This window comes from Finegoldia sp., from assembly GCF_046991905.1.
In the GTDB taxonomy this organism is placed as follows: Bacteria; Bacillota; Clostridia; order Tissierellales; family Peptoniphilaceae; genus Finegoldia.
In genome coordinates, this window is record NZ_JBKWZF010000005.1 from 32,285 (window position 1) to 78,691 (window position 46,407).

37 protein-coding genes are annotated in these 46,407 nt (G+C 29.2%); 34 read left to right on the top strand and 3 right to left on the bottom strand.

The annotated features are described in order from the left end of the window. Positions 1 to 270: 270 nt before the first annotated feature. Together ACLUJM_RS03685 and ACLUJM_RS03690 are read right to left on the bottom strand one after the other, a co-directional pair. Positions 271 to 522 carry a DUF4176 domain-containing protein gene (locus ACLUJM_RS03685; RefSeq protein WP_041250677.1) on the bottom strand — a complete coding sequence of 84 codons (252 nt, stop codon included), beginning with the start codon at positions 520 to 522 and terminating at the stop codon, positions 271 to 273. Continuing rightward, positions 515 to 1,393 carry a replication initiation protein gene (locus ACLUJM_RS03690; protein WP_412412208.1) on the bottom strand — a complete coding sequence of 293 codons (879 nt, stop codon included), beginning with the start codon at positions 1,391 to 1,393 and terminating at the stop codon, positions 515 to 517. The genes ACLUJM_RS03685 and ACLUJM_RS03690 overlap by 8 nt, the downstream gene beginning before the upstream one ends. 439 nt (positions 1,394 to 1,832) lie before the next feature. Here ACLUJM_RS03690 and ACLUJM_RS03695 point away from each other — a divergent pair, with 439 nt between their 5' ends. The 28 genes from ACLUJM_RS03695 (at position 1,833) to ACLUJM_RS03830 (ending at position 37,369) form a co-directional block, all read left to right on the top strand. Continuing rightward, positions 1,833 to 3,089 (top strand): relaxase/mobilization nuclease domain-containing protein, encoded by a 1,257-nt coding sequence (locus ACLUJM_RS03695; protein ID WP_412412209.1) that lies wholly within the window; start codon positions 1,833 to 1,835, stop codon positions 3,087 to 3,089. Next, a complete protein-coding gene (locus ACLUJM_RS03700; RefSeq protein ID WP_412412210.1) occupies positions 3,070 to 3,558 on the top strand; it encodes a hypothetical protein in 489 nt (162 codons plus the stop codon). The genes ACLUJM_RS03695 and ACLUJM_RS03700 overlap by 20 nt, the downstream gene beginning before the upstream one ends. Next, positions 3,558 to 6,863 (top strand): VirD4-like conjugal transfer protein, CD1115 family, encoded by a 3,306-nt coding sequence (locus ACLUJM_RS03705; protein ID WP_412412211.1) that lies wholly within the window; start codon positions 3,558 to 3,560, stop codon positions 6,861 to 6,863. The genes ACLUJM_RS03700 and ACLUJM_RS03705 overlap by 1 nt, the downstream gene beginning before the upstream one ends. Before the next feature lie 10 nt (positions 6,864 to 6,873). Further along, complete coding sequence (locus tag ACLUJM_RS03710) at positions 6,874 to 7,047, top strand: hypothetical protein (RefSeq protein ID WP_412412212.1); 174 nt, start codon at positions 6,874 to 6,876, stop codon at positions 7,045 to 7,047. 235 nt (positions 7,048 to 7,282) lie between these two features. Next, the gene (locus ACLUJM_RS03715) at positions 7,283 to 7,675 is read left to right on the top strand and encodes a hypothetical protein (protein WP_412412213.1); all 393 of its coding nucleotides are present in this window, start codon (positions 7,283 to 7,285) and stop codon (positions 7,673 to 7,675) included. 101 nt (positions 7,676 to 7,776) lie between these two features. After that, positions 7,777 to 8,373, top strand: coding sequence for a hypothetical protein (locus ACLUJM_RS03720; protein WP_412412214.1), 597 nt, complete (start codon positions 7,777 to 7,779; stop codon positions 8,371 to 8,373). After that, on the top strand, positions 8,374 to 9,393 hold the full coding sequence (locus ACLUJM_RS03725) for a type IV secretion system protein (protein ID WP_412412215.1): 1,020 nt from the start codon (positions 8,374 to 8,376) through the stop codon (positions 9,391 to 9,393). It begins immediately after the preceding gene. Positions 9,394 to 9,404: 11 nt separating this feature from the next. After that, on the top strand, positions 9,405 to 10,004 hold the full coding sequence (locus ACLUJM_RS03730) for a PrgI family protein (RefSeq protein WP_412412216.1): 600 nt from the start codon (positions 9,405 to 9,407) through the stop codon (positions 10,002 to 10,004). Continuing rightward, complete coding sequence (locus tag ACLUJM_RS03735) at positions 9,991 to 12,807, top strand: VirB4-like conjugal transfer ATPase, CD1110 family (protein ID WP_412412217.1); 2,817 nt, start codon at positions 9,991 to 9,993, stop codon at positions 12,805 to 12,807. Before ACLUJM_RS03730 ends, ACLUJM_RS03735 begins: the two co-directional genes overlap by 14 nt. A gap of 31 nt (positions 12,808 to 12,838) precedes the next feature. Further along, positions 12,839 to 20,407: a CHAP domain-containing protein gene (locus ACLUJM_RS03740; RefSeq protein WP_412412219.1), complete on the top strand. Its 7,569-nt coding sequence runs from the start codon at positions 12,839 to 12,841 to the stop codon at positions 20,405 to 20,407. 62 nt (positions 20,408 to 20,469) lie between these two features. Then, positions 20,470 to 21,399 carry a hypothetical protein gene (locus ACLUJM_RS03745; RefSeq protein WP_412412220.1) on the top strand — a complete coding sequence of 310 codons (930 nt, stop codon included), beginning with the start codon at positions 20,470 to 20,472 and terminating at the stop codon, positions 21,397 to 21,399. Positions 21,400 to 21,437: 38 nt separating this feature from the next. Continuing rightward, on the top strand, positions 21,438 to 22,724 hold the full coding sequence (locus ACLUJM_RS03750; protein ID WP_412412221.1) for a hypothetical protein: 1,287 nt from the start codon (positions 21,438 to 21,440) through the stop codon (positions 22,722 to 22,724). Between the two features lie 3 nt (positions 22,725 to 22,727). Next, entirely contained in the window at positions 22,728 to 23,801 is a 1,074-nt protein-coding gene (locus tag ACLUJM_RS03755; RefSeq protein WP_412412222.1) for a hypothetical protein, read from the top strand. Between the two features lie 28 nt (positions 23,802 to 23,829). Further along, complete coding sequence (locus ACLUJM_RS03760) at positions 23,830 to 24,456, top strand: nuclease-related domain-containing protein (protein WP_412412223.1); 627 nt, start codon at positions 23,830 to 23,832, stop codon at positions 24,454 to 24,456. A 110-nt stretch (positions 24,457 to 24,566) separates the two neighbouring features. Next, positions 24,567 to 24,785, top strand: coding sequence for a type II toxin-antitoxin system RelB family antitoxin (gene relB / locus ACLUJM_RS03765; protein ID WP_412412224.1), 219 nt, complete (start codon positions 24,567 to 24,569; stop codon positions 24,783 to 24,785). After that, a complete protein-coding gene (locus tag ACLUJM_RS03770; RefSeq protein WP_412412225.1) occupies positions 24,782 to 25,045 on the top strand; it encodes a type II toxin-antitoxin system RelE family toxin in 264 nt (87 codons plus the stop codon). Before relB ends, ACLUJM_RS03770 begins: the two co-directional genes overlap by 4 nt. 170 nt (positions 25,046 to 25,215) lie before the next feature. Continuing rightward, the gene (locus ACLUJM_RS03775; RefSeq protein WP_412412226.1) at positions 25,216 to 25,434 is read left to right on the top strand and encodes a hypothetical protein; all 219 of its coding nucleotides are present in this window, start codon (positions 25,216 to 25,218) and stop codon (positions 25,432 to 25,434) included. Continuing rightward, a complete protein-coding gene (locus ACLUJM_RS03780) occupies positions 25,421 to 26,173 on the top strand; it encodes a hypothetical protein (RefSeq protein WP_412412227.1) in 753 nt (250 codons plus the stop codon). The genes ACLUJM_RS03775 and ACLUJM_RS03780 overlap by 14 nt, the downstream gene beginning before the upstream one ends. 13 nt (positions 26,174 to 26,186) lie before the next feature. After that, positions 26,187 to 28,205 carry a DNA topoisomerase gene (locus ACLUJM_RS03785; RefSeq protein ID WP_412412228.1) on the top strand — a complete coding sequence of 673 codons (2,019 nt, stop codon included), beginning with the start codon at positions 26,187 to 26,189 and terminating at the stop codon, positions 28,203 to 28,205. Between the two features lie 11 nt (positions 28,206 to 28,216). Then, positions 28,217 to 28,528 carry a hypothetical protein gene (locus ACLUJM_RS03790; RefSeq protein ID WP_412412229.1) on the top strand — a complete coding sequence of 104 codons (312 nt, stop codon included), beginning with the start codon at positions 28,217 to 28,219 and terminating at the stop codon, positions 28,526 to 28,528. Between the two features lie 17 nt (positions 28,529 to 28,545). Beyond that, positions 28,546 to 29,064 carry a hypothetical protein gene (locus tag ACLUJM_RS03795; RefSeq protein WP_412412230.1) on the top strand — a complete coding sequence of 173 codons (519 nt, stop codon included), beginning with the start codon at positions 28,546 to 28,548 and terminating at the stop codon, positions 29,062 to 29,064. Beyond that, positions 29,021 to 29,650 carry a hypothetical protein gene (locus ACLUJM_RS03800; RefSeq protein ID WP_412412231.1) on the top strand — a complete coding sequence of 210 codons (630 nt, stop codon included), beginning with the start codon at positions 29,021 to 29,023 and terminating at the stop codon, positions 29,648 to 29,650. The genes ACLUJM_RS03795 and ACLUJM_RS03800 overlap by 44 nt, the downstream gene beginning before the upstream one ends. Before the next feature lie 17 nt (positions 29,651 to 29,667). After that, positions 29,668 to 30,396 carry a hypothetical protein gene (locus tag ACLUJM_RS03805; RefSeq protein WP_412412233.1) on the top strand — a complete coding sequence of 243 codons (729 nt, stop codon included), beginning with the start codon at positions 29,668 to 29,670 and terminating at the stop codon, positions 30,394 to 30,396. Next, entirely contained in the window at positions 30,386 to 32,509 is a 2,124-nt protein-coding gene (locus tag ACLUJM_RS03810; RefSeq protein ID WP_412412234.1) for a hypothetical protein, read from the top strand. The genes ACLUJM_RS03805 and ACLUJM_RS03810 overlap by 11 nt, the downstream gene beginning before the upstream one ends. Then, positions 32,496 to 32,993 carry a restriction endonuclease gene (locus tag ACLUJM_RS03815; RefSeq protein WP_412412235.1) on the top strand — a complete coding sequence of 166 codons (498 nt, stop codon included), beginning with the start codon at positions 32,496 to 32,498 and terminating at the stop codon, positions 32,991 to 32,993. Before ACLUJM_RS03810 ends, ACLUJM_RS03815 begins: the two co-directional genes overlap by 14 nt. A gap of 34 nt (positions 32,994 to 33,027) precedes the next feature. Beyond that, complete coding sequence (locus ACLUJM_RS03820) at positions 33,028 to 34,677, top strand: cell wall-binding repeat-containing protein (protein WP_412412236.1); 1,650 nt, start codon at positions 33,028 to 33,030, stop codon at positions 34,675 to 34,677. 212 nt (positions 34,678 to 34,889) lie between these two features. Beyond that, complete coding sequence (locus ACLUJM_RS03825) at positions 34,890 to 36,566, top strand: SpaA isopeptide-forming pilin-related protein (RefSeq protein WP_412412237.1); 1,677 nt, start codon at positions 34,890 to 34,892, stop codon at positions 36,564 to 36,566. A 23-nt stretch (positions 36,567 to 36,589) separates the two neighbouring features. Then, the gene (locus ACLUJM_RS03830; RefSeq protein ID WP_412412238.1) at positions 36,590 to 37,369 is read left to right on the top strand and encodes a hypothetical protein; all 780 of its coding nucleotides are present in this window, start codon (positions 36,590 to 36,592) and stop codon (positions 37,367 to 37,369) included. A gap of 56 nt (positions 37,370 to 37,425) precedes the next feature. Here the strand turns inward: ACLUJM_RS03830 and ACLUJM_RS03835 are convergent, their stop codons facing one another. Further along, positions 37,426 to 38,184 carry a hypothetical protein gene (locus tag ACLUJM_RS03835; RefSeq protein ID WP_412412239.1) on the bottom strand — a complete coding sequence of 253 codons (759 nt, stop codon included), beginning with the start codon at positions 38,182 to 38,184 and terminating at the stop codon, positions 37,426 to 37,428. Positions 38,185 to 38,357: 173 nt separating this feature from the next. Here ACLUJM_RS03835 and ACLUJM_RS03840 point away from each other — a divergent pair, with 173 nt between their 5' ends. The 6 genes from ACLUJM_RS03840 to ACLUJM_RS03865 all read left to right on the top strand — a co-directional run. After that, positions 38,358 to 38,819 carry a hypothetical protein gene (locus ACLUJM_RS03840; RefSeq protein WP_412412240.1) on the top strand — a complete coding sequence of 154 codons (462 nt, stop codon included), beginning with the start codon at positions 38,358 to 38,360 and terminating at the stop codon, positions 38,817 to 38,819. A gap of 11 nt (positions 38,820 to 38,830) precedes the next feature. Continuing rightward, entirely contained in the window at positions 38,831 to 39,622 is a 792-nt protein-coding gene (locus tag ACLUJM_RS03845; protein WP_412412241.1) for a class B sortase, read from the top strand. Positions 39,623 to 39,716: 94 nt separating this feature from the next. After that, on the top strand, positions 39,717 to 41,501 hold the full coding sequence (locus ACLUJM_RS03850; RefSeq protein ID WP_412412242.1) for a SpaH/EbpB family LPXTG-anchored major pilin: 1,785 nt from the start codon (positions 39,717 to 39,719) through the stop codon (positions 41,499 to 41,501). An 81-nt stretch (positions 41,502 to 41,582) separates the two neighbouring features. Next, positions 41,583 to 42,449 (top strand): sortase, encoded by an 867-nt coding sequence (locus ACLUJM_RS03855; RefSeq protein WP_412412244.1) that lies wholly within the window; start codon positions 41,583 to 41,585, stop codon positions 42,447 to 42,449. Between the two features lies 1 nt (position 42,450). After that, positions 42,451 to 43,065, top strand: a complete 615-nt coding sequence (locus ACLUJM_RS03860) for a SpaA isopeptide-forming pilin-related protein (RefSeq protein WP_412412245.1) — start codon at positions 42,451 to 42,453, stop codon at positions 43,063 to 43,065. Beyond that, positions 43,065 to 46,407: collagen binding domain-containing protein (locus tag ACLUJM_RS03865; RefSeq protein ID WP_412412246.1), on the top strand; the 3,343-nt coding region annotated here is incomplete at its 3' end. The genes ACLUJM_RS03860 and ACLUJM_RS03865, both read left to right, overlap by 1 nt.

Genomic DNA, 46,407 nt, shown 5'->3' on the forward strand with positions numbered 1-46,407 from the left:
TGTATTTCTGTTCTACTTTTGGTTTATTCTACACCTTATTAACGACATTTTGGAACTCGTGTTTTTATGGATGACATTCTGGGGAATGTGTTTTATATCTGTATTTCTGTTCTACTTTTGGTTTATTCTACACCTTATTAACGACATTTTGGAATTCGTGTTTTTATGGATGACATTTCGGAACTGACTTTTCTAGAGACGACATTTTGGAAAATAAATTGAAAGAGCAAGAAAAAAGACTATCGCTAATTATAGCAATAGTCGATATTTTTAATTCATTTGTTTTTTATTTTCGGGATATTTAATGATCTCAATAATATCATCGCTATAAAAGAAATATAGCTGTTCAGGTATCAAGACTGGATACGGTTCTGTTCCATAATAATCATAAATCGTTTCATCATCACCAAATGGATTCGGTGTATTTTTTTTAGTTATTCTTACTATATCTTTGTATCCATTATCCTTTTTTATCATAATAATTGTTCCTAGTGGTAGGTCAGTAAAGTTGTCTTTATTCACTTTTGTCCTCCATAAGTTTTAAAAATTTTTTTCTATTTTCTTCAATTTCTTCTTTATGTTCCAAATAGAAATTTCCAGTAGGTTGATTCTGTAGTTCTTGTTGCATATCAAAATATGATTCTATAATTTCATCTGCATCTAGCTTATTTTTTTTCTCTCTGTTTTCTCTAGTGAAATCAAATTGAAGACCTATAACTTTGTTTCCTTTTTTCTTTTTAATAATTTTAAAATAATCAAATAGTTCAGATAATTCTTCGTTAATTGGCTTTAGAACACGTCTATCAATATCATACATTCTATATGAATCTGGTATATCTAATTCATATCTAAATCTGTCAATGGAAACATACCAATGTCCTGTATCACTAAATTGTTTAAGTCTTCTATAGCACTCTTTTGTGTAACTGCTTTTAAGATCAACGAACTCATTGAGTTCAAATCTAGTAAACTGTTCTGTAAAATCATTTAGAAGAAATAGAAAGTCATCGTTAACTCTTACGGTTAATTTGCCTTGTGATTTACTTATTTTAAATGTAGTAAATAATACTAAGTCAATTAAATCGTCTTCTGTTTCGTACGAAAATTTACAGTCTAATAATTTTCTATTTGTTGACTGTAAATCCTCTATAAACCTTTCTTTATCCTTGCTTCCATATTTAGTTAATGTCTTAATGTCTTCGAAAGAAATATCAATAATTTTATCCCTTTGTCTTTTCAACTTAGAGCATAAATACATTAATATATTTAATTCAGTAGCATTAAAATTACGAAGTGGAACAGTATTAAATCTGTTGTTGAAATTAACGGAGCGTTTATACTCAAAATTTTCAATTAGATTTCTGTGTTCCCATATTATCGGTTCATTCGCCATAGTTTTCTCCTGTTAGTATTATTTTTTATAAATACATAATACCATAAAAGACGAAGTATGTAAACATTTGTCGTCTATACATTAGAAAACATTAAGTTATCCACAGAAAAAGTTATCCACATTTCGCTATCCCCAAGTTGTCGTCTTTGATTACCCAAAATGTCGTCTTTGCCTACCCAATTTGTCGTTTTTATGCCCCAAGTTGTCGTCTTTACCTACCCAATTTGTCGTCTTTTCTACCCAAAATGTCGTCTAAGACCCTCTTGAAACATAGTGTTTTAAACCAATACAGAAGACCTACAACTATATTACAACTATATTACAACTATAAATACAAATAAAATAACAACATTGTGTTATGAGGTTATTATTTTTTTCTTTTCAATCATATTCTATCATATAATTTCGTGGGTATAACAATAAAGAGAGGGGATAACGCATGGCATATTTAAAGGTTAGAGCTATAAAGAACATATCAAATTCTATTGATTACATTGAAAAAGATGAGCAAACATACTACGGCATGCTGGTTAGAGAAATTCATGGCGGTAAATGCGAAATTGAAAATAAAGTTAGTTCTCCAATAATAGCGTGTGATAGTTTTGTTAAGTATGGCATTGAATATGAAAATAAAATAAAGAATGAAGGACTAAGCATAATTTGTTCTTTTGATCCACAAGATAAGTTAACCGTTACAGAGGCTTTAGAAATTACAAAGGAAATTATGAAAGAAGAATTTCCTAATCAGCCAATGGTATTGGCAAGTCATGTCAATGGTAGAAATATACATACGCACTCGATTGTATCAAGTTATCGTAATGATTCGATTAATCAATACGAAAAACTTTACTCAATCCAGTCTAAACTTAGAAAAAAATTAAATGATGTATGTATTGAAAAGGGATTATCAAATATGTACGAGTTAATTTGGAATGAGATTAACAAAAGAATTTATCAGCCAGATGAAAGACTAGAGCGTAAAAACAAAGAGATAGACATTAATTTTAAGTATCGAGACAAAAAGAAGTTCAGCAAAAGAGAAATTTTAGAGTTTAAAGTTAGATCTATTGTGTACGAAAAAGCATATAGTGCTAGTAGTGCATTAGAGCTATTTAAAGAAAAAGGGTTAAAAGTTAAGGAAGAAAAAGGGATTATATATATAAAGAATCAAGAAAAAGATAGATATAGAAAGCTATCTAAAGTCATCGTAGATGTAAACACTAGAGAAGATTTAGATAAAGAAATTAAATCACTTTACGCAGATGTTAAAGAAAATAAAACAAATATTAAAGATATTTTAAGAAGTAGTAATGTTGAGGCTTTGAAAGATTTAAGAAAAGATGTTTTAGCAATCCATGAAAAATATTTTTACATGAAAAATATTTTTGCCAGTTTAAAGGTTGAAAGAAAAGAAAATGAGTTCTTTGAGAATTATAGACGAAGATACAAAGATGAAGAAAAGAGCTTTATAGCTAAGACGTCTGCGTTTGAAATGAAGATTTTAAGTGATTTAGATGATGATGATGATGAATTTTTAAAAAAATTACTTTTTTCAAATACTACAAAGGTTAAAGAATTTTTTAATCTACTTATAGAAAAAGCTAATAGCAAAGAATTCATAGAAGATAAAGAGATTAAATTGGAGAGAGAAAATAAATGCATGGAGGAAAAAGAGATTGGCAGAGAGTTATATTAATTTAGGTGAATCCGTAGAGCTTGTAACTTACATTTTAGGTTACGATTTAGCTATTGAAACAGATTCATATTTAGTTAAGGTTTTAGATAGAGTTAGGTTTTTAAATAAAGATAATTCTGATTTATTCACGAAAGACAGGATTGAAGAACTTATAAATTCTAAAGATGAAAAGTATCAGTCTAGAGATGATTTTTACTATGAGACTATTACAGATAAGATTGTCAGTTATTTGGAAGATAAGGGCTTCGATGTTATAAAGCATGATAAAGGATTTGATGTTTTGAGTAAAGTTAAAGCCAATACGATATATACGGTGTATAAGACATCACAAAGAGAGACTGTAAAAGAAATCGAGGTTGAAAGACAAATTGAACTAGGAAAGGAATTAAGATTGCAGTTGGAAAAAGAAAAAGAAATGGAAAAAAAATCGATGACATTAGAAAAAAATTTGGATTTTGGTGATGAATAATGGAAAAACTATCGCAAGTATCTCAATTTTCTATAGAAAATGAAAATGCAGTAGATTTGGATAAGGTTTATTCTAATCTTAAAGAAAAAGCTAATTTTAAGGATGAAATTGATAAAAAATATGCTGATATAATTTATTTTTTGTATAACTCATCGCTTTTTAACTCAAAGAACTTATCTTTAATAGATGTAGTTAAGTATTTGGATAAAATTATTATAAAAGATTTAAGCTTCAAATACTATATAGAAACATCAGCTGATAAATCTAAAATAAATTTTGTTACTGATTGCAAAGTGCGTGATAAAGTAGATAGGTTTGATTTTAAAAAGTTCTTTAAAGAAAATGACATTGAATACGAAAAGATTTCAAGATATGTATTAACTGACATAGAGAAAATTGATTTTGCATTTAATAGTTTTCGTGCTTTTAATGATCTTGAAAGTAGGAAAAAAACACTAGAAAGGAAACAACAAAAGAAGAAATTAACTAATTCAGAAAGTTTAGATTATAAGGTAATTAATTTAGTTTTTGAGCAGTTAGAAAAACAAAAAAATTCAATTGAAGATGATTTGAAAATCGGAAAATACATTAATCTGTGGATAAATAATACTAATATATACAAAACAAGGGGGTTGATTAGTAAACTAGAAAGCTTTTTAAATTCTTTAATAATTCAAAATCAGATTGGATATAAACAAAAAGACATAGCAGATAGGAGAATCGAATTTATTAAAGAATATAAAAAAACAAATAAAAAATTTACTAAAAGTAATATAAAAGTAGTTGAAAAAGAATTGATTGAGCTTGAAGATAAGTACAGCAAGAATGTAACCGATGGTTACTCCGAGCCTATTTTTGTATCAAATTTTTTAGATTTACTTAACGAAATAAGAGTATCTATTGAAGATATTACAGACTTTGATATAAAAAATGAACTAGAGGGTTATATATACTTTTTGAAAAATAGGTTTTCAAAATCTTCAAAAATGCTTACAAAAACTGACATGACATGCTTAAATCTAATATTTGCTTATATAGATAATGATTTTGACTTACAAGAATTAAAGGGTGGTAAAGTTAAAAATGTAAGTACTGAAAAAAGCAAAAGAAAGGCAAGGTTTATTACTACAGCTTTATTTACCTTCATTTTTTTCTATATTGTAAATCAAATTGTTGGTTTTGGATTGTCAGAAACCCCGGAAACATATTTTAGTAAGGTTGATTTTTTGCTAAATAATCCTTATCAATTCTTCGGCTTAATCGTTCTACATCCACTTATATATTTCAACTTAATAGCTATATTATCTGGTGTTCTTATAGCATCCATGTATATATATATTTGGTATTACAGAAATGCCGGAAAAAGAGATTATGTCACAAAGGGTATTGAACATGGAGCGGCAAGATGGGAAAGCGTACAAAGTTTAAATAATTCAGAAAAAGACGTGAAAAGCGAAACAAACGGCATCAAGGTTACTAATAATTTTATTCTGACAAATAATGTAAAGCCATCTGTTAGTCGTGATATTAGTGGGGCAGATAACAATAATATTTTAGTAATTGGGGGTTCTGGTTCAGGTAAGACTTGGACTTTTGTAACGCCAAATGTTCTTGAATCAAATTACAGTCAGATTGTAGTAGATCCAAAGGGTGGCGTATTAAAAGCGACAGGAAAGTTTATGGAGGAAAGAGGTTGGAAGATCAAGATACTAAACTTTGTTCAAACAGAAGCTGACAAAGAGGAAGATAGGTACAATTCAGATGGGTATAATTTCTTTGAATACATCTCATCAATTGAAGATATAACGAAAATTGTTTCAGCTTTAGCTTCATATAAAGAGGATTCATCGTCTAAAGGAACTGATGATTATTGGGAAGAAAAAGGTAAAGATATAATCAAGTGCGTTTTTGCGTACCTAAAATTTGTTAATACAGATAAATCAAAACAAAATCCAACAGAGGCTTTAAATCTAATCAGATCAATAGATCCTGCAACAAAGCAAGGGGAGTTTCCTGATAGGATGAGACAATTAGAAGAAGATATGAAGAAAAATATTCAAAAGACAAGCAAAGAGTTTGAGTATCAACAATACACTTTTGGATTATGGCAAGAGTTTTCTAAGGAATCAGAAAAACCACTATCTTCAATGTTGTCTGTTGCAAAAGGTAAGTTATCAAAATTTTCATCACCAGCTTTGAGAAATCTAACGGCTAAAGATGAATTAAAGTTAGAGGATTTTGGTGGAAAAGAGAAATGTATTTTATATATAATTACACCAGATAATGACAAATCACTAGGGTTTTTGGTTTCTATTTTGTTTTATCAATTAATTAGTAAGATGTACGAGATGGCTAGGCGTTACGATAACGGAGAATTACCTATTCCTTTACAGATTGTGCTTGATGAGTTTACAAATATCGGAAAGCTTCCCGATTACCTAGGGATTATTTCTACAAACCGTAGTCGTAACATCGGGATTACAATGATCGCTCAGTCTTTTGTTCAAATCAAAGACGTATACGGTGAAAACGGGCTTGAAGCTATAATGGCTAACGTAAACTATATACTTTTTCTAGGAGCTGGTAGTAGTAGGGGTGAAGATAAATCGACATTGACAGGTAAAATTTCGGATATGCTAGGCAAAACTACCATTGAGTATTCTACAAACAACAAGACCAGAGGAAAAGAATCTTCTGTATCAGAATCTCATAGTGTTTCAGGAAGACCTTTAATGACAGCAGAAGAGGTTGCTGTATATAAGGGAGCAATTCTTTTCATCAATGGCAAATTCCCAATCAAAGATGATAAGTACAAAACTATAAACCATCAAAATATTAATCACTTAGCAGGTGTTAAAGGTAAAAAGACACTAAACCGTATTTATACTCGTACACCGATAGAGCAAAGGGAAAAACTTATGTATGAAATCAGAAAGAAAATTAAAGATGAAGGCTTTAATACAAAGTATTTGCCTATTGAAAAAGATGGTTCTAGTATAATGACTAGAGATGAGATTTTAAGTATACCAAAAGTTAGAATATATGATGGTAATTATCGTGAGCTTACAAATTCGATTTTATCTAAAGATACAGAATCTGAAATTTCTGCTAGAGAAGAACTGGAATTATCTAAGATTGTGGAAAAAGAAGAAGATGACTTTAGTATTGATGATTTCTTTAATATCGAAGATGAAAAGGATAATAAAGAATCTGTGAAAGATAAAGACATTGATTTGGAAGAAGACTTATCTGATAATATAGATAATACTGATGACTATTTAGATGATTTCAATGTTTTTGAGTGAGGTAACAAGGTTGAATGAATTTGAAATAAAAAAATATATAGAAAAAAGAGAGAAATTACAAAAAGACATTGAATATGAACCATCAAATCTTTTTGTAGATGACACGCTTACTATGCGTGAAATCGGTGAAAATTTAAGTGATGTTTCAAAAAAAAGCTTAAATAATTTTAGAAAAAAATATTAAAAAAGTTCATCGCAGTATTGCGGTGTTCTTTTTTTGCTTATATACGTTAGTATTTCTGTCATTTTTAATGATGTTTTAATAAGGTTTTAAGCTATTTTTGATAAAAGATCAATAAATGTTTTCAAATAGTGCTTTTTTGTGGGTATAACAAGGATGTAAATGATAGCATTTTTAATACAAAAAAATCCCACTTTTTTCGCTATCATATTAAATTAAAAAGGAGATTGTAATACAAATGAATACGAACACAATGGTGTTAAATACACAAGAAAGCTTTTTATCTAAAGCAAAGACTTTTATCAAGGAACATAAATACGTAATAATTTTAGCTTCCTTAGTTATTATGGCTGCATATATATTAACAGTAAGATCTGGTTTTGCAGCAGGAATTATCAATTCAGGAGCTTCAAAAAAAGCGAATAACTTAATGATTGAAGTTGTATCATTTTTCGGTAAGTTAATGGCGATAGTAGGTGCTATATTAGCAGCTATAGGCATTGCTAGTGGTTTTGCGGCAATTAATAACGGTCAACAACTACAATCACAATTATACCAATTCGTTGGTGGCGTTGCATTAGTAGTACTTGGATTATCTTTACCAACAATAGTTAAATATTTCATGTCGTAGAAAAAAATAGCAAAGAATTAGAGTGGGTATTCTTTGCTAATTTAAAATTGTGAAAAGCCCTATATTTTATAGGGCTAGACACAATATAAAGGAGTAAAAATTTGAAAAAAAATAAAATTACTTATAAAATAGTGGCTTTGTTGCTATTAGTAATTCTTGTATCAATTAACTTATCTTCTGTTTCTTTTGCAGAGACTGTTGGAACTAATCCGTTATCAGAGGCATTTAATTCGCACTATAACTTGATTGTTAATATAGTAAAGATATTTAGCACTATAACAATAGTTAGTGGATTAGTAATAATTGGCTCACATTTAGCGGAAGGCTTAACAGACACATCAAAATTAATGACAGGATTTTATACAGTTGCCTTTGGTATGTTTTTACTTTTTGCAATTAATGCAGTAGGAATAAACGGACAATTAAAATTTGAAGGGCTGTTAGATGCTAGTATGTATTTCTTAAAATATGGTGCAGCTTTAACAATTGCTTGGTCGTTAATACAATTTGGTGTTGCAGTGAGTGCACAATCAGCACATCAGATATATAAATCAGCGGCGTTATTTGGTGGTGGAGTAGTTGTACTTATTTCAGCATCTCTTTTGACAAGTTTACCAAAACTAACAACAAATCCCGAAATAGATTGGAATTCTCCTTTAGTAATCAATTTTAGTTTATTTTTGAAAGGAGTTTTGTAAATGTGGAAGATGTTTTGTGAAGCGATTCTTTCGCTTTTTAAATTCATGATAGAAATGCAAGATGTAACAGCTAAAGTAGGCGGTTTTTTTACAAGACAAAACATGAATATGTTTTTATCACCGTCAGGAACCCTATTAAGTGACACTACATTAACAGGATTAAATCATATAGTATTAGCTGTTGCATACACAATCTTAGCGATAGGTTTTGTATTAGGACTTTATTCTATGGCTTCGAAAAATGATACAGTTCAAGCACAAGGTATAGTAATACCTTTAAAGTTCTTCTTTAAAATCATGATTATAAAAATGTTGATAGAAAGTATTCAAGAAATATTTTTATCCGTAGTTTCTGGGTTTGCAGGGGCTGTTGAAAACTTTTCTAAGATTACTACAATAGATACAGCTTTTTCTGCAAATACAGTATTAGCTGGCATGTTAGATTCGAAACATGCAATCAAAGAAGAAATAATAGATAATATGGCAAGTACTTTGAAACTATCATCAATAATACTAGTCTTGTTATTTGCTTTAGGGGCAATTGCAATGTTAGCAATATCGTTAATGATAGGGTTTTATATTTTAGGTGTAATGGTGGATTGTGTATTATATTATTTCGCAGCTCCAATAGCCGTAGCTTCTCTTAGCTGTGAACAATGGGCTAATACAGGATTAACTTATTTAAAAACAATTTTAAGTATAGGGTTAAATATAATGCTAATTTTAGTTGCGACAAAGATATCAACACAGCTTTTCTTGAATGTATTTAATGTAATGGAAAACGGAGAAGGAATTGGGAAGGTTTTGTTTAGTGGTTTAGTAGCAAGCCCACAAACATTTATAAAAGTATTCTCGTCAAAAGATCCAGTTAAGGCTATGGAAGCTTTAGAAATTGGAAGTGCTTTTACATTAAGCTTGAAAGTAATTGCAGGAAGTATGCTTATGAGTTTGACTACATTGACGTTATTTAAAAAGGCAAGACAGGTTGCAAACTTAGCAACAGGCGGAGCTTTTAATTAGGAGGGATATTTTTGATTCAGGTTAATATACCAAAAGATATTTCAGAATATGAAAATAAGATATTTTTAAATCTTACGAAAAGAAAATTACTCGCTTTAGGTAGTGGGCTAGTTTTAGCTATTTTAGAAACGGTAATCTTGTCAAAGTTTTTAAAAATGAGTGTAATTGCTTATCTAATATTTTTAACGGTAGTACCAATTGCTATGATTGGGTTTATAAAAAAAGATAACTTAAATATGGAAGATTATCTAAAAAAGCTATATCGTGGCAAGTTTGGAGTGAATAAACTGACATATAAAACAAGCGTTAATCAAGACTTTTATAACATGTTAAATAATAAGAAAAGAAAAAGATTTGTTTTTAAAAAAGATCAAATGACACAATTCGATATCAAGTCAGGGGAGATATTAGATAAAGACGATTATTCGCAATTATTAAACAACAAGGTTTTAGTAGATAAAAAAGAATATAACTATGTTGGTTTAATAAATCACCGTAAGGAAACAGTAGATTACAGGAAAAAAATAGCCGAAAAATATAAAAAAGGGAAACCTAAAGAAGAGGCTTTATTTAATATTGACGAAAGAGGTGAGTTGATTGGGATTATTTAAAAAGAAAGAAAAGAAAACAAAAGAAATAGCACCAACAAATACTAAAGATAAAAAGATTAAAAAATCTAAAGACAAAGATACTAATCAATTAGATGAGAATGTTTTAATAGCTAAAGATATAAACACTACAGGAAAGCTAAAGAGCAACAAACAAATAAAGAAGAAAGCTATTAGCAAAAGAGAACAAGAACTTAAATTAAGAAAGACGAAAGAAAAAAAGGCTAAAAATACCAAAGCAGATATTTACGATAAGAAAAACATATCAACACAAAACTTAATTGGATATGATAGGCTTTTGAGTGATGGTACTTTGGTTATTAGAGAAAACCTATTATATTCAAGAACAATTGAGTTTGCTGATATTAACTATAAGTTATTGGCGGAAAAAAAACAAAACGAATTGTTCTTAAATTATGTTAAGTTTTTAAACACATTAGATGAAAATATAGCCTACGAGTTATCTTTTAATAATGAACTTGTAAGTCACGAGAAATTTGTAAATGATGTAAACATAGATTTAAAAGATGATGGTTATGATGAATTTAGAATAGAACTTAATAAACAAAACGTAGCAAAATATGATACAGATAAAAACAACAGAATAAACAGAAGAAAGTTTATCACTTATACAGTATTGGCTGATGATTTAGAAGATGCTGTAGAAAAATTAAAAAGAGCTGAAACTGCCATCAAAGAAAGATTAAAAGATATTTATCCAATAAATTCTGATGATGTTGTAAAAGTATTATCTGCAAAAGGAAGATTGAAACTATTTAAAACTATACTAGACCCGATGAATCATTCAAATTCAAATTACGATAAAAGAATGTATTTTAGACATGGATTAACATCAAAAGACTTTTTAGCGGAAGAGTCTGCTGACTTTACAGACAAATCAATTTTTGAGTGGGGAAGATATTACGGTCAAGTTAGATTTATTAAAGACATTCCTACTGAAATGACAGATGAGTTTATACAAGATTTGACAGCTGAAAATATCAACATGATTTGTTCGATTCATATTAATCCAATTCCAAAAGATGAAACAAAGCAAATGATTAGAACTAAGATATCTTTTATGAACACAGAAAAGTTCGGTGAAAAAAGAAAATTATCTGGTAAGGGATTGGGTGTAAGTGATGAGTTCGTTGCACAATCATTAATCGAAAACTTGGAAGAGGCTAAAAAAATACAAAATAAAATCCAAGAAGAAAATGAAAAAATGTTTGTTACTACATTTTGCATAATGACTATGGCTGAAACAATAGATGAGCTTATGGATAATAACTACAGAATCGACACGCTTTGTAGAAGTCATGGTATTGTATTAGGTAATTTGGACTGGGAACAAAAGGCTGCTTTTAATACAGCTTTACCTTTTGGATATAATAGGCTAGATGTATCACGTCAATTATTATCTAAATCATTAGGAATATTTGAACCATTTAGTACGCAAGATATATATCAACCAGGTGGTTTTGTTTACGGTGTAAACCCAACAAGCAAATCAATAATTTTGCTTAATAGATTAAGCAGAAAAAACCCATCAGGCTTTATTATGGCAACACCTGGTTCAGGTAAATCAATGGCTGCAAAACATGAAATAGCAAATATCTTTTTATCTACAGATGACGATATCGTAATAGTAGACCCTGAAAGCGAATACGGAACTCTAGTTAGCAGATTAAATGGGGAAATAATTACATTAGGTCAAAATAAAGGTAACTATATTAACCCGATGGAACTAGAAGAAGAAATCGAAGTAGATAAAAATGACTTTGTTAAAAATGAAATGTTTGAAAATGAACCGGACCCAGTTTCTACGAAGATAGACTTTTTGAACTCATTTTTTGCAATGATTACAAGAATTAATAAAAATAGTGATTCAAGCACTCTAACACCAGAAGAAATTTCTACAATAGATGTTGTAGGTAGAAAACTATACAAGAAATGCAAAAAGGATAATAAAGTTCCAACTTTAAACTTGCTATACGAAACTCTAGTACAAGAGGCTGATTATACATCTACAAGATTAGCACAAGTATTGCAAATTTATGTTAATGACGGAAGTTTGAATATATTCTCTAAAGAATCTAATATCAATATTAAAAATAGGGTAATATCATTCGACCTTAACTCTGTAACACAAAACCTTAAAGGTGTTTGTTTGTTGATAATGCTTGATAATGTATGGAATAGAATTATTCAAAACAAGAAAAAAGGAAAGAGAACTTGGATTTTCATAGATGAGTTCTATTTGATGTTAAATAATGAATATTCAACTGCGTTCTTATATCAATTGTTTAAGCGTTCAAGAAAATACGATGGTGTAATTACGGGTATTACACAAAATATATCAGATATGCTTAGAACAGAAAACTCTAGAACAATGTTTAATAACGCTACAGGATATGTTTGTCTACTAAACCAATCAGAAGACGATTTAGCGACTTTAACAGAACTTTACGGATTATCAAAAGAACAACAAAAATATATATATAACGCTTCTAAAGGTAAAGGATTAATTATGACAGAAGGTGTAACTGTTCCTTTTGAAAATATAATAGCTAAAGATTCTAAACTATATAAGCTTACAACATCTGATCCTAAAGATATTAAAAGATATAGAGCTGAGGATGAAAAGATTAAAGAAGACTTTGATAAGCTTATGGAAGAATATAAAGATAATAAATCTAAAGATGTTGAAGAAAAGATTAAAGAACAACTTAACAAAATGTATGACATAAAATATTCATTCCATTTAAAATCAAAGTTTAATGAGGAAAAAAACAAAGTCTCTTAATAATAGAGACTTTGTTGAATAGGAGATTTAAATGGCAAATAAGAAAAAAGATGATATTAAATTAAAAGCCAAAGATTATATCTTGTATCAACAAAAACACAAAAATAGAATTGAAATTGACATTTCAAACGAAGATGTTTTAAAGGCACAAGATTTAAAATTAAAAGAATTTCAAGATAAACTTAAAGATAGTATCAACATACAATCTCCTATCTTAAATTATAATAAATCATATAATGAATTATTAGATAAACTCGGAGATCATATATACAATAACAATATAACATCAAATGATGCTATTAACTTAGTTAAAAAAGAATTGGAAAATAAAAAATTCCAAATTTCTAATATTGAAAACAAAGTTGATGATATTATTTACAACAACGCGATTTCAAATGCTAATAATCAATATTTAGATGATATCATTAACAAAACAAACAATAATACAATAACAGAAAACGAATTGAAAAATTTAATTGACATGTCTAACAACGCTTTAAACAATCAATACGGTTTAAAGGATAAAGACAATAAAGATAGATTTAGCGTAGAAGACATGCAAGAAGATTTGCAAGTATGGAAAGAGCAAAGACAAGAGGATTTAGATTTTGAAAAGTTAAATGCAGATACATTAAGAACAATAAATGTGGATGAATTTGAATCTAAAATCACAGATGATAATCTCAACCAATTTTTCAAAGAAAACATAAACGAAAATCCTCTACAAAGCTTTAAAACTGCTGCTATTTTAAATCAAAGAAAGCTAGTTACAAATGAGGATATTAAAGATCAGTTCAAATACGAAAAAGCTAAAGATTTTGTAAATGAAAACTTTGATGAAATTAAAAAACTAAAACTAGATTACGAAATAGCAAAACCACTACAAGATATTAGTGAGATTGATTTTGATAAATATCTTGCATCTAAATCTACAAGTATGCTTAATGTGTACGAAAATTATCTGAAAAATAAAGCGAATAATAAATCTAGCTTAATTAACGTTATAGATAATGTAAACAATGGCTTAGCGGAATTTGAGGATAGCGGTTTAGAAAATTTCAATACAACAAGCTTATCTTCAAGTGTAAACGAAAGAACGGCAACAAATGGAACAATAAAACTAGATACATTTCATACCGATAATGAAGGGGTCGGAAATGCGGGAACAAATACTCTAAAATTTGAAAATTTGAAAAAAGAATATACTAAAGTTTTCGCATATAATCCTTCCGATGTTTCAAAATATCAGCTAATAGATGTTAAAGGGGAAAGAAGTGAATTTGAGTATAAATCTTTTGTAAAAGATGAATACAAAAATGCCATTCAAACTAATTTATCAGATGATAAGATAAAATTCTTAATAGAGGCTAAGGATAAAAGGCTTATTAGTGAACAACAATTTAAAAACATAATGTTTGCATCGAAGGGTGATACTAGTGTAGGAAAAGATGTATTAACTACAATGGTACAAAACTATGAAAAAAGCCCTATTTCGTTTAACCAACAAATCCCCGATATTAAGAAAATAGGTAATAATCTAAAAAACATCAAAGACTTTAATGATTTTGAAAATACAATAAACACATTTAAAATCAATGATGAATCAATCAACAACCAAAGAGTTAAGTATATTCTAAATACGATTAAGTCTAGCGATAAAAATGATGTAGATAGGTTTTTAAAAGCTAACGATGCTAAGCTTCCATTTGTATCTAATAGTATTAAAAAAGAGTTTTTGGAAAACTTTAACAAAAATTCACCCGATATTCCTTTAATAGAAAATTCGTCAGATAATTTATTTAAGGGATATTCTACAAAATTAGATAAAAATTCTAGGCAGTTTTTGAAAGATTGCTACACTAACGGGATTATTACCAACACCCAATTAAGAAATATTGCTCAAACAACAAGAGAGCCGTTAGAGGTTAGAACTAAAGTCGTAGATAATATTATTTCTTATAAGGGATTGTCTGATTTGCCGAGAGATTTGAATGAAAATCCTCACGATTATGAAGATATGTGGGATTTAGAAGATTCAAACAAATCTGAGATAGAAAAAAGAGTAGATAATGCGAATGATAATAGAGATTATTTGATCAAAAGGTCACGTGACTTAAAAGAACAATTAAGCGAAAATTCAAATATTGACTACGATAATTTTAAAGAATTAATATGTAACACCAAAGAAAAAGGTGTTTATACCTATGCCAATATAAAAAGACCGTTTGAAAATCTTGAAAGAGAAAATCAAGATGCGATTTCAGATGTGACTAAAAATATTATTGCAAAAATGAGGGTTTCATACGCAGATAAAGAGGCTATTGAAAACACAGTAAAAACTCTTAATGGTTTAAAGAATCAATACAGAAAAGAGCTAACTTTTGAAGTATATAAAAGAAATCTCGATAGAAAAAGGATAGAGTATGTTCTAGAACAAAATAAAAGCAAAGAAGAAATACAAGATAGAGTAGATAACTATCTAGTAAAACAACAAAAGTTATATAAGAATCAATCTGATGAGGCTAAAATCAGATATGTTAAGTATAATAACTTATTAAAAGATTGCTTAGAAAAAAGTGTTAATCCATTTGAAAATGATATTCATGATATATTAAAAAAAGAGGATTTGGAATTAATAAACTCTATAGCAGATAAGTTAAAGGTAAAACCGTATAGTATAGAAGATTTGAATCTAAATTATTCAAAAGCTTATTACAAAACAAAGGCATTTAAAGAGTATTCAAATCTTTATTTCAAAGCTAAAGATGAAAGATTTAGAAATAAGATGATTTCAAAATACAACGACTATGCAATAGTAGGCGTTGACAAAATGAGACCATTAATAAAAGATGCTGTGAAAAAATCAAAGGAAAAATTAGAGGAAGAGCACGAAGATATTATAAACATATCTAAATCTATTTCTAAACATTCATCAATGATTGCAAAAGAACATCATAAATACCAGATGTTGGATAATAAAATACAAAGTCTAACGAAATCTGTTATAAACAAAACCTTTAAAGAGGATTCTAAAGAAAGCTATTATAAAATTTACAATACAATAGCTGCTCAACCAGACGCTTTAAGAAATATAAAAAATAAGGTGATTGTAGATTTAAGTGCAAGATATCACAATTCTTACGCTATGACTACTTTGTTAATGGCAAAGAAATTAAGTATATACACAAATTTAAAAGCAAAAGAGGTAAAATCATTTGTTGATTTACAAAAGAAAATCTATAAAAATGACCCTAAGCTAAATGAAAGAATAGAATTTAAAGGTATCAGAAAAACATTAATAGATAATATATCCGACACATCAAGAAAAAGAACGAATAGATTGTTCAAGAAATATGGCATTAATATTAATCTTTTAAGCACCAAGGAAAAGCAAATACAATATCTAAAAGATATAGCAGAAGGTAATAAAAAGATAAATGCTTTTTCCAAAAGAAAGCTAAAAAAAATAGAAAAGAAATTAGATAAGAATAAAGCTTTATCAGAAAAATATAAAAAGCAAGCTTCTAGAAGAATGACAAAACAATACACTTATATGATTGTTTCAAGATATATTCAAGCAGGTTTAAAAGATAATCAATATGCTTCCGATTTCTATAGAACAGCAAGAATATATTCTTTAAATTATGACATTGCAAGGTATCTAATAGCTACACCTTTTAGGGCTACGATATTTTCTATAAACTTTTACAGATTATTTAAAAAGTATTATGAAAGTTCACACAGAATTTTTAAAGGATTACATTTAAATAAAGCTCAAAAAGCCTTATTTGCAGCTTTAAATGCAAAAAGAAGAAAAGGTGAATTAATAAAACCTAGGAAAAAGAAATTATCAGTTTTAGCCTTAAGAGCATTAAATAATCTAAGATATGTTAACGACTACGGTCAAGACTTATCAAATGCTGTATTAAAAGCACACTCAACAGCAATAGCTACAAAGAAAACTATTAAAACTACAAAGAAAGTAGCAAAAAAAGCCGGTAAAGAAATTGCAAAAATTCCTCAAAGAATTAAAAAATTAACTGTATTTATTGCAAAAGTAAAAGCAGCCATTACTAAAGTTGTTTTAGCTGTAGGAAAATTTATTGCTGCTACTGTTGGCTTTATAGCTGCAAATTTAGTTCCTATTGTTGCTGTTGCATCAACGTTAATAATAGTGCTAGCATTTATGGGGAGTTTTACGATAATAACCGATATGTTCATGGTTAGAGAGGAATATGACCCTGCAACAAGATTCTATGACAGGATTACAAAACTAGATTATGAAAAGAATAAAGAAGCAAATAAACAATACAAAGAAATGTTGTCTAAAGCAAGAACAAAATATAACCAAACACAACAAGGTGTATTGACAAGCCCTATTCATGTTCCGATGGTAGAAAGAGAATTAATACAAGAGCCTTTTAGAAAAAAGGAAGATGACAACAATATTTTCATAAGAACAGATGCTTTAAGATTGTTGTATTATCTAGAAACTCTTTATTCAGATGATAACTTAGAAAAATTCACAACGTATGATAAGGACATGTCTTCTAAGATTGAAAGACCAGCACAAGCTTTTTCTAGTACAAAAGCTAAGTTTGAAAACATTTCAAAAGATTCTTTAAAAGAAATGGACTTAGGGAATATAGCAAGTAATATTAGAAACAAAGCAAATACCGTTACTGGTAATTACGAAATAAACTATCCTAAAGAATTAGGAGGGGTTCAAAAATTAAAAAATAGGACAGCTATAGAATATAGAGACCCTGTTACAATGCTTATGAAAATACATGGTGAGCTTCACAATAAAGCGTATTCGAAAAATATTACTCTTAGAAGAGTGGATGTTTTTGGATATAAAAAAGATTCATCAGGTAATATGATTAGATATAAAAAAGGTACTGTTCCTATTCAAGGAACGAAATTTGGTTCTGTACCGTTTGATAACTGGTATAACCCATTTGCAATCAAAAAGTTCTCACAAATTAAAGACAACTCGCCAGATAAGATGATTTACAAGTCTAATTTAGGTATAGATAGATTAGCCCTAATCGAAGGCGGGGGAGAACGTGTATCATCACTTGACGATATGATGAACAATATTGTGTATGAATACGAAAACCCTCTAGGATATGAAAAGAAAACTGGTGAAGGTATAAATTGGATTAGAAGAAATCCAAAAACTTATTATAGTGAAGTAGATGCAAAAGTTATAAAAAATCCAAACAATCCTTATGAATTCCCTACAACATATATTAGAAGAAGATATGGACACGAAGGAGATCAAGACAAGATCGGATTCTTAAAATCAATAGGGATGATATTTGATAAGGACAAGAGTGTAGATGATGACAAGGATGTAAATACGGTAGTAGATGTTGTTGTTTCAAATACAGGTAATGGAACGGATAAACAAATAGACGAAAATGCATCAACAATCTATTCGCCAATGGATGGTAAGGTAATGGTTGCATCAAACTCTTTTAAAGATTCTGATACAAAGCTTAAACAAGCTAACAGAATGGGTGGAGAATATGTAATCATAAAAGACGTGTTAAAAAAACATAAATTCGAAGGTGATATGACTGACGAAGATGGAGATAAGATAGACTTAGAAGAAGAAAACAAAGAAGCTGACAAGAAAGAGGATAAAAAAGAAGCTGACAAGAAAGAGGATAAAAAAGAAGACAAATCGGATGAATCAAATGATGAGATGATGATTATGATGTTAGGTGGTCTCGACAAATCTTCAATGGATAAAATTAAAGATAAGATAGTTAAATCCAATAACAACTATATTGTTTCAGCTGGAGATCCTTTAGGTACAGTTAAATTAACTCAAAAGGCTCAGCCTAAACCTAGATGGAATGATATGTCAGCATTGGGTACAAGTGCTGTAAACCCACTGACAACAAATCCAAATGATCCAGGCTCTCCTTTGTATAAGTACAATTTGACAGCAGAAGAATGGACTAGGGTATTTAAAAAATATTTTCCACGTTCTAGTATGTTACCTGAAAATCACCCTAATGCAAGAGGATTTTTTGACGAAGTAGTTGCATCCGAAAAAAGGACTGGAATAAGCCCAGCATTTATGCTCGCAATAATACAAACAGAAAATGGTGGTGCTTTTGGTAGGTTTGGTTATGGTGCAAGAGTAGCTGCTGAAAAAAATAATATCTTGTCTTGGAACGCAACCGACATAAACACATATACTAACGCAAATGGTTTTAGAAATTTTGCAGAATGTTATGGTTTTGTTTGTAACAAGTTAAATACATTGTATTTAACTCCGGGTGGTAGATATTATAACGGTCAATCAGTAGCTGGTGTTAGTAAGTTATATTGTAGTGATTCAAAGGGATGGCAAACAAGTGTTAGTTTGTTTATGGCTAGAATCTATGAGGCTGTTCAAAAAGAATCATTAGGTAACAAGCATAATCAAACTCAATCACCTAGTACACCAGTTACGAATCCAACAGAAAACAACTCTATTTCACCAGATTTAGTGACAAAAGTTAAGGTTACAGCAACTGGAATTTATCCAACTAAGGAAAATCCTAATACGCCGAATGGAACACCTATTAAAAAGGGTATAATATTAGCAGATGGATCAATTATCGCTAAAGGTGCTAAAGTTGAAATACCAGGCTACGGTAATGCAACTGTAGACGGTAGCACAAATGATACTAGAGGATATAATATTAAGATTGCTTTTAATACTAAAAAGGAAGCAATAGCTTTTGGTAAGAAATCATTAGAAATTGATGTTCATACTAAAACTAAACTTAATACTAATCCAAATGAAGTAGATCCTACAAAAGAAATTAAAAGAACTAAAGAAACAGCTAATGATACTGAAAAATATGAATCTGTATTATATATGAACATGTTCTATCAATATAAGCCGGGTGAAAACGAATCATTTATTAACAAATTCTTAAAAGGTGAAATCAGAAGGGCTTATCTAAACCCAGCAATGCGTATGAGTTCAGGAATTATAGACCAAAAGAACGCAAAAAGTTATATGCTAGAAACTGGATGGGCTTCAATGCAAAATGATTTCGAAGAATTCCAGGATTCTTTAGGTAAAGTAGACGCTGTTCCACAATTTACAGGTGGATATGACGGAAATTACGGTTTTGCTGGTTCAAGACAAGTTTCTAAGATGGGTAAAATACCTGATGATATTAGAGTTTTTAAACCACACTCAACAGCTGCAAACTGGACTAACAAATCTCCTAGGGGTCAATGTGTTTGGTATGTATATAATCGTTCCAGAGAGTTAGGTGGATTCCACTTAGTTGGCATGGGAGATGGAGGAAATTGGCGTTATTCGGCAAAAAGAGGAGAGTGTAAAACGTATATTATAGATAAACCTGTAGCTGGCTGTGCATTATCAACAACAGGTGGTGCATACGGACATATAATGTTTGTTGAAGCAGTTAATCCTGATGGCTCGGTTTGGGTCAGCGAATTTAACGTTATACCAAAAGAATATTCCGAAAGATTACTTTCACCAGGTTATATAAGGGCACGTAATGGTGTATTTATATATATTGGAGTTGAGAAAAATGCTAATAATATGATGAAACATTAGAGAAAGTAGTATAAAAATTTATGAAAGGAGATAAGGGGAGATTAAATCTCCCCTAAATTTTTATGAAGAAATTATTTAAATATTTTATTTTTGCAGTTACTTTTTGTGTTATTTGTAGTCAAACAAGTATAGCAAGCTATGACGGTCAACAAAACATAATAGAACAAAAAGGTGATGAACCAGCTTTTAATCCTGACTTATCAGGATCTTTTATTGATTCTCTCGAAACTTGCATATACAATAGAAAAGGGGAATTAGTAAATGCAATCACTGGCGAAAAAGCAAAGACAAGAAATAACTGGGTAACATTTGGTGATGACAAATTAAAATATGAAGACATAGCTAATAATGAAGATATGAAATACGATTATGATGCTAAGTCAAAAAACTTTATCAGATGGGTAAATAACGACGGAAAGATAAATGCTAGTAAAAGATATGATGATATAAAGGATAGAGATAAGGCTGGAACTATTAGATTTAGAGTTACTAAAAATCAAGCCAATCAACAGCCACTAAGAATAATTTTATCAAACGATAAAACAAAAGATGTGTATGAAGTAGTGGTAGGCACAGGAAAACAACTAGATAAAGCTTTTAACTACGGAACATATACTATATACAAGGTGTATCAAGATGATGAAGACTTTTCAAAGTTTCAAATAAATATTTCAAAACAACAAATTAATGTTTCTGAAAAAACAAGATTTCAAGTTGTAGATATATCTGTAATAAGCCCAAGTGCTGAAAAACTTGAAGAAATGCAAAATGCAAATAAAGACAAAAAACAAGAAGAAACCAGAGAAAGCCCTAATAAAAAGGCTGAAAAGGAAAAAGAAGAAGAAATTATACTAAAGCCTACAGATGAACAAGCAATGATTAATAAACAAAAAGAACGAGAGAATACAAGAAATATGAAAATTTTATTAGTGTTTGCAGGTTTATCAATTATAGTAGTTGCGGGAGGCTATGCTTTCTATAAGAAAAGATAGTAGTCACAGGTAACATTCAATGTAAAGGAAGGATAAAAATGTTTGAACTACAAAAGTATATCCCAGATAAAGATTATGTATTCGATATAGAAACCTTTGATTTTAAGGCAAGATATGATTATACACCTCCAAGAGAGGATATTGTTAAACTAGTATATTATGATAAATACGAATATCCTCAAGGTAATAAAATAAACAGGCTGAAGAAAGTAGAAGAATATCATTTAGAATGTTGGAAAGATTCGTTGACAAATAGGAAAGATAGATTTCAGTTTCGTTTAGAAGGTCATGAGCTTCAAAATTGGTTTTATTATATATATCCTTACGAATATATTGAATGTTTAAATGCGATAGAAAAGGATTTATTAGATGATGACGGGTGTATATATATAGGTAGGAATGTAATTTACGATAAAGAAATAATCAAAATGGTTTTTGACTATCTAAGAGTTGCTTCTGGAGATTATCAAGATTTTTTGCATGATTTAACAGGTGGTAATTGGATGATAAAGTATGCAAAGGGCAAGGTTGAAAACACCGACCGTTACTATAGATTGCGTTCAAGTAGTCCATTTCGTTTAAGAGCAAAAGGTGAATCAGAAAAGGTCGAAGAAGATAATCTTGATAAGTTTTATGAAATACAAAAATATTTTTATAAAAAGTTTGATGAGGCAGTTTATGAATTTCAGTTGAATTACACTCAATTAACACATAGACATATTAGTGAAGAAGATATAAAGGAGCGTGAATTGGCACAATCACAATTACCACATCCTGGTGAAATATGGACATCGCCATTTTTCTTCAACTCAAAGTACGGAAAAGACAAAATAGATGAGGTGCGTAGCTTATGTCCGGAAAGGGCAAGAACCGATTTTAAAGAAAATCATTTAAGAAAGTTTTTAGATAAGATAGGACAAATTGTTGACTATGAATTTGTTAATGAAGTTTTAGGTGAAGAAAAACTTTTAAAACCAACGCCCGAAGAAGAAAAAATAGATCATGATTTTAGAGAAAAGTATGGATTTAATAAATGTTCAAATGTTGAAGAAGAAGATAAGTTAATGAAAGAACTATCAATAAATCCACAATTTATTGAAGATGCAAAAATGCTAGATAGTTATAATAGGAAAACATGGAAACTTATGGGTTATCAAAGAGCTGTTTCTCAGTACTTTAAAGAAAAACATGGAGTAGGGAAAAGGGATATATATCCATGGGGTAGAGATGAAAATATTGAGTGTCCTAAAGAAATGTTACTTGATAATTGGGATAAATATTATTTTCAAATGAAAGAAGAAGAAAAATTAAAAGAAAAGAGGTAATAAATGGTAAAATCGCTAGTGGCAGCAGCAGTAATTGTGAGTATATTTTCTGTAATATATCTTACCCTTTCTCTTAGCATATTTAAGATACAAAAAGATGGAAATGCTAAGATATTCAAATATGGCTCACCAGTATTGTTATATATTGCTTTGTCGATAATAGTGTCGTTTTTGGCATATAGAATTTTGTATTTAAGTCCAACATATATGGTGAAAATAACGAGCATATTAAAGATTGTTATTGCTTGCAATGTATTAATCTTAGTTACACCTTATGTAGTAACTTTTATAAAAAATTACGAAAATAATGTTGATTTTGATGTTTTTAAGGTCAATAGATTTATTATTGTAGGAGCAATAATTGTGTCTTTAGCATTAAACTTTGCAGTTATTTTTCAGTATAGATCATCTACATATCTTCCTTCTGAAAAAGACGTTCCGGTAGAAGATGAGCAAGAGGAAGAAAAAGTAGATTCATTATCTTATACAATAGTAAAAAAACTTGAAGAAGACAAACGTAATAAGATAGACGAAGAAAAAGTAGAAGATGAAAACAAGTCTAATAAAGATGTATTCTATGAATACAAACTAACAGAATTCTATATATTAACTGATAAAAAAGAAGAAAAAGATTTAAGAAGAATTTGCGATGATATATTAGAAAAAAAGAAATTAAAAAATAAACCCGTTAATTTCTATTTCTACGATGATAAAAGAGACGTGGATAAGTTCTATGGAACAATAGCTTTTGCTAATTATTTAGAAGGTGGTTCTGAAAACTTCATGGGTAGAGGGATGGACTATATTCTAGATATGAGGTTTAAAGGTGGAGTAGAAGAAATAACTGATTATGAAAAGAGTATATACTATGAAGTTGAAGATGAAATAGAAAAAACAACACCCGTAGTTAGTTCGGATGATTTGAAAAATGAAACGCTAGAAGAATCGGTAAGTGACGGAGGAACATATAGTATTAGAGTAATGAACGCTTGCCAAACAGTAGCTGAAAAAAGAGGAACGGATCAAGTTAGTGTTGAAAAGATTTATAGAAAGGTTGAAAGGTCAAAACAATTCTAACTAAAGAATAAGAGATAAGGGAGGATGTATGCAAGATTTGTATATTTCATTTGGAATATTTTTTGTACTTTGTCTAGTCATGAAAAGCTTGTGGCCAAGAATCAAAGGGTACATGGGAGAGACTATAGTTAAGATGAAATTAAGTAGTCTTGATAGAGAAAAATATGCTGTTATAAATAATCTAGTATTAGAAAATTTGAGTGGAAATACTTATTCTACGCAAATCGATCATCTAGTTATCTCAACTTATGGTGTTTTTTCTATTGAAACGAAGAATTACAAAGGATTAATTTATGGCTCTGAATATAGCAAAAAGTGGATTCAAAATATTCATGGAAATAAGAATGAGTTTATGAATCCAATTTTACAAAATTACGCACACATCAAAGCTGTTAAATCAATTTTGAGGAAGTATTATCCAAACATGAGATATTTTTCTGTTGTTGCATTTTCTCCAGATGCCAAAATCAAGGTTAAAACCAAAAATTCTGTTATCTGCAAGATGTCACAAGTTTCTAGAAATGTTAAAGAACTTTCGGATAAAGAGATACTAAATCCAAATGATTTAAAAAACATTGTAGAACTGATTGAAGAAAATAAGCTAAATATCAGCAATAGGGAACATGTTAGAAATGTTGTCAGCCGTCAATTGTAAGTCAATTGTAAAGTTGATGATTTTGTAGGTTTTCTCGAGATTAAGCTTGACTAAGCTTAAAATTTATACTATACTTATATTACAATGTAACACAATAAAGGGGCGATTTTATGGCTACTATAACTATAAGGTTAAGCGAATCAGATAAGGAACTTTTTACAAATGTTTCGAAAGAAAAAAACAAAACGCTGTCAGATTGGGCGAGGGAATCTTTGTTGGAGAAAATTGAAGAAGAATATGATGAAAAGATAATTAAAGACTATCTTTTAAATAAAGATAGTATGAAATTCTATACTAGTGAAGAAGTTAAAAATGAGTTAGGTTTATGAGAGTTATATATTCAGAAAAATCTTTAAAATCATTAAAAAAACTAGACAAACAAGTCCAAAAGATGATTATTAACTATATGGATAAAATTAGTCAGTTAGACGAGCCTCGTGTAAGAGGAAAAGCACTTTCGGCTAATCTAAAAGGCTTTTGGAGATATAGAGTGTCAAACTATAGAATAATTTGTGAAATCAATGATAATAAGCTTATAATATGCGTGGTAGACGTAGATCATAGACGAAAAGTTTATTTAAAGGATTAAAGGATTAACCCTTGATTCAGTTCAAGGGTTTTTTGTTTTATAAAGAAAAGAGAATGTTATTTGTAGATACAATACATGTTATTAATCTACAAATAACATTTTTTTATTTTCCAAACACCACTTATTTGTGGGTATAACAAGGATAGGTAAAAGATAATAAGGAGGATTTTATGGATTTTAGAACAAAAATTGAAAATCAAGAAAAAAGAATAGAAAAAAAGAGAAGTATTGTTGATAAAAAACAAAGTGATTTAGACCAAGCGAAAAAAGACTTAAAACAAGCAGAAGATGATTTGCAAATATTACTAGCTGAATGTGTTTTAAGTAAATGCAAGACTATTAATAATGTATTTGAAATGTTAGGAGATTTTTCAATTGAGGAAGAATAAAAAGCTAATGGCAGTATCTGTCATAGCACTAATATTAATAATGACAAGTTGTAAAAATGATAAAAAAGTAGAGCTACCAACAAAATATATAGGAAGTGGTGAATTAGTAGATGTGCCTTCTGAAAAGCTATCTATGAATCTTGACAATACAGCCTTTGCAACTCGAATTAAGACAGAACCCGTAAAGAGTACTTATAAATATGTTGAGGTTGGTAAAGATATAGAACAAGGCGATATTCTTTTAAGAAGATTAATAGAAAGCCCAATTGTCAAGATAAATAAACCATCAGGAAACATTACTAAAGTATTTAGACACGATAGCATATTGAATGTTAGCAATGGGGATTTAATTGAGGTAGATGGATTTAAAATAGAAAGGCTAAAATTTGACCGAAGTAACCCTAATAACGTTAAAGCTGGTATTTATCGCGTAGGAGAAGGAAATATAAAAGCTGGATCATATAGCGTAGAAGGTAATATTAAGGGAGTATTGGTTTATCCCGTAATTCCAGATATCCCAAATGAATCATTCGACAGCGAAAATACAAGTGAAATATTATCTTTAAATAAAGGCGATATTATCATTATCGAAAAAGGCACAAAATTAGTTTTGCAAAGTCAAAGCAGAGATCAAAACAATTCTATAGAAAGTGAAACAGATAAAGAAACGAAGACAGAAAAAACAGAAGGCGAAGAACCGATTGAAGATGATTCATTCAACGTAGAAACGCCACAATAATAGGAGTGTAGACTTGAAGTTAATAGTAGCAGAAAAAAAAGACATGGCACAAAAAATTGCCGATTCAATTGGCAAGTATAAACCAGAAGATGGCTATTATGAGGTATTGGATTGTCATGTAACATGGACTTGGGGTCATTTGTTTGGATTAAAAGAGCCGAACGAATATGAAAACCAAGGCTGGGATAAAAAATGGGCTGATAGTAGTATAGACGATTTACCTATGATACCAGATAGATATCAATATAAGTTAACAGGGAATAAAGATCAATTTAAAAAAATTGAGGATCTATTAAAGGCTAATAAATATGATGAGATAATTAATTCTTGCGATGCTGAAAGAGAAGGGGAGTTAATATTTAGGCTCTTATATAATCAACTAGATATAGATGAAAAGAATATAAAAGTTACTCGTATGTGGTGTAACACAACAAACAAAGAAGGTTTATTAAAAGCTTTAGAAGAAAGAAAAGACATAAGAGAATATGACGGGTATTACCTAGAGGCTGATTCTAGAAGTAAAGCGGATTGGCTAATAGGAATGAACTTATCTAGACTATATATGTTTAAGTTTTTCAGAAAGTTTGTAATAGGTCGTGTAATGACCCCGACACTATGTTTAATAATTGAAAGAGACTTAGAAATAGAAAATTTCGTAGAAAGCGATATATATAATTTAGTTGGTGAGTATAATGGATTTCAATTTAAAAGGAAATTTGAAACACCCGAAGAATGTGATAAATTTAGTGACTTAAAAGATTTTGCTGTAATTGATATAGTAGAAGAGAAGAAAAAGAAGAAAGCACCTAAGTTGTTTAAATTATCTACATTACAACAACAAGCTAACGTTGAATACGGCTATACACTAAAGCAAACCTTAAATATCCTAGAAAGCTTGTATTTAAAGGGAATAACATCATATCCAAGAAGTAATATGGAATATTTACCAGCTGATTTAGAAGAATCATTTTCTGAAACACTAAAAAACTTGTATTTAGCGTGGTTTATAGAAAAAGATGATATCGAAGGCACTCAAAAATGTATAAACGATGAAAAGGCACAGAAAGAAGCCCACTATGCAATTATAATTGTAAATACAAAAACTAATGAAATTGATAACTTGTCTACTGATGAAAGAAACATATATGATTTAATTTCAAGAAGAATGATCGAAGCTACGATGAAAGATTTCGAATATATAGAACAAGATATTCAGCTTAATGATGATTTCTCTGGAAAAAAAAGAAAAGCAATTCAAGAGGGCTTTAATAAAATTCAATATAACAAATTGGAATATAGGGATGAATTAGATTTAAGTAAAGGGCAAAGTTTTCAATGTGATTTAGAAATAAAAAAAACTAAAACAAAGCCTAAAGCACGATTTACGGATGCGACAATTGTGTCTTCAATGGAAAACTTAAAAGACATTGACGAAAAATACAAGGGTGGAATAGGAACGCCAGCAACAAGAGATTCAATAATAGAAAAGCTTGTTGAATACAAATATCTAGAAAGAAGTAAAAAGACATTAAAATCAACAAGTATTGCTAGAGTTTTATATAAACTTTTATCAAAACAGATTAAAACTGTAGAATTAACTGCTGCATTAGAAGAAAAACTAGAAGATGTAAGACTAGGAAAAATCGAACAAACCAAATTCTTAAATTTCATAGAAAAATATATAGAAAACGAAATAGAAAGAGTAAAAAATTTAGATGATTTGAGAATTGAAGTATGCGATTGTCCGTTCTGCGGTAAAAAAGTTTTAAATCAAGGATTAAAATATGCTTGTGAAGAGGAAAACTGTAGTTTTGAGATTTGGAAGAAAAATAAGTTTTTTGAAAGTTTTGGAATTAAAGAAAAAACAATAACTGATGAATTTATTAGACAATTATGTTCAAATTCAGGGGTTATGATAAAAGGTCTAAAAAGTAAAAAAGGCGAAAAGTATAGTGCTATTTTTAGAGTACATGAAGAAGACGATAAAACAAATATATCTGTAGATTTTCCTAAAAATAAATACAAAAAGTAAGGGGTGTTGTAATGCAAGATAAAAATAATAAAACAGGTTTTTTTGAAAAGATTTATAAAGCTACCTATGAAAACATGTCAGATGTTAAATTTGTAGGTTATGGAACAGGGATTTTAATAGTCTTAGCTGTGTTGTTTTTTTTCTTCAACAAAAATTTGTTTGAGATAATAATTTCAAATCTTATAATCTTTGGATCAATTATGACATTTGGTATTAAAGCTTATGTGAATTACAAAAACAATGAACCATTTGTTTCAAAAGTATTACCTTATGCAATGGTTCCATTTATAGTTACGATTGTTATTGGAATATTTTTAAAATAATAAAGGGGGAAATTAAAATGAAGATATTCGATGTTTCAAGTGATATTAACGAAGATAATAACAAAACAACGATTCATGACGAAGAAGGCTTAATTCTTAATTTAGCTAAAGAGTACAATAACAGCTATTTTAATAGTGAACAAGCATATAAATTAGACGATAACGAATTGTACGATAGAATAGATGAGTTTCTACAATCTAATTATAAGATAAAACTTAATCATATAACAAATGGCAGGGATATAAATAGACTAATTAAGAATAATGACGGATTAAAAGATATAAACAATGTATCGTTTTTAATGTTTTTAAACTCATTGAAAAATAAGCAATTAGAGAATAGACAAAGAGAAGTTGAACAAAACAAGGAAATTGAGTACAATAATCGTCAATATTATAATAGAGATACAGATATGGATGGTATTCCCGATTATATAGATACTCACCCTCTACAAAATGATTTTATCGACACAGATGGAGATGGTATGAAAGATGTCAACGATCCAAGACCATACTTTAACGACCTTGAAAGATAATTTTAAAATATTACTAATATCGGCTATATATGGATTAGGTAATGGTTTATTGATCTTTTCTTTATTCAATAACTTGAAATACTTGTTTGTATTAATAACGTTACTTTTGAATGTAGTAGTGATTTTTAACTTGAAAAAAAATCCTAAGAAGATTTCTACAATTTTAATAGATACTTTGCAAAAGAGTTTTTTCGAGCTATCAATATTTTTTGGTTATGGTTTTTTCTTAAATTACATTAGCTATTTAGTACCGATGTCAAATTTGGTTATAGTAATTACGTTAACAATTCTAAGAATATTGTCGTATATGATGTTCAAAGATTACAGCGAAAGTAAAAAGACAAAAGTTCAAGCGATAAGAGATTATATAAAAAAGCTTAATACGAAAAAGACTAAGGAAAGGAAATATTTCATGTACTTTGTTGTAGGTCATAGTTCAATAATTGTATTAGCTTTTGTTATTAATTCTTTAATGAAAACTCAAAAGATATCTGTAGTGGAAATAATTTCTGTTATAGTTGTAATAGAAATTATAATTTTGTCTACGGTTAGTTTATTAAAAAAGCCTTCACTATCGGGGGCTTAATTTTTTAGGAGGAAATTTTGGCTGAATATTTAAATGATCTGCAAAAGTTCATAAAGTTTTCCACAAATGAAAATGATGAAGTAATAAACGAAAATATTTATGAAAATTTTTTAGAAATTTCAGAAAAAACATATTGTCTTTTCGATTGTTTCATTTACCATAATATTTTTTATACAGCGTTATATAAATTGGATTCTTTTATAGAAAAAATCATTTTTGAACGTGAAATAAAAGAAATAACAGATACTGATAATATTTTGTTATTTAAATTTAGCAAGAAAGAATTATCTGACCTTTTATATAAAAAAGATTTGGAATTAATAGGCTTTGACATAAAATATCGCGATATATGGCTTTTAAAGGGGCTTTTATATTCTCTTGATATAAATGGTCTCTTGCGTGTCGAAAACCTTCTTAAAAAGGGTGTGAGAGGGTATAAAATTTTTGAATACGAAACAAATATAAAAATTAAAGAGCCGAAGTTCCCATTTTTAAGAATCATAGATTTAAAGAACAATTTCAAAACAACTTTAACTAAAGATGAGATTAATAATCATCTAATTTCTGATTTATATTTTAAATCACCTATGGATAGAGTAAAAAAACAATTTAATGTCTATATAAAAATACTGAACGATAGAAATACTTATTATAAAACAAGAGTTCAATACTTAAATGTAATTAATAACGCATTAAATATGACAGACAAGGAATTAATTGGAAGGTTGGTGGAGCTTGAAGAGTAATTTTACAAATTATATAAAAGAGTTTCCGAAAGAAGTAAAAGCGTTTTTTGAGATAGCACAGAAAACAACAGAAAAACAATATATTAAATACAACTTAAAAGATTTGGGCTATATTGAAGATTTTTTTGTTTATTTAAGGTCTGGTGGAATTCATGCTGCTACAAAAAATTCTATTTATAATTCTAATGAAAACTACACTATAATTAACATAGACATAGATTCGCAATATCCATCTTTAATATGTAATTATGATTTATTTCCAGGTGGGTTTTCTGATAATTCAAAAGAGCGTTTTAAAAAGTTATTAAAAGAAAAAAATGAGAATGGAAACAAATCGTTAAAACCTCTTATAAACAATTTTTACGGGAGTATTTTACAAAAATCTAGTAAATATTATGATTTAGAAAAAGGCAGAGCAATATGTTATCTAGGTGAAGAGATAATGTTTAGATACCTATTGTTGTTAATCGAATTTAAAGGATTAGTGCTTATTAACGTTAATACGGATGGTGTAATATTTCTCGTAGATAATCAAATAAAAAAAGATGTTTTAGATGTATCGGAAAACTATTTTAGAGATTTAGGATTACAATATAAGGTTAATGAGTTTAAAAAAATATTTCAAAAGAATATAAACAATTACTTAGCTAAGGGTGATGAAATTAAGATAAAAGGTGATATTCTAAGATACGGAATGAATTTAGATAAAGCGAAGATTTACGAGGATTGTGATATCGAAAAAAAAGCTATTATAAATCATTTCATTAATAATGAAAATATCGAAGAGTATATTAACGGCTGTAGTGATTTAAGAGAATTTTTAATATATCGTAACATTGGAGATAGTTTCGATAGTGTGGTACAAAAGATAGGAAATATAGATATGTATCACAGTCAATCAATTAGGATATTAGCAAGTAAAGATAAAAAATATAATAGTATATACAAGGTAAAAGGAAATACAAATGTTTTAGTTAATTCACTACCACCAAATCCAAGAGTGGTAATTAACCTAGACGATGATTACAAAGACTTAGATAAAGATTATTATATAAATATTGCAAATAAACAGGCAAGAGATTATGTAAGAGGGGGAAATTTAATGCAATTAAAATTCATTCCGTTGTGTAAGGATTCTAAAATTCCAATCAAAGATTTTAGTTACAAAAATCCATTATCATATAATCAGATACTAGAATATTCAGATTATGGTCTTATTATCCCAGATGATTTGGTTTTAGTCGATGTTGATGATATAGAGCAAGGTGAAAAGCTAGTAAAGTTATTAACGGATTTTAAAATACCAACAACTATAATGAAAACGCCGAATGGATATCATTTCTATTTCAAGAAAGGCAAATATGATTTTACAAATGTTGTAAAACAGGTTACGCCAATTGGTATTACGGTAGATATAAAGGCAGGCGGTAAAGACTGTTATGCGAAAATTTACGGAGAAAACGAAAATAGATATTTTCTTAATGGCGGATCAATAGAGGATATGTTTTCTAATCTTGTAGAATTACCGTATTATCTATATCCGATGGCAAGGAATAAATACGATATATATAATATCCAACAAGGTCAAAGAAACAACACATTGTTTAAATATATTTCTGAATTGTTTTACGAGAATTTGAAGGTGGAAGAGATAATAGATATTATTCGATTAATGAATGTATATATTTTAAACAACCCTCTGCCGATAAATGAAATAGAAATAATGATAGAAAAAGACAAGTTAGATGAAAGATACAATGAATATCATGAGAAGTTTTCAACAAGAAAAATAAAAGGTAGTAATCATATACAAGACTATCAAAAGAATAAAATGGAAAAATTTGAAAATAATCTTGAAAAGTATTGTGAAATAGCAAAAGAGTTATATAAGCTTTACGAAGTTATTTCTGTAAACGAGCCATTTGACCACAAAGTTGTTAAGGAGAATGGAAAAACAGAAAAACAAAAAGTAGATTCAAAAGCTGTGATGTACTTTTACAGAAGCTACTTATTTAAACATTATCCAAGCTTATCTATAAAAGATAAAGAAGAGATTTTCGAAATATTAGATATTCTATGTTATAACAGGGCTAAAAATTATGGTTTTATATAGTTTGAAAACTTTTTACGAAAACAATCCTATTACTTTTATAATAGGACTGATTTTTTTCTTAAGCTTTGTGTTAATCGTTATAAAAACATTTTTTAAACGTCTAAAAAGAAAATTAAAAATAAACAAATACAAGAATTACGATTTTTCTAAAATAGATTACATGGATGGAATAGAGTTTGAGAACTTGGTAGATGCGAAGTTTCAAAAAATGGGTTACACAACCAAACTTACTAAAGCTACGAAAGATTATGGGGTAGATCTAATTGCGATAAAAAATAAAAAGTCTATCGCCATTCAAATTAAAAGATATAACCGTAATGTAGGTGTTAAAGCAATACAAGAAGTTATAGCGGCGAAGGCTTTCTATAAAACAGATACAGCAATGGTATTAACGAATAGTTATTTTACAAAACCAGCAAAGAATCTAGCTAAGGAAACTAATGTTATTCTAATTGACAGAAGCAAATTAGCTAAGATTTTGTGATATAATTATATTAAATATATTAAAGGAGTTTAGTGTGAAAAAGAAAAATTTATTAAAAAGAGTTCTTGCTACATCTCTAGCATTGTCAATGTGTATAGCACCGACAATCACAAAAGCAAGTGTAGAAAAGGTTGAAAGAATTTCTGGAAGAAATAGAATAGAAACATCAGTTAATATTTCTAAAAATTCTTTTGAAAGTTCCAATAACGTTGTAATTGCTAATGGTTTTGATTTCCCAGATGCCTTATCATCGGGTCAATTAGCAGCAGCTCTAAATGCACCTTTGTTATTATCGTCACCTAATAATCTTGACACAGAGACAAAATCGGAGATTGAAAGGTTAAATCCGAAAAATGTCTATATCGTAGGTGGAGAAAAAGCGTTAAATAAGGAAAGAATTGAGCCGGAAATAAAGTCAATAACAAAGAACGCAAAAATCGAAAGACTAGCTGGGAGAGACAGATATGATACTTCGGTCAAAGTTATGGAAAAGACTAAAGAGTTCGTTAATCCAGAAAATCTACTAATCGTTAGTGGTAATAACTTCCCAGATGCCTTAGCGGCAGCAGGATATATGGTAAATCATAAGTCTGTTATGGTATTGAGTGACGGTGTTAGTTATCCAAAATCCGGATTAAACGAGATTGCAGTAGGTGGGAAAAACTTATTGCCATTAAATGGTTTTACAGGAGAAAGAATCTCAGGAAAAGATAGGTATGAAACAGCTTTAGAAATTGCTAAGAAATCATTCGCTAGTAACGATACAGCAATTTTATCAAATGCAAATGTCTTTGCAGATAGCTTATCAGCCGTAAGTCTAACTAAGAAATACAATGCACCGATAATACTAACGTCTAATAAAAACTTAAATAAATCTTCAAAAGATTATTTAAACAGTTTGAAAAAAGTTGTTATAGTTGGTGGAAAAGCTTCAGTCGAAGACAATATCTTACAAAATAAAACAATCGAAGAATTAGCAGTAAAGCTTTCTAAAAATGATACAAAACAACCTCAAAAAAAATTATATAACTTTGAGAAAGCTGTTGTTCAGAGAGTAGTAGATGGTGATACAATTGTTGTGAAAAGAAACAATGGAACTTCTGAAAAAATTAGAATGGTGCTTGTTAATACACCGGAGACTAAGCATCCTAAAAAAGGTGTAGAATATTTTGGAAAAGAGGCAAGTGCGTATACTAAAAAGATGCTACCAGTAGGGAAAACTGTATATCTTGAAAAAGATGTATCCGAACGAGATAGATATTCGAGATTGTTAAGATATGTTTGGATAAAAGAACCAACAGCGAAAATAAACACAAAAGTCTTAAAAGAAAATTGCTTCAATGCAATGCTTTTAGCTAATGGATTTGCACAAGTATCGGTATTTCCACCAGATGTAAAATATGTAGATGAATTCAGACAAATAGAAAAAACAGCCAAAGATAATAATATAGGTTTGTGGAGGGGTGGTATTGTTGCTAATAATACTAATCACAAAACTACAAAAAAACCTTCTCCTAAACAAACAAAGCCTGTTGGAAAGGGTATTGTCCATGGTAATAGAAAGAGCATGATATACCACATGCCAGGGCAAGCATCCTACGATAAAATAAGTGATAAGAATTTGGTATTATTCGAAACAGAACAAGATGCAATTAATGCGGGTTATAGAAAAGCTAAAAGATAATTTTAAGGAACTAGGTTTTATAAATCTAGTTCCTTCTTTTTTTATTCCCCCGTAAAATTGAGGTTTTCCGACAAAAAAAGTGACACGACACCCTCTATGACAGAATTTCTGTCATTTATGCTAACCTTTTCTATATTTTTGCTTCATTAAATAAAATACTAACTTTTTGTGGGTATAACAAAAGTAGGATATTGAAAATAAGGAGAAATTCAATGAATAAGAAATTATTATCAAAAGTTATGGCACTAGCAATTATTATGGGTTCTTGTTTGCCATATAATGTTTATGCAAATGATGTAGAAGATTTAAACTCATCAGATAGTTATAAGGATATTTTAGAATATTTAGAAAATAAAGAAAATCAACGCAATAATGAAAAGTTAGATAATTTATATGAAAAAGCAAAAGAACAATTTGAAGAGGTCGAAAGCATAGATAATACAACTGTTGAAGATTCTAAAGAAGAATCAATATCTAATGGTTACATATCCAATGCTGTGAAAGAAGATAAGACAGATAAAAATAATGATAATGAGAAAGACAAGGTAAAAACATCAGATAAAATCAATGATGAAATGCTAGACAGTATTTACAAGCCAAGAAAAGAAAAGCTATTAAAAGAAATAGATGAAATAAATCCTAAGATAACATATTCTCAAAAATTTTACTTAAATGAATTAGTAAATATTTTAGAAAAACAATTAAAATTAGAGAACAATGATACAAATATTGAAAAAACTTTTAAAATAATTGAAAATGCTGTCGAAAGGATTAAAAGTTCAATAATAGAGATTAATGATGATAATAAAATCAAAGATTACGTTGTTGAGGAAATAACTAATCCATTATATCCGAATGTAAATAACAACAATACAACAAGTAATAACTCTAATAGAGAACAATCTACAGGTACTATAACTAATCACTCTCCTAATTATTCTAACGAAGATTTTTCATATAACCCACCAAAATCTTCTGAAAAGTTAGGTAGTGTTAAAGCGGCTGATAGACCTCTTGAAAGTACACCTAGTAATCAATCGTATTATGATTATGATAAATCTATGGGATATAATTTTGAAACAAGTACCCCTCAATCAGAAAATAACAGTTCCTCTGTTAATGTAGGAGCAAGTAAAATTGAATCTAAGACATCATCTGCTGATATAAAACTAGTAGATAAAAACAAAAAGCCAGTAAGTGATATAAAGGTTTCTTTAGAAAAAGACAATAAGGTAGTGGGAGAGGCTATGAGTGATCAAACAGGCACTATAGTTTTAAATGCACTACAAAAAGGAAACTACAAATTAAAGGTATTAGAAGTAGGACAAACATTTAAAGCAGGTCAAGTATTTGATATAGCATTAAAAGAGGATAAAGAAAAGAAAGAATTTACCATCGAAAATAATATGGTAAAAATAACAAATGATAAAAAACAAAAAACTTATTATGAGGTTTATGACGGCTATACAGATAAATTATTGAAAAAACTTGAATCAAATGATAAAGGTGAATTGGTTTTAAATAGTTTAAAGTACGGTGCATATTATTTTGTAATGGGTGATAATAAATCAAATACTATAACAGTAGACAAAAAATTTGCAAATGCAACGGTGAATTTTGACAAGAACATGAAAGCTAAAGCTGTTCCAGTTGTGCAAGAAGATGATACTGTTGAAAAAGGCTTTATCGAAGGAGATAAAGACAGCGATAAAAAACTAGAACAAGAAATGGCTAATCAAGAAGTTAAATCAGAAAATAAATCAAAATCACCTATCAAAATAGTATTAGGAGCATTAGCCGTAGCATTAATAGGCGGCGGAGGATTCTTCTTATATAAGAAGAAAAAAGGAAACAATCAACATGATATAATGGATGATTTTGATTTATAAGCATTTAAAAAGGAGAGAGGATAATGACGGAATTAGATTTATCGCAATTCGATAATTTGCAACAAGAACAAATAGAACTAGGATTAGAACAAGGGCTTGATATTAGCGTTTATCTTAAACCAGAGTTTAATTGTTGGCAAATGAAACAAATAAGGTTAGGTCTTGAAGAAGGGCTTGATGTTAGTGTATATGCAAAACCCGAGTTTGATTATGAACAAATGTATCAAATCAGATGGGGGCTTGAAGATGGGTTGGATGTTTTGTTGTATGCAAAACCATGTTTTTCTAGCGGTCAAATGCAAGCATTAAGAGGTGGCTTGAAGCTTGGCCTTGATATTGGCTATTATTTAAATCCATCATTTTCCCAACAACAAATGTATGCTATTAATAGTGGCCTTTATTATGGAGTCGATGTCAGGGTTTATGCGGATCCTCGAATCGACTATAGACAAATGAATGAAATTTGTGAAGGGTTAAAGTCAGGTGTTAATGTTGGCATATACAGAAAGCCCGAATATAATGCTTTGCAAATGCGTGAAATCAGACTAGGTTTAGAAAAAGGACTTGATGTCAGTGTTTATGCTAAGCCAGAATTTGATGAATACCAAATGTCCCAAATTAGATATGGATTGGAGTCTTTTATAGATACAAGTGTATATGCAAAGCCTGAATTTAGTGGTGACCAAATGTATCTGATTCGTGGCGGGCTAGAAAAAGGGCTTGATCCAACTAAATTTGTAAATCCAGAATACGATTATGTCAAAATGTGGGGTATTCGAGATGGTTTTCATGTTGGTGATTAGCCATCTATTGTGAAATACAAAAAAAGGTAGCAGGTAAATCTGCTACCTTTTTCTAATTATATTTCTCTTTCAATTTCATCTTTATCTAATAGTTTTTCTTGTTCTAAAGATTTCTCATCAAACTCGTTACTAACACCGTAAAAGTCGTTATAATCCCTATAATCTATATAATCAAGGCTATTTTGATCTAGGTTATAGTCTTGCATATTGTCATAAATGTTTTGAAAGTTCTCTTCGATTTTTTCAGAAACATTTCTATTTTTTATTTCATAACAAACGCTGTCAATTTTATCCGTTAAATCTGTGTACTCTAATTTTGATATTTTGCCGCTATAAAAGTCATCACTTATTTTTTTTGATAGCTCGTCAATGCTAGAGTTAAAATCTTCTGTAATTGTTGATAATTCTTCTTTTAATTTTTCAAAATCTTCTAAATTAAAGTTTTCTTTAAGTTTTTCTAATAGTATTTCAACATTAGAAAGATTTTTTTGCAAATGTTCAAACTCAACAAACTCAATTTCGTTTTCATCTTTTGAATTTTCTATATCTTTATCGGGGTTTTCGTTTTTAATATTTTTGTTAATAGTATTTTGTAAATTGTCATAACTCTTTATGATATCAAAATCATCTTTTTCTATTGTGGAATAAGATTTTAATATTTCTTTATATTGGTCGTCTCTATTTCCTAAATTTGTTTGTTTGTTAATGTTTGACAGCTTTTGATTTAAGTAGGAAGTAACATTACCTAATGTTTTAAAAAATTCGTATGCTACTTTACTACCATTATTTAAATCTTCTACATATTGATTGTGCATAGCTTCTCCTTTTATGTTTATCTATTTATCATTATTATTATATATCTGTTTACGAATAAGCCATTTTAATGTTATTTATTTATCTATGACAGTTTTACTTGCCTTGCTTACGAGTATTTTGCAATTAATTAATTTCTGTGGGTATAACAAGGGTGAAAGGATGTGGTTAAGTTTTGAATAAAAAGGCAAGTAAATTTTTGTTTATAGTTTTTGCATTGTTAATGTTGTCACCTATAACGGGGTGCACTAAAAAAAACGTACCAAAAGAGAAAGAAATACAAAAAACAGAAGAAGATACACAATTTATGAGATTAAAAAGAGCTAAAGAAAGAAATGATAAAAAAAAGATTGAGGCTATTATGCAAGAAATAAACACTTCTCCTTCAAATACGATAAGCAGTAAGAAAGATAAAAACAAGACAAATGGTGAGAAAAAGAATAACAACAATAATAACATTCCTCTTCAAGAAAGTCCAAAACAGTTTGTGATAGATAACAAACAAAATATAAAGAAAAATGAGATAACAGATAAAAAGAATAATAAAGAACATGATTATGGAAGTATTGTAGTTAAAAAAGATGGAAAAGTTATAGAAGTGATAGAGGCTTCATCTCCTAATGTAATAAACGAATAGAGAGTAATAACATGGGTAAAAAAATATTTTTTTCGCTTGTTATATCTATATTAATCATATTGGGCTTATACAACTGTGAACAATTTATATCAAACACAAATAGCGATGAATATGTGAAAGAATTTTCGACACATAAAAATATAGATAGAAAAGAGGAAATAAGTGAAGAGAAATTTCAGCAAGTAACAACAATTATAGATAATGTTTCTTTGCAAAATATTAATAATGACTATGTTGGATGGTTAAAAATAGAAGGAACGCATATTGATACTCCTGTCATGAAATCTGATTACTACTTTCGAAAAAACATGAAAAAAAGATATTCATTAGCTGGTACTCCGTTTATTCCTAAATATGATCCTGAAAAGTCGATAAAACCTATATTCGGGCATAATTTAGGATACGGAAGAAAAGATGCCTTCCACGATTTAACAAATTATTCAGATAAACAATTTTACAACAATCATCAAACGGTATATTTTACAGAAAATAGAGTTAGTGGCAATAAATATAAGGTTGTAGCATTTTTAAATTATTCAACAGATAACAAATTTAACTATTTAGATGTCAACTTTAAAAATCCAAAAGATTTTGTTGAATGGAAAAACGAAATAAAAAAACTTTCGAAATTTTCAGATGACAATTTTGAAAATATTCAATACAACAGAGGCAAAATATTGATTTTATCAACGTGTCATTCTACAACATGGACTGATGACGGGATAAGATCAGTTCTAATATGCTACAGTCCAGAAAGGTTAAAAAATATTAATGTAGACTATTACAATAAATCTGACTTGTAATAGTCAATATGGCAAGAATAGTTTTAGTTTAGTGCGATTCTAAACCTTGCCAAAAATCAAATAGCCATGTTTGTAAAATTAAGGAGGTTTTTTAATGAACTTAAAAAATGGTATTAAAAAGATAGGAGCTAGCTTAGCTTTATCAGCTTTGCTTTTGACATCAGTTGTTCCTATTAATTCATTTGCAGCAGATACACAACCTATGTACACGATTAATATAAAGGCTGCAAACAACGAAACTGATGGAGCAGAATATGAAGTAATTAGAACGAAAAAGATTCTAGAAACAGGTGAAGCAATAAACGAAAAATCACCAGTTTCAATTCAAAAAGTTGTTTTGAAAAATGGATCAGCACAAGTTAAGGTAAACCAAAAAGGAATATATCAATTAAAGCCAATCAGACGTGCAGCAGGACATTTACTAGATATAAGAACAGATGGCAAAACAGCACAAGTTGAATTTCCTAGAATTGAAAATGGTGTTGAGTCAAAAAACCAAACATTTGAATTCCAAACAAAAACTAGACCGTTAAATATCGGTGCAGAATTTATCAAATATGGCGATGATTCAATTAGTCCTTTGGAAAATGTTACATTCGAATTAAGACAAACTCATAAACCTAAAACAATAGGTAATGATAATAAGGTTACCGAATGGGAAACTATTCCAAAAGAAACGCAAGATAAAAATAAGAAAACTTATACAACTAAAGCCGATGGTAAAGTTATATACAATAATCTACCAGAAGGTAAATATGAATTAGTTGAAACAGTTTCAGCAGAAAAACACGAAGTTAATAAAAATCTTAATACATTTACGGTTACACAAGAAAACAATAAACCTGTAATTAAAGATTCTACAATAACAAATGTAAAAAAATTGGTAAACTATCTTTCACCAGTTCCAGAAAAAAGAATAGTGGAACCAAAAGGAGAAGTTTTAGAAAACACAATCAACGTGGAAACACCTTACATGTATAATCTGAAAGTAAAAGCTCCAACAGATATTAAAGAATATACAATATTTAAAATGAAAGATAAATTAGATGATAGATTGCAATTATTAGACGTTTTATCAGTAACACAAGATGGTAATGATAAGCTTAATGTTGTTACAAAAGAAGAATTAGCTAAAATCGTTACAATTAAAGGCAATGAATTAACTGTAGATTTACAATCTAAAATCAAAGATTTAGAACCAGGGAAAATGATTAATGTATATGTAAAAGCAAAGGTTAAGGGAGCTGTTGTAACAAAAGTAACAATCGAAAATGATTATGATCTATTCTATAACAATGGTAAAGACGGTCAACCAGGTGTAGAACATAAGAAAACATCAAACAAAACAAAAACAACTCCACATTTTGGTTCTGTAAAATTTGTTAAAACTCAATCTGATGGTAAAACTCCACTTGATGGTGCTACATTTAGAATTTTCAGATTAGATACTGAAAAACCATTTGTACCAATTAAGCCAGGAGACAAAACTACTGAAACAATTAAATTCCAAAATGTTAAGAACTTAAAAGATGCTCAAACATCAAAAGCGTTTGTTTTACCAAGCACAGCTAAAGAATACGCAGATATAGTTACAGCTAAAGATGGTGTTGTAGAATTTAAGAACTTACCATACGGAAAATATGTTGTATATGAAATTAAATCACCTGCAAATTATAGAATTAAAGAAGATTCTATACCTTTCACAATTAATGAAAAAACGGAAACTATAACATTACAAAATGTAAAGAATTATAAAACAGAAGAAAATATTCCAGGAACAGGTACTAAAGGTGCGATGATATTTGCCGCTATTGGTATTGGTTTATTAGCAGCAAGTTACTTTGTGGTTAAAAGACAAGAAAGAAAAGCATTACAATAAAATTTTAGAAATCCTAGACATAAGTCGTGAAAAATAGTAAAAAGTATATAGAAAATAACGCGATAATCTCGGAGGTTAATTATGAAAAAAACAAAATCAAATATTTTATCAAAAATATTGTTGGCATTGGGGGTTATCGTGCTTTTAATTCCTATAGGGTTAAATATTAAGTATAAGATTAATAATAGAATAGTTATAAAATCATTTAAATCACAAGAAGTTAAAAAGACTAAAAGTAGTAAAGATAATACTAATCTCGATAATGTTATAAGAGGAAAGGGCAAAAACGAGTTACTAGAAAAAGATACTCCGATAGGTATAATTAATATTCCAAAGATAAAAGAAGAAATACCTATATATAAAGATACAAAAGGTATGCTAGATTTAAATTTGGATAGAGGTGTTGTTTTATTATCAAGAGACACAATGTTAAAAGGTAATAATGAACAAATATATAAACACAAAACAGATGAGGTTTTGTCTTTAGACCCGAATCAAAACGCAAACATGGTATTAACAGGTCATAGAGGCACTTTAAATACTAATCAAAATATCTTTAAAAATTTAGACAAACTTGAAAAAGGCGATAAATTTTATATTGATAATGGCAAAAAACTGCTAGAGTTTAAGGTATATGAAATAAAGGTAATAGAACCTAAACAAGGTAATTTAATATACAATGAAAAGCCATTTAATCAATCAACTTTAGTAACTTGTACGCCTTATCTTATAAACAATAAAAGATTAATAATATCTGGAGGATTATCAAAAATAACAGATAATACTGATGAGAAGATTTTAAACGAAATCAACAAAAACAAATCTAAATTTCTTTTTAATACTTTTTTATTAGCTAATTCTATTAATCTTTTAATAATAATAATTTTAATTTGTTTAGTAATGAGCTTTTTTATTAAAAGAAGAAAGTCCAAAAAAACTAGGAGGTAAAATGTTTAAAATTAACAAAAAATTAATTTGTACAGTAGTAGCTGTAACATTTTGCTTTTCGCTTAGTTTTTCTCCAATAAATAAATCTTTTGCACAAGATACAAAGGATTTGGAGAAAACTAAAATCACAGAAGATGTTAAAGATAAAAAGCTAAATAAAGATGATACAATTTATCATACAAATAAAATAAAGTTTACAGCAACAACATCTAGTGGAAAAGCATTAAACTCTGGTATTTGGGTTATCAAAGATAAAAATAATAATGTAATTGATACATTTAAAGTATCGAAAAACTCATATATTTTTACAAAAACATTGCCTAACGGTGAATTTTTGTTTCAACAAAAAACACCACCTAAAGGTTATATGAAGGATAATAAAGTTTTGACTATAAAAACTCCAATACCAGTAAAACACAAGGGTGACGTTTTTGAGGTTTACCCAAAAACAACAAAAGAAACTCCAAAAGAATCAAAAGAAACTCCAGGAGAATCAACAGATATATATAAAACAGGAGGTATCGATTTAAAATACCTTTTGGGAGCAATAGCTTTAATTTTCCCTATTGTATTTTTAGTTGTTAATTCGAACAAGAAAAAGGTAGGTGAAAAATAATGGATATGTTTAAGAAAATCAGTAAAACTTTTATAACTTTTTTATTAACATTAATGCTAATTTTCCAATCAGTAATAACCTCATTTGTTGGAGCTACAACGTCTTTTGCGGGTAAAGAACAAAATCTAGCAACAATTACTATAGAAAGTACAAAAAATGGGACTTTGTTATTTGAAAAAACAAACAGCAAATCAATAACAGATAAAAAGGGTTCAAATATAAAAGTGTTGGTTAAGCCAAAGTTTGGATATGAGGCAAAGTCTATTAAATTGGAAACAAAGGATAATAAAATCTTAGATTTACCAGTTCAAGAAGGCATAGCAAATGTTCCGATTATCAATGATGCTAAAATTTCGGCAACCTTTACAAATTCTAACAATCAACCAGTTCAAATTAAAGAAGAAATAACTAATGAAATTTCTAACTCAAATATAGAAATAGAGAAAAAAGAAAATAAAAAGGCTGATGAAGAGGATAAAAGAGATGCCAAAAGCAAAGATAACATCAAGGATTCAAAGATAATTGCTGAAATTCTTTTGAAAGCAGATAGAACAAAAGTAGGTCAAGGTACTAGTGTAATTGCCAAGGACATTGTAACAGTTGCAAATACAGTAATTGACATGAGAAAGACTAAATCTAGAAATCTTGATGAATTATGGGAAGATAGAGATGGCGATGGAATATCAGATGATTGGAAAGCTGTAGAGGCACAATTTGACGGGATTATTCCGTTGTATGAAGTAAATGAAAAGGCTGATTATTATGTAGCTAAGCCTAATTTAGCAAAAATAGAAAACTCACAACTATTACAATATATAATCGCTGATTCAAACCATTCAGGAACAATTTTAAATACTGTTATTTATGAAAAAGAAACTGGATTATTGTACGTTCCAAAAAATATATTATATCCAAAGGATTTCAAAGACAAACAAGATAAAAACAAAAACGATGTTAGACTTGGAAGAGTACGTATCCAATTTTTATTAGGAATTAATAATGACATTGATAAAACGAAAACGGATGTAGATGTAACAATTGAAAAAAATAAATCTGTAAAAGGAGATATAGTATCTAGAGGTAAAGCAAAAATAAATACTATGTCTAGCGATACAAAGATAATAATAGCAAAAGATACAGAATCAAGAAATTCAATTAAAGCGAATTCTATAGACGAAATACGTGTTAATGGTCATGAAATAAAGTTGAATGATGTAACTTATTATGAAAAAGAAGGGGTATTAGAAATACCATTAAAACCTACACAGGCTGATTCAATTGAAATTAAAATGTCTAATTCGTTCGTGAAGAATATATCTAACACAATTGGGTCGCTAATGGCATTTGTAAAGCCATTGGTTTCTTTTGCTGGTAATCCCTCAAAAAAAATCGAAAAAGTAATTTACTTTTCGTCAACACCAAGAAAAGGTGATTATTGGCATTTAAGTGGGGCAAGTAATACTAGAAATGTAAATGATTATGGTGCGAGATTCCCAGAGCCTTCTTATGAAACGACATATGCTACCAACACTTATAGTGATTCAGAATATAGAACTACTCAAACGGTTAAGATGATTTTGCAAAATCAACTTTCGCAAGCAGACGCTGATAGAATTAGTAAAGAAATGGGTAATGAAAAAGGAACACAGTATTATACAAGAAACTCTTATGTTAATACTCAACGAGCAACAGGTTCAGGAAATGCTGACATGATTATAAAGCAAGGTTTTGGTTTAAGTCTAAACTGTGCTCACGCAGGCGTTAACGACAAATTAGTTTGGGATCCAACATTCCATGCTGCTGGTGTAAGAAAGGATAATCATGGGATTATGGTTAGACTGCTTGACACAGATGGTAAATCTTGGGCTTTATTTGCAGCAGTTTCCCCGTCTCAAAGTACGCAAGCAGGTTACGGATTCTTTGGAGCAAATATTGAAATAATACCCCCAACCGAAAAAACTTATGGTTTTTCTATAGAGAAAACTGATAAAAGTAATGGCGAAAATTTAAGTGGTGCAACATTTAAAGTTGAGCCTATATCTGTTTCTGGTACTAATCCTGGAATTATATCTAAAACTACTGGATATGACGGTAAAGTATCTTTTACTGGATTACCAAGTGGAACTTATAGAATTTCGGAAGTAAGTGCACCAAGCGGTTATTCAAGAATAACAGATACAAAAACAATTACTTTGCCTGGTGATGCAAACAAGACTTATAATTTCCAAAATGTTCCAGATATTCCAGAAGGTGGAACAGTAAAATTAAAAAAGACTGATGCAACAACAGGTCTTCCAATAAAAGGAGCTAAGTTTGAACTTAACATAAAGTACTCTGATGGAAGCGTATATTATATTCCAGTATATGGTTATTCAGGAAATTATAAAGAAGACCATTCATCACTTAGATTTAGAGAAATGGAAACTGATGCTAATGGTGAAATAGAAGTTAAAGTAGACAAATCAGGATCAGAATATAAATATTATTTTACAGAGACAACACCGGCTCCAGGTTATCAATTACCTACAAATAATAAAACAAATGAAGATTGGATAATACATGGTGGAACTGAAAGATTTGAGATGACGAATAGAAAAACGCCAAAAGACGGAACGGTAAAACTCAAAAAGACTGATGCAGCAACAGGTCTTCCGATAAAAGGTGCTAAGTTTAAACTAAGACAAATAATGTCTGACAAAGTCGTAACAGTTCCAGTAATTGGATATACTGGAAATTATGAAGAAAATTATTCCTCAACAAAGTTTTATGAAATGGAGACAGACTATAACGGCGAAATAGAAGTCAAAGTAAGAGATACAGGTATTTCTAATAAATACTATTTTGAAGAAACAACGCCTGCCCCTGGATATCAAAAACCGTCTAATAATAAAACTAAAGAGGATTGGGTAATAGATGGTGGAACCGAAACCTATGAGATGACTAATACAAAAACACCAGAGCCAGAAGATGGTGTCATAAGAATAACGAAAAAAGACATGAAAACTGGCGATGTTTTATCAGGAGTAGTATTTGAGTTATTAGATAGCAATAAACAAGTAATAAAGACAGCAACAACAAATTCATATGGTATAGCTGAATTTACAGGCTTAAAGGTTGGAAATTACTATGTAAGAGAAAAGTCTACAAAGGCAGGATATATATTAAAGACTGATTTGGAACAAGCTAGAATAACGAACACATACAAAACAGATAATCTTACAATTTACAATGAAAAAACACCAGATGATGGGGTCATAAAAATAACAAAGAAAGACCGAAAAACAGGAGATGTTTTATCAGGAGTAGTATTTGAGTTATTAGATAGCAATAAACAAGTAATAA

Bases quoted from the DNA above. Each gene is read 5' to 3' on its own strand.
- ACLUJM_RS03690 (WP_412412208.1), bottom strand. From the start codon at position 1,393: ATGGCGAATGAACCGATAATATGGGAACACAGAAATCTAATTGAAAAT.
- ACLUJM_RS03695 (WP_412412209.1), top strand. From the start codon at position 1,833: ATGGCATATTTAAAGGTTAGAGCTATAAAGAACATATCAAATTCTATT.
- ACLUJM_RS03705 (WP_412412211.1), top strand. From the start codon at position 3,558: ATGGAAAAACTATCGCAAGTATCTCAATTTTCTATAGAAAATGAAAAT.
- ACLUJM_RS03715 (WP_412412213.1), top strand. From the start codon at position 7,283: ATGAATACGAACACAATGGTGTTAAATACACAAGAAAGCTTTTTATCT.
- ACLUJM_RS03725 (WP_412412215.1), top strand. From the start codon at position 8,374: ATGTGGAAGATGTTTTGTGAAGCGATTCTTTCGCTTTTTAAATTCATG.
- ACLUJM_RS03740 (WP_412412219.1), top strand. From the start codon at position 12,839: ATGGCAAATAAGAAAAAAGATGATATTAAATTAAAAGCCAAAGATTAT.
- ACLUJM_RS03745 (WP_412412220.1), top strand. From the start codon at position 20,470: ATGAAGAAATTATTTAAATATTTTATTTTTGCAGTTACTTTTTGTGTT.
- ACLUJM_RS03750 (WP_412412221.1), top strand. From the start codon at position 21,438: ATGTTTGAACTACAAAAGTATATCCCAGATAAAGATTATGTATTCGAT.
- ACLUJM_RS03755 (WP_412412222.1), top strand. From the start codon at position 22,728: ATGGTAAAATCGCTAGTGGCAGCAGCAGTAATTGTGAGTATATTTTCT.
- ACLUJM_RS03760 (WP_412412223.1), top strand. From the start codon at position 23,830: ATGCAAGATTTGTATATTTCATTTGGAATATTTTTTGTACTTTGTCTA.
- relB (WP_412412224.1), top strand. From the start codon at position 24,567: ATGGCTACTATAACTATAAGGTTAAGCGAATCAGATAAGGAACTTTTT.
- ACLUJM_RS03770 (WP_412412225.1), top strand. From the start codon at position 24,782: ATGAGAGTTATATATTCAGAAAAATCTTTAAAATCATTAAAAAAACTA.
- ACLUJM_RS03775 (WP_412412226.1), top strand. From the start codon at position 25,216: ATGGATTTTAGAACAAAAATTGAAAATCAAGAAAAAAGAATAGAAAAA.
- ACLUJM_RS03790 (WP_412412229.1), top strand. From the start codon at position 28,217: ATGCAAGATAAAAATAATAAAACAGGTTTTTTTGAAAAGATTTATAAA.
- ACLUJM_RS03795 (WP_412412230.1), top strand. From the start codon at position 28,546: ATGAAGATATTCGATGTTTCAAGTGATATTAACGAAGATAATAACAAA.
- ACLUJM_RS03800 (WP_412412231.1), top strand. From the start codon at position 29,021: ATGTCAACGATCCAAGACCATACTTTAACGACCTTGAAAGATAATTTT.
- ACLUJM_RS03815 (WP_412412235.1), top strand. From the start codon at position 32,496: ATGGTTTTATATAGTTTGAAAACTTTTTACGAAAACAATCCTATTACT.
- ACLUJM_RS03825 (WP_412412237.1), top strand. From the start codon at position 34,890: ATGAATAAGAAATTATTATCAAAAGTTATGGCACTAGCAATTATTATG.
- ACLUJM_RS03830 (WP_412412238.1), top strand. From the start codon at position 36,590: ATGACGGAATTAGATTTATCGCAATTCGATAATTTGCAACAAGAACAA.
- ACLUJM_RS03835 (WP_412412239.1), bottom strand. From the start codon at position 38,184: ATGCACAATCAATATGTAGAAGATTTAAATAATGGTAGTAAAGTAGCA.
- ACLUJM_RS03845 (WP_412412241.1), top strand. From the start codon at position 38,831: ATGGGTAAAAAAATATTTTTTTCGCTTGTTATATCTATATTAATCATA.
- ACLUJM_RS03850 (WP_412412242.1), top strand. From the start codon at position 39,717: ATGAACTTAAAAAATGGTATTAAAAAGATAGGAGCTAGCTTAGCTTTA.
- ACLUJM_RS03855 (WP_412412244.1), top strand. From the start codon at position 41,583: ATGAAAAAAACAAAATCAAATATTTTATCAAAAATATTGTTGGCATTG.
- ACLUJM_RS03860 (WP_412412245.1), top strand. From the start codon at position 42,451: ATGTTTAAAATTAACAAAAAATTAATTTGTACAGTAGTAGCTGTAACA.